Genomic DNA, 55,245 nt, shown 5'->3' on the forward strand with positions numbered 1-55,245 from the left:
GCGCCCGCGTCGAGGGCAAGGTGCTGCTCGACGGCGAGGACATCTACACGTCCACTGTGGACCCGGTCGAGGTGCGCCGCACCATCGGCATGGTCTTCCAGCGCCCCAACCCGTTCCCCACGATGTCCATTCGCGACAACGTGGTGGCGGGCCTGCGGCTCGCGGGTCTCAAGGACAAGAAGAAGCTCGACGAGGTGGCGGAGCGCTCGCTGCGCGGCGCCAACCTCTGGAACGAGGTCAAGGACCGCCTCGACAAGCCGGGTGGCGGCCTCTCCGGTGGTCAGCAGCAGCGCCTGTGCATCGCGCGCGCCATCGCGGTGCAGCCCGACGTGCTGCTCATGGACGAGCCCTGCTCGGCCCTGGACCCGATCTCCACGCTGGCGATCGAGGACCTGATCACGGAGCTGAAGAAGGAGTACACGATCGTCATCGTGACTCACAACATGCAGCAGGCGGCGCGCGTGTCCGACCAGACCGCGTTCTTCAACCTGCTGGGTGTCGGTCAGCCCGGACAGCTGATCGAGGTCGACGACACGGAGAAGATCTTCTCCAACCCCGGCCAGAAGGCGACCGAGGACTACATCTCCGGCCGGTTCGGCTAAATCCGCGGGGTGGACTAAATTGCTGCGGGTGAGCCCGCAAAGCAAGTCCCGCAAGAAGAAGCAAGGCAAGGCACCCGGCCGCAGGCCCGAGCAGCAGTCCCCCTACGGGGCGCTGCTCGAGTCGGCGGCCGCGGTGCGTTCGGAGTCGTGGCTGCTCGCGGACGCCTGGGCGAGCGAGCTCTACGCCACGCTCTGGCTCGCCGGCTCGGGCCACACGCCGATGGTCGACGCCCTGAAGGCGATGAACGACCCTGCCGCGCTCACCGCGTTGCGCGCGCTGGCCGGCGTGGGCTCCGCCGAGCACAGGGCCGAGGCCTTCGCGGCCGCGGAAACCGTTGCGGCGCGCGGTGTCGCCGAGCCCTCGTGGTACGTCCCCGGCACCGTGCCTGACTTCCGGGACGCGTTCCTCGTCACGAACCTCCTGGGGGACGTGGAGGTCATCGCGATCACCCAGGAACGCGCCGGCGTCGGCGAGACCGTGCTGTTCATGCGCCAGCCGGTGCTCGGGGCCACCGCGATCGAGCTGTTCTCGACGCCGGACGAGGGCACCGTGGCGCTGCTGGAGGACATGATCGCCTCCACGCCCGAGGCGTTCCGCGACGAGATCACGTCGTTGAGCGCCAGCGACGTCTACGACCGCGTGTGGCCGGACATCCAGCAGTTCTGGGAGGACGGGCCGGACGAGGAGGCCGAGGAAGGCCTCATGGGCGACGAGGACGTGCGCCACCCCGTGCAGCTGATCGCGCTCGCCGACGCCCGCGTGGACGTGCTGGTGCCGTCGGAGTACGAGATCCCCCGCATCAGTCCTGAAAGGACGGACGAGGTGGTGGAGGCGTTCCTGGCTTCGGAGCACGGGATCGCCGACGTCGAGGCCGCACGGGCGTTCGCCCGGATCCTCGCTTCCGCCGCGGTGGAGCAGAACCGCGAACCCGTCGTGTACGGGCCGGCGTCGCTGACCGCCGTGCTGATCCTCAACATCGCCGCGAAGCTCCACGTGTCCGACGCGGATCTGGCCCTGATTCCCGAGATGGTGCGGGCGTGGGCGTACTTCACCGTCGACGCACGGGATCTGCCGCGCGACGAGGCGCGCGCGGCGTGGGACGAGGAACTGCCCACCGTGCTCGCCGAGTTCTCCGAGGCCTACGCCGATCCGGAGCTGGTCGCCGAACGCGACGGGCAGTTCCGCTGAGCGGAGTTCGACACGACATCGGCCCCGCATCCCAGGAGGACGCGGGGCCGATGTCGTGAAACCGAGTTCGGAGGACTAGAGGTTGTCGTCGCCGCCGTAGCCGGGCATCCGGCCGGTGACGACGAAGACCGTGCGCTTGGCGACCGACACGGCGTGGTCGCCGTAGCGCTCGTAGAAGCGGCCGAGCAGCGTCACGTCCACCGCGGCGGGAACGCCGTGCTGCCACTCCTTGTCCATGATCACGGAGAACAGGTGGCGGTGGATGTCGTCCATCGCGTCGTCCTCGTCCTCGAGGTTGCGAGCGCGGTCGACGTCCTTCGCGCGGATGATCTCCGCGGCCTCCGTCGCGAGCTTGACCGCGATGCGGCCCATCTCGGCGAAGTACGGCTGCACGTCCTCGGGCAGCGCCGACGCCGGGTGCCGGCGGCGTGCGGCCTTCGCGACGTGCAGGGCGAGGTCGCCCATCCGCTCGACGCTCTCGGCGGCGTGGATCACCGCCAGCACGGTGCGCAGGTCGGTCGCGACCGGCGCCTGCAGCGCGAGCAGCGCGTACGACTGCTCCTCGATGCTGGAGCGGACGTCGTCGACCTTCTGGTCGCCGCTGATGACCTGCTCCGCCAGACCGAGGTCTGCCTGCAGCAAAGCCGCGGTCGCGTTCTGCATCGCCTCAGCGACCATGCCGGTCATGTCGGCCAGTCGTTCGGCGAGCTCTTCTAGAGAGTCGTGGTAGGCCTCGCGCATGGCGCCCAGCCTACGTCCCGACCATCGCGGCAGCGACATGCCCGGATGAACCGCAGGTGAACCCCAGGCGAATCACTTCGCGGCGCAGGGGTCCTGTGCAGCGTTCACAATGGACAGATCAGGACCTTCCTGACCTTGGGCTTGTCCCTGCGGGGTGCCCTGCTGGTTGCCCGCGCCCGGCGCCTTGACCTGTTCGTCGAAGTTCGCGCCGATCACCAGTTCGACCGCTCCGCCCATCTCCGGCGACTCCACCAGTTCCGCGATGGGCACGGCGGCCTTGAGCGTGGCCGCCTTGTTCTCGTTGCCCTTGGCGAACTTGATGATCGTCTTGGCGGCGCTGGGCGCGTTGCCGCGGGTCGTGATCTGGAAGCCCCGCTGCGCCAACGCGTTCGCCGTCCTGTCGGCCGCACCGCCGTTCGACGGGTCGCCGTTCAGCACCTGGATGCTGACCTGCTTGGGGTCGATCACGGTGCCGGGCTGCTGAGCGGGAGGGGCGGCGTCGCCGGGCTTCTGCTCGGCCACCTTCTCCTGCGGCAACGGCGTTCCGTCGATGATCGTCTGGAACAGCGCCTTGATGTCGTCGTCCTTGAGGCGCTCGATGTTGTCGTCGTTCGACTTCGTCGGGCCCTCGTCGGTCCAGTGCGGCATCGTCACGAACGAGACGCGGCCGGCTTCGAGGCTCTGCAACGAGTTCGCGAGCTCCAGCAGCGAGGCGACGTCGATGTTGTCGCCGACCGTGGACTTCGTGAGCGCGTTGATGAAGTTGTTGAGCTTGCTCGGGCTCAGCAGGACCTCGTTCGACAGCGCCTGGCGCAGCATCGCCGAGAGGAAACCCTGCTGCCGCTTGATGCGGTCGAAGTCCGTGCCGCCGTCGCCCTGGGCCTGGACCTTGCGGGCGCGGACGTACGACAGCGCCTGGTCGCCCTTGAGGACGTGCTTGCCCGCCTTGTCGATCACGACGCCGAGCTCGTCGTCGACGATCTTCGTCGGCGTGCAGATCTCCACGCCGCCGATCGCCGTCGACATCTCGCGGAAGCCGTTGAAGTCGATGCTGACGAAGTGGTTGATCTTGAGGCCGGTCATCTGGGTCATCATGTTGGCCACGCACTCGGGCCCTCCGTCGTTGTAGACGGAGTTCGCCATGACCTCCTTCGCCGGCTCCAGCGGACCGGCGTACTGCGCGTTGTCCGGGTTGTAGGTGCGGCACGCGGGACGGTCGACGCGCACGTCGCGCGGCAGCGACACGATCACCATGCGCTTCCGGTCCTTGGGGATGTGCGCGAGCATGATCACGTCCGACCGCGCGCCACCCTCCTGCGCCTGGGTGCCGACGTTGTCACCCGCCTTCGCACCCGCCCTGGTGTCCGAGCCGACCAGCAGGAAGTTCTCGTCACCGAGCTGCTTGTCGGCCTGCAGCACCGCCTGCGAGTTGCCGCCGAGCGCGTCGATCCTCTGGATCTTGGAGTCGGCCCACTTCATCGCGCCCCAGCCGATGCCGGTGGACGCGAACACCACGGCCGCGGCGGCGATCGCCCCGATCCTGGCGGTGCGCATCAGCTTGCGCTGCTGGGGCGTGCGGCCGACGGGGCGCTTCTCGCCGTCCTCGTCGCTGACGACGACCGGCTCGGCGTACTCGGTGGCTTCGTCGACCAGTTCGCCGTCGTCGCCCTCCTTGACCCACGGCATGAGCTTGGCGCGCCGCTCCTTGCGCTGGCGCTCCTGCTCGAGAAGTTCGTCGTGCACCGCCGAGAACCGCGCGAGGGTGTGGTCGACCTCGCGACGCTTCTTGACGTCGTCGCCGATGGCCTCCATCTCCGTCGTGAGGCTCAACGGGTCCATCTCTTCGCGCTTCTCGACCTTGGCCACACCCGCCGCCGGAGCGATCTGGGTGGCCTCGGGACCGGGCGCGTCGACCTGGGGCTCGTCGGCCGGCTCGGACGCGCCGAGCCGGTTCGCGATGCCGGCGGGGATCGGTCGCGGACCGCTCGACTCCGCCCTCGGGGGCATCGGCCGGGGACCGCTCGACTCCGCACGCGGCGGCATCGGCTGCCGCACCGGCACGTCCCCGTTCGGGGGCGCGGGGCGGCGGCCGGTGATCTCCGGCCCCTCGCCGGGGGCGGGAGGACGCGGAATGCTGGTGGAGGACGGTGCGTCGCCTGGCAGGAGGCGACGAGGCGCACCGGCTGCCGGGCCTTCCGGCGTCCCTCCAGGCGCGGGGGGACGCTGGAGGCCGCCCGGCTCCAGCGGCGGGCGCTTCGGGCCACCGGGCTGCGGGGCCTCACCGGGCACCGGCGGGCGCGGGATGCCGTTGGACGACGGAGCGTCGCCCGGCATGAGCCTGCGCGGTGGTGCTCCGGCGGCGTCGGGCCTGCGGACCGTGCCGCTCGGCAGACCTGCCTCCGGCACCCCACCCGGCGCGGGACGCCGCGGGATGCCGTTCGACGAAGGCGCGTCACCCGGAGGCATCCGCCGCGGGTCGCCGGGAGCCAGCGGCCTGGGCATGCCGTTCGAGGTGACGTCAGGTGCGGGCGGGCGCGGGATGCCGCCCGACGACGGGACGTCGCCCGGCGGGAGCCTGCGCGGCGGCGCACCGTTCGGTGCCGGCCGCCGGACCGCGCCGTTCGGCTGGCCGGGCTGCTCGCCCGGTGCCGGCCTGCGCTGCACGCCCGGAGCGTCCGGCCTGGGCCGTGGCCCGGTCTGCTCGCCGGGAACCCGGTAGGAACCGCTCTGCTCCGGGTTCGGGACAGGGCTCTGCCCCGGGTTCTGGGCGGGCCTCGGCCGGGATCCGGTCTGCTGGGGCTCCGCGGGACCGTCCGTCCTGCGCCGCCTGCCGGTCGGATCACCGGTGAAGTTCTGCGGGGCGGCCTGCTCAGGCCGCGGGCGCGCACCCGTCTGCTCACCAGGACGGTGAGCCGCGGGTGGCTGCTGCCGCGGTGCCTGCGGAGGCTGCTGGTGGACCGGGGGATCAGGCAGTGCACGCCTGCCGGTGGCCGCCGGTGGGTCGGGCAGGGCGCGCCTGCCTGTCGTGGGTGCTTCGGGCAGGGGAGGCGGGACGGGCCGGGGGATGTTCGTCCTGCTGTGCTGCTCGATGAGCTCCGAGACGCTCAGGCCCCCAGAGCCTTCCATCGAGCGACGTCTGCGGCCGGTCGGCTGGTCGTGCTGGGGATCCTGATCACCACGGGAAGAGGGGCCGCCACGTCGGGGGTCGTCGGGCACCCAATCTCCCTTCTGGGTCAGAAGCAATGCGGTTCGTCATTACGAAGTGACGACGACCGGGACACAAGGGTTGCATCACCGGCGTGTCAGTTGCGCCCGCGATACTACGGATGTAGGCGTCTTCTGACGACCACTCCGGGTGATACAGCTGCGATCTGTACGCGATTACGAGTACGAGGCTTGCCCTGAACGGGTGAGCCAGCTCACTCAGTAGTAACCGAGAACACGTGTTTCGGTGACCGCACGCCTGCCCGCGGCAGCGCCTGCGAGGCGAACCCGTCCGTCGGCACGGTACGCCACCGCGTTGCGTCCGGACTGCTTGGCCGTGTACAGGAGGCTGTCGGCGCGCAGCAGCTGCTGCTCGGCGCCGACCGGGGGACGCTCCGGCGCCTCGTCCGCCGGCGGCTCGTACGCGAGGCCCGCGCTGACGGTCACGCGCAGACCCGGCGCGATCTCCTGCCACGGGTGACGCTCGACACGTTCCCGAGCCGCCTCGACGATCTCCACGGCGCGCGAGGCGTCCACGCGGGGCAGCACGAGCACGAACTCCTCGCCGCCGTAGCGCGCGCAGAAGCCGTCCTCCGGCAGGCCGTGCTGCAGCAGCTCGACCACGCGCTGCAGCACCCGGTCGCCCAGGATGTGGCCGAAGGTGTCGTTGACCTGCTTGAACCAGTCGAGGTCCATCAGCGCGATGGCGAGCCCGTGCCGGCACGCTCCGTGCTCGGTCACCAGGTCCATCAGCCGTTGGTCGAGGTAACGGCGGTTGTAGGAGTCGGTGAGGCTGTCGCGCAGGCTCTGCTCGCGCGCCTCGGCGTGCTCCCGGCGCAGCAGCTCGACCTCGCGGCGCAGCTGCTCCGGGACGTGCGGCTCCTCGCCCTGGTCCGCGTGGACGAGGGCGAGCGCGGAACGCAGGTGCTGGTACGCCTGGCGCCACTGGCCGCGGGAGGCGAGCAACGTCGCGATGGACTCGTGCAGCCCCACAAGGCCAGGACCCTGCTTGTCGACGCTGACGTCGGCCTGCTGGATCTCTGCGGTTTCGGGTCGCAGCGCGGTCATCGCGGTCACCTCCTTACCTGCCAGGTGTCGTCCCCTGAGAGGCGGCGCTTGAGCTAGGAGGACTCCTGTGGACGGGATTTCCCCCGTCCGGTTGACCGTCAACTGCTCCGATCCAGTGAGCTTGGAAGATCAACAACCCGTTCAGCCACCGAGGCAGGGCGCGAACCCGTACACCTCGTCGTCCAGGAGCACGACGTGCACCGATCCGATCTGGCTGCCGATGACCTGGTCCTGCTGGCGGATGGTGATCGTGACGGCGACGACGTAGACGTCACCCCGCGGATGGGCCTTCTCACCCGGTGGTGTCCAGTCGGCGTCCGCGCGCAGCGTCGTCCACGTCGGCTCGACCTTGATCGTCGCGCCGCGCAGGTCGCACGCCTTCTGCCGGAAGTCCGGGTGCTGCGTGTCCTTGAGCAGCTTGGCCTGCTGAGACGCGCTCTCGTCCCCGGCGGAGTTCACGCGCTCGTAGTACGCCTTGAACTTGCCGCGGTCGCCGTCCCCCAGCCGGACGGGGTGCGCCGTGCCCGCGACCGGACCGGCGCAGCCCGTGAGCAGCGCGAGAGAGGCCAGGAGGACCGCGACCCGTTCAGCCACCGGAGTGCATCACGTCCGCGCCGGACGGCACCGTGGCGTCCTCGGGGTCGTCCAGCCAGCCCTCGGGCAGCACGACCTTCGCCGACGAGCCCTGCCTGCCGCGCGGCCCCTCGGCGTTCGCGGGGAACGGCACGGTCCTGTCGAGCGTGCCGATGAGGTCGTCCAGCTCCTGCAGGCTCGACACCATCGCGAACGCCCGCCGCGTGTCCCCGCCGACGGGGAAGCCGTGCCAGTACCAGGCCATGTGCTTGCGCAGGTCCCGCAGGCCCTTGTTCTCACCGTCGTGGGCCGCGAGCAGCTCGGCGTGCCTGCGCAGGACGTCGGCGACCTCACCGAGGCTCGGCCCCTCCGGGACCTCCTCGCCCCGGAACGCCGCCTGCAGGTCCCGGAACAGCCACGGCCTGCCGAGGCACCCGCGGCCGACGACCACGCCGTCGCACCCGGTCTCCGCGACCATGTCGAGGGCGTCCTGAGCGCTGAAGATGTCGCCGTTGCCCAGCACCGGAATGCTGGTCACAGCCTCTTTGAGCCGCGCGATGGCCGTCCAGTCGGCCTTGCCCGAGTACCGCTGCGACGCCGTGCGCGCGTGCAGCGCCACGGCCTGTGCGCCCTCGTCTTGGGCGATGCGGCCCGCGTCGAGGTACGTCAGGTGGTCGTCGTCGATGCCGATGCGGAACTTGACCGTGACCGGCATGTCCCCGGCGTTGCGCACCGCGGCCCGCACGATCTGCCGGAACAGCTCCCGCTTGTACGGCAGCGCCGCCCCACCGCCCTTGCGCGTCACCTTGGGCACGGGACAGCCGAAGTTCATGTCCATGTGGTCGGCGAGGTTCTCGTCCACGATCATCTTCGTGGCCTCGCCGACGTTGCGCGGGTCCACGCCGTAGAGCTGCATCGACCGGGGGCTCTCCCCCTCGTCGAACGTGATCATGTGCATGGTCATCGGGTCCCGCTCGACCAGCGCACGCGCCGTGATCATCTCGCAGACGTAGAGCCCGGCCCCGTACTGACGGCACAGCTGCCGGAACGCCACGTTGGTGATGCCGGCCATGGGGGCCAGCACAACGGGCGGGTCGACGGCGAACGGGCCGATCTTCAGCGTGGGGGGAACGGACACGCCCTCCAGGTTACGGCACTGACCTGCCGTGATCTTCACCGAGAGTGACCGCGATCGCGTCCGCGTCGCGACCTTCGTCACAGGCTCCGGGTGAGCGCCTCGAAGGTCTCCTGGTCGAACGCCACGAGGAGGATCCGGTCGACCACCGGCAGCGAGCGGACCGCTGCCACCGCGATCCGCGCTGCTCGTCCGGTGGGGAAGCCGTAGATCCCCGTCGCGATCGCCGGGAACGCGATGCTCTTCGCCCCGAGCTCCTCGGCCAGCCGGAGGGACTCGACGTAACAGCTCGTCAGGACCTCGTCCTCACCGTGCTCGCCGCCCTCCCACACCGGCCCCACCGCGTGGATCACGTGCCTGACCGGCGCGAGGTCGAACGCCGGCGTGGCGACCGCCTGACCGGGCTCGCACGGCGCCAGCCGCGCCCCCGCCTCCGCGAGCCCCGGCCCGGCCGCGCGGTGGATCGCCCCGTCGACCCCGCCGCCACCGAGCAACGACTCGTTCGCCGCCGTGACGACGATGTCGACTTCCTGTCGAGTGATGTCGCCGATCACGACCTCGATCGTCCCCATGCTGACCAGCGTGGCAGCAGATCCGTTGTGGCGTCTGGGGTCTTCACCGAAGGCGAACACCCCCGGTGCCCCGATCGGGTGTCGGGGGCTTCTGCCAACATGCAGGAGGAGGTGGCCTAGCTCATGGGGGCGGTTGCACTGATCAGGTCCGGGTTCGAGCGGTTCTTCGTCGACGGGCCCGTCGGCAAGCCGACCGGTGGTGGCGAACAGCAGCTCATCACCGTGCAACAGGTGGGTGAGCTCGCCCTGCCGACGGGCAGACTCGTGGCGGCGGACCCGTTCGTCGTGTGGCCGGAGGACGCCGAGGCGTTCACCGACACCGTCGAGCCGGGCAGCTACCCGGTGTCGGTCTCGCTGGTGTCCTACATCGACGGCGACGGCCTGCCCGACGAGCGGCAGGGCTACCGCATCGCGGCCGCCAAGGTGACGATCAAGGACGAGCCCGCGTACTCGTGGCGGCCGGCGGTCGTGCCGGGCGAGCACGTGCCGATGCTGCCGGTGATGCCGGAATTCGGGTACGACGTGAAGTCGAGCACCGGCGCGTTCTTCGACCTCGCCGCCGCCTCGGCGCTCGACCGCCTGGCGAGCGACGACGAGCGGGGCAACTGCGAGCTGATCGACGCGCTCGGCGCCGTGGGCGGTGGCCGCGGTCCCGCCACCGTGACCGACGCCCGGTCCGGCCTGAACGTCGTGGCGTTCTCGACCGGCTGGGGCGACGGTGTCTACCCGACCTGGGTCGGCCGCAACACCGCGGGCGACCCGGTCGCGTTCGTGACTGACTTCTTCGTGATCAAAAGAGGCTAGTTCGTGATCAACAAGGTCTAGAAGGCGACGTTCACGCACGCCAGTCGTGGCCCGGCGGTGCCTGCCTCGCCGGGCTTGGTGTGCGTGTGTTCGTTGTGGAGCACCACGGACTGCGCGTGCCTGTCGGTGAACTGCCAGTCCACAGTGGAGTCGGCGTACGCGAACCCGTTGGCGTCGGTGCGCACGTCGAGCCAGATCTCGTTGCGGGGGTTGGCGAAGGCCGGGTCGACGGACGGCTGCACCGGATCGCCGACGTTCTGGAAGTGCGGGCCCGAGTCTGCCGGAGCCGCACCGCACCTCTTCACGTGGACGTGCGCGCCGTACGCCCGGTTCGGCAGCAACCCCTTCAGCACCAACAAGACCGTCGTCCGCCCGCCGACCGACGGCACCCCGACCACGGTGACCTTCGCGCCGCCCGGGACCTTGGCGTCGTACGTGACGGCCTTCGCCTTGTCGCTGTAGCTCTCGAACGTCGCGAACGTGTAGGCCACGGCCGCGGGATCGGCGTGCGCGGTTCCGGTGAACAGGAGCGCGGCGGCGACCGCGACTGCAAGCGTCTTCATGGATCACCTGCTTAGTGCCAACGGCGTAGTTCCGCCAATTGGTGTTTGGACCCGCCCAGGCCGGGTAAGCGGAGTCGGTGAGTGAAGCGGAGGAGTCCGACCAGCGCAGGCTCGCACGCAACGTGAACGAGTTGATGCAGGAACTGCGCGTCGCCCAGGCAGGCGTGCAGATCCTGTTCGGCTTCCTGCTCTCCATCGCCTTCACCGACAAGTACAACTCCGTGGACACGCCCACCCGCGTCACCCACCTCGTCACCGTGCTCTGCGCCGCGATCTCCGTCGCGTTCCTGACCGCTCCCGCCGCGTGGCACCGCGTCCTGTTCCGCCAGGGCCGCCGCGAGGACGTGGTCCGGCACGGCAACACGTTCGCCCTGGTGGGACTGGCCTTCCTGGCACTGGCGATGACCGGCACCGTCCTGCTGCTCGCCGAGATCGTCCTGGGTGGCTGGACCGCAATCGCAGTGGGCGCACTCGCGTTCGTCGTCTTCTCCGGCCTCTGGTTCGTGCTGCCGTTCGTCTCATCCGAGCGAGCTCACGACGGCGAGGGCCCCTAGCCCGAGCACCACCGGCACCGCCGTCAGCACGTTCCTCCTGGTCAACCGCGGCTGCTCCCGCAGCACCAGAACCCCCAACGGCACCAACGCGACGCACAACCCGACCGTGCCGACGATCGACAACAGCTCAGTGCCCTTCAACACCCCGAGCGGCAGCAACCCCGTCGTCGCCGCCGCCACCGACCTGGTCTTCCCCAGCGCCTTCGCGCGGTACACCCCGAAGGCCAGCACGAACCAGCCGAACATGATCGTGAACGACAGGAAGCTGAACAGGTGCAGCTCGCCGTACCCGTTCGCCACCAACTCCGCAGCCCCTTCGACGCCCAACTGCTTCGTGGCGTTGAACGCGGCCTGGTCGATGCCGGCGTGGAACGTCCGCGCGAACAACCCGACCGTCACCAGCACCCCACCCCAGGCCACCCACCTCGTTCCGACCCGATGCACCAGGTGGGCCACCGCCGCCCACAGGACGACGTTGCCCGCCAGGAACGCGGTGTAGGCCGCCCGCACCAACGTCGGATGCTCGGCGACCGCCCGCAGCTGGTCGGGGAAGAAGAAGTGGAACGGCGACCGCAACAGCGTGCCCACCAGCAACAGCACCGGCCCGGCGATCAGCGCCGAACCACCAACCCACCCGTTCGGAAACCTCATGGTCGTTGACGCTGCCACTCTGGTTCCCGCCTGTGATCGGCCTGCGGTCCGACCCGGTCCTCAGCCCGTGGTCCGATCCAGCAGGTCGCTGAAGACCTCGCGCGCCAACGGTTCGCTGTTCACGCTGTTGGTCAGCACGACCACCGCGAGTCCGGCATCCGGCACCACGCGGAGGAACGCCTTCTGTCCCTTCGAGACTCCGGTGTGCCCGACCACCCCGTCGCGGTGGAGCATCCATCCGAGCCCCCACCCCACGACCCCGATCCCCAGGTCCGGAACGGACTCGACCTGCTTCTCCCGCAGCACCGCGAGCTTCGGGTCGTCGAGGTGCAGGCGCACGAACGCCATCAGTTCACGCGCACCCATCGCGAAGTGCGACCCGCTGGGCGCCGTGCCGTAGGCGCCCGCCCACTTCCTCACCGGCAGACCGCTCTCGTCGTGCCCGATCGCGGCCCGGTGCAGGATCGCCTCGTCCGCGTCGGTGGCCACAGTCCGCAACCCCAGCGGCTCCACCAGCCGTTCGCGCAACACGTCGTGGAACGGCTTGCCGCGCAGCACCTCCACCAGCCGTCCCAGCACCACGAACCCGCTGTTCGAGTACAGGAAGGCGGTGCCTGGCGCCGCACCGGGCTCCTCCTCGCCCAGCGCGTCGACGAACCTCTCGATCGCGTCGCCGTTGCGTCCGGTTTCGAAGAAGTGGTTGCTGTCGATCCCACTCGTGTGCGTGAGGAGATGACGGGCGGTGACCAAGGCCGTGAATCCGGGCAGGTGGTGGCGAACCGGGCGGTCGAGGTCCAGCAGCCCGTCGTCCACCAGTTGCTGCACCAGCGTGGCCGTCCAGATCTTGGTGATGGAACCGATCTTGAACACCGAGTCGTCCGTGACCTCGACCCGCGTGTGCACGCTCAGCACACCCGCGGTTTCGTTCCGCACCTCCCCGCTCTCCAGCACGGCCACCTGAGCACCCGGCACCTCGTACTTCGCGATCAGCTCGGCAAGCCTCGTCCCCATCTTCGAGAACTTAGGGACCGCCGTGTCGATTCGCGGTCTGGCCGTTCGACGAACAGGTGTACGGACGAAAACCCGGATGAGACCGCGCCGGTGATGAGGAAGACTCGGGTGCACCGATGAGTTCCTTCAACGCCGCAGGTCTTCTCCGGTGTCGCGAAGAACCTGATGCCAGCAACCGAGTGAGGGCCTGACATGCCTGCAGCGATCCAAGACCGGCCGACCGCACAAGCGGGCAAGACACCACTGGTCGTGCGCCTGCTGGTGCTGGCCACGTTCGTCGTCATCCTCAACGAGACGCTCATGATCAACGCGATCCCGCGCCTCATGGAGTCGATGCACGTCACCGAACAGGCCGCCCAATGGGTGTCCACCGCGTTCATGCTCACCATGGCCGCCGTCATCCCCGTCACCGGCTGGTTCCTGCAGCGCGTCACCACCCGCCAGGGCTACGCGATCGCCATGGGCGTCTTCATCGCCGGCACCGCCCTCTCCGCGGCCGCACCGACGTTCACGATCCTGCTGCTGGGCCGCATCGTGCAGGCAGCAGGCACCGCCGTGATGATGCCGCTGCTGATGACCACCCTCATGACCGTCGTCCCCGAACAGGACCGAGGCCGCGTCATGGGCAACGTGACGCTGGCGATCTCAGTAGCCCCCGCGATGGGCCCCGCCATCTCCGGCCTGATCCTCCAACTCGGCTCGTGGCGCCTCCTCTTCGTCGCCGTCCTCCCCGTTGCCGGCGCCGTCACCTACTTCGGCCTGCGCCAGCTCGACAACATCGGCGAACCCCAGGTCAGCACCCTCGACTGGGCTTCGGCGGCCATGGCCACCCTCGGCTTCGGCGGCCTGGTCTACGGCCTGAGCCTCTTCGGCGAGGGCGCCGCCCACCTCGGCCCGAGCATCGGCATCGTCGTCGCAGGCGCCGCCACCATCGCGTTCTTCGTGATCCGCCAGCTCAAACTGCAGCGCACCGGCGCCCCGCTGATGGACCTCCGCACCCTCAAGCACCGCACGTTCGCCCTGTCACTGGCCCTCATGTGCATCGCGTTCCTGGCGATGATGGGCTCGATGATCCTGCTGCCGCTCTACCTGCAGAACCTCCGAGGCCTCACCCCGTTGCAGACGGGCCTGCTCCTCATGCCGGGCGGCCTGGCCATGGGCGTCCTCGGTCCCACGGTCGGCAGGATCTACGACCGCCTCGGCAGCCGCCCGCTGGTCCTCCCGGGCTCCATCGGCATCGTGCTCTCCCTGGCGGGCTTCACCCAGATCTCGACCACCATGCCGTACTGGCAGGTGCTGGCCCTCCACGCACTGCTGATGGTCAGCCTGGCAGCAACGTTCACCCCGATCTTCACCCTCGGCATGGGCGCCCTCCCGCCGAACATGTACCCGCACGGCAGCTCGATCCTCGGCACCCTCCAGCAGGTCGCGGCAGCCGTCGGAACCGCCCTGGTCGTCACCGTCATGTCCGCCCGCACCACCTCCCTGGTGGCCGACGGCACCGCAACCGCCGCAGCCCAGCTGAGCGGCATGAAGCTGGCCTTCGTGATCGCCACCGTCCTGGCCGCGGGCACCATCGTCGTGGCGGCCCTGCTGCCGAACCGCACCACCACGTCCGGCGAGGTCATGGCCCACTGAACTACTCGCTTCGGGCTGCGTTCCACCGATGAGTTCTCAGGGCCGCGCCGGTCTGCACGCCGAAGACCAACTCACGGAAGGCTGCCGCCATGCGCAAACTCTTCTTCGGCATGAACGTGTCCCTGGACGGCTACATCGCCGCACCCGGCGACAACATCGACTGGGGCGTGCAAAGCGACGAGCTGTTCCAGCAGTGGACCGAGCTGGAACAGGAAACCACCCTGTCGCTCTACGGCCGCAAGCTGTGGGAATCGATGAGCTCCTACTGGCCGACCGGCGACCAGCAACCGAACGCCACCCCGGCACACGTCGAGTTCGCCAGGAACTGGCGCGACACCCCCAAAGTGGTGTTCTCCTCCACCATCGACAAGGTCGACTGGAACACCCGCCTGGTCACCGGCGACGCGATCGCCGAGATCACCCGGCTCCGAGCCGAGGACGGCGGCCTGGTGAAGATCGGCGGCGCGACCCTCGCCGGGGCGGCCATGCGGGCCGGGTTGATCGACGAGTACGTCCTGGTGACCCACCCGGTCCTGGTGGGCAGTGGCAAGCCCTTCTTCACGGCGTTGGACAGCTGGGTGAACCTGAATCTGGTGGAGACGCGGACCTTTCCCGGCGGGGTGTTGCTGACCAGGTACGAGACGAGGCGCTGAGCGGTCGGGCCACGCGGGTCGAGAGGTCACGGAGTAAAGCGCGTCAAAGGAGTGTCAGCGATCTTCCAAAGCGAAACCCCCAGGCCTGTGACCTGGGGGTTTGGTGGGCCGCCAGGGACTCGAACCCTGAACCCGAAGAGTAAGAGCCTTCGCTTGGCGTTGTTCGTCGATCTTCCTCGACAGTGCTCACTACCTGCGTGGATGCGGTCATGATCTGAGCACTGTGGACAGTCGCATCTCGACGTTTGTCGTCGTTTTGTGAGAGTTAAGTGTGGGTTGATCTTGGTCTTCTGGACCCGCCCACACCCCTGCCGTCATCCCGACACTGAGCCTCGAACGCGGCCGGTGATGTTGGGTCAAGGTACTCGTTCCAGCCTTGACGCGCCGTCGCCGGCCGTTGTCATGCTTGCGGCGTCGGGGTGGCTCGGCCTGGTGCTCGTTGAGTGTTCCCGCGGCTTCGTCTGGTGCCTGATCGGTGGCAAGGCGGCGCAGCCGTCGCGGCAGTCGAGCGCCGTGCACAGCCGACCTGGGTGACTGTGCTGGCGCTCGTAGGGAGCTGAGGACGAATCAAGCTCGGATCGGGTGGGCCGTCAGGTGGCGCCTGATGTCCGGCGCGCAGCGCCGCCCGGCCGACCGGCGCAGCGGAGCGGATGCCGGGAGTGCCGGGATGGATGCTGGTGCAGCGCCAGACCGCACGCGCCGCCAGCGGCGGCGCCTTGATTCCGTAGAGTGCAATTCGGCAAAGTAGAAAATTGCACTTCGCGCTAGCTCATTCGCCCTCAGCTATCCAGGCTTGAGGCACCAACGCTTCGCCGTCACGCCACTTCTCGACAATGGCGTCTTGAAACCAGTCGGCACTTCGAAGATCGGCGTGGTCAGTGACAATCGCTTGGAACTTGCCGTCTGATGCCGTCGCCAGGCGGTGAAAGAGGACCAAGATACGCGAGAGTGCGGCTCTGTCCTCATCCTCAAGCTCGACATCTCCAGGGGTCTGGTCGGGCGGAAAGTAGACCTGAGATGGCTGATCCACAACTACCAGGCCCGGAACAGGGGAGGAATGCTCAATGAAATAGTAGTGAAGCGACAGCAAGGTCACTACATGATAGCCAAGCCAGTTTTCGCCGCTGCCGATCTCCTTCAGTTCGCGAGGGCCTGACTCTGTATCGACGATAACCGTCAGGTTTCGGTGATCCAAACGAACTGGAGAGTTGGCGTGTTCAAGACCGAGTTCGTTTGCGAGCTGTGTCATCGTGTTAGATATTCGTGACACCGCACTTTCAAGACGTTGAGCTGCGGCTTCCGGATCGAGTTCGGTCCGGAGTGTAAGCGCCCGATCTTCAAGTGTGCCGAGTAGATCCGACACGGCCATGTCTCCGACCGAGGTGGTTGCGCTTTCAAGATAAAGGCTGATTCGCCCACGAACGAGTGCCTTCTGTACAGCTCGGTCACGAGCCAAAAGCAAGCGCTCTTGGGTGCTGATGGCTTCGTCAATCTGCACTTGATTCAACCTCAGCTGTTCGCTTACTGATCGACGCGTTTCTCGATTAGAAGCAAGTGCATTCTGAATGGCTGGAATATTCTCGCGTACGTCGCTGATCTGACTATCTATTTCAGCCAGGTGTTCTTCCAGCTCCGCGACCGTCGTGACAGGCTGCGTTAGCTCTGATTCGCAGACCGGACAGGATTCTGCTGACTGGCGTTCGCCTCTGGTTATGCGGAGGAGGCCAATCGACTGCAGTCTAGCTCCTTGTTCCGCCGCCTCGCCATCAAAATCAGAATGAGCGCCTAGCAATCGCTGGAGGTTGTCTGCCTCTGCCCTGAGCTGCTGGCTCTGGTTCCGAAGTTCGGACCTGCGTGCAAATAGGGAATCCAACTCTTCGGATGCTATCTCATCGTCGATCAGGCGACCTTCGCCGGACTCGACGGCCTGGCTCAAATAACGTATTGCCTGACCCTGGTCCAGAGTGGTCAGATCGACCTGATCAATCAGGTTCGCTTCCTGGGCCTCACGTATGAGCGCTATCGTGCGGCCGGACACCAGACTGATTGACCTGGCTTCATTGATAGTACGTGAGAGGCTTCTGATCTCCCGCTCGATATCGCGCAACGCGACGCGCTTTGGCAGGTAGTCCGGACTGACGGTGCGGAGGAAATATGGTAGAGAGTCTTTGATTGCTTGGTCGACGAACTTCTGGCCCTGAGAGTGAAATAGAATCGAGGGGTTTGCGATCTCCTCCTGTGCCTGAAACACAAAATGCAGGCTGTGTCGGATGTTTACGGCGAACCGCTCGCGTGTGCCGCTACCGACTTCCGTGATGTTCGCCTCGATGCCGACAAGTCGCGAGAGGAACGCGCGAGCTCCGCCCAAGTCCATATTGTCAGTCAAGTCCTCCAAAGACGGTGCGACCTGATCCTGAGAACGGAAGCTTGCATGCATCGTCGTGGTCGATTTTCTGCCGTCGCGTGGCAAACCGCGCGACGTGACCGCGACTCCTTGGTCAGTATGGAGCTCCAGGGCAACCCTGCTGACGTGCTTGCGAATAACGCCTGTTGGAATGTGGCAGCTTGTACTCGCAAGACAGTAGTCAATTATGTGAAGTACGGAACTCTTTCCGGTCTTGGACGCTCCCGTGATGACGTTAAGTGAGCCGAGCTTGAATGGAAGTTTTCGTACTTCACCCTTGTTGGAGTAGAGGTAGATCGCGCCAATCTGAAAGGTCATGGCCGGACTCCCAAAAGCGCTGATACTGTCGACTCACTCCCGCTCAACGCGAACCACCGTCCGAGGTATAGCGCCGCTTTCTGGCAATCCTGAACTTCCGAGGTTACGCCAGAAATCGTCTTCTTTGGTCCCTGGTCGGTTGGGTGCAGGCGCCCGTGGTGCAACGTGAAAATCCTATGGTTCAGGCCAAACATTAAGGCATTATTGAGGTACGGGAGAAGTGCTGTGCACGTAGGGGCGATAAGCGTGACTACCTTGGCATTATCGTTTGTCCAAGTGCCAAGCTTGCTGGCAACAGTCATCGTAAGTGCGGATCGCATGTCTATGCGCAACGACATAGATACGGCCACGTAAGCCAAAAGCGTCGACATGCCGACAGTGGTCCGCTCCCTCTCAAACCCCTCTGATGATCGGCGAAGCAAGAGAGAAAGGAACGCGGGATTATACAGCAGGTATTCTTCTCGGGGTGCGTCTCTGGAATGTCTAGGCATCCTGGGCCGCCGGTTCCAGTAGCGTCATCAACTTAGCTACGAACTCAGGATGCCAGCCGACTCGACGGTCATCGGACAAAATCTGGTATGAGCCCCGAGTGACGAATGGCTCTGTGCAGTACTGCCTGATCGGAGCTGGATGCGCCTGTTCCACCCACGCATACACGCGCTTTGCGGCGGCAGTCTTCTCTTCTTCGGCAGCGTCGGGCGATATGTCGTCGGCGATCTGGTCAAAGACTATTTCCCATTCGTCGACCAATCGGCGCTCGAATTGCTCAATCTCGCCAGGAAATATCAGACCGTGGCGAAGCCACTGCGACCTTTGTGCATAAGCGCGGAGATAGTCGCGCACCGCTGTTTGTATCCTCTTCGCGCTCACGTGTGCGATCGAGAGCTGGTGATAGAAGATTCGATCAGCAAACTTGTCTACATCAGGGCTGGTCTCAGATGCAATTCCAGAGTCTATGGGAAGATTGTCGGGGCGTAGCTGATCGCGAAGTTCGGTGGTGTAGGCATCGAGATCTGCTGCATGTATCCGAGTTTGCTTGTTTGACATGCATGCCAGGCACTGTTGAAACCACCAACCTTCGAGCCGCTGGATGAGGAACTCCAGGTGATGCTCTCGGGTTCCGATTCTGAAGAATTGTTTGATTCCCTCTAGTATGAGGTCGTTGTCTTGGCTATCAGGTACTACGTGAACAGATTGCAGAAGTTCTAGTTTCTGTTCGTCGCTCAACTCGTTGTAGGCCTGGATTCCCTTGCTGTTGTCCTTGCTTTTTGATTCGCTTGCTGCCAAGTCGAGCTTGGTTCGAGCTAGGACCGGATCCCTTTGCTCGTTGTCCTGAAGTAGGTAGCCTGCTGAATCTGCTTTGACCTCGGCCGTTGTGACAAGATAGAGGTCTGTTTCCGCTGGTACGATGCTGCCAGCGCGCAGCCCTTCGCACCAAATTCGGAGTGTCTTCCAAAGGTCTGTGGCGTGATCGCTAAGTATCACGCCTTCTTTGCGTAGCTTGAGTTGCCGTAGCTCCCGCTTTTCATCGGCGACAATTTCAACGTCATCGCCGGCCTCGATAGCTACGGTCCAGTCAAGCCCGCTAGCGAAGATCCGTTCGAGGGACCTAAACAGTGAGTATCGAAATTGGTATGCGTACCCTAATGCTGAGGCACTTGCTTCGAATTTCGACTCACCGTTCATTTTGGCCTCTTTTCGGCTTCTCCTCGTCATGCATGTTACGTTCGGTCTTCGGTGTTGTCATTAACCCATCGGAGTACGGCTAGCGGATGTTACTGTCCCTAATCGGGCGTGTGGAGCGGATCTGTTGGTGCGTGCGCTGGGAGTGGGAGACATGGACGGTCTGGTGCCCTGGGCGACTGACCTGGCCAGAAGTTTGCTGTCCGAGCCATGTCCGTCTCGCTGGGAGCACGTGCGCGGCGCAGCCTCCCAGGCGACGTTGGCAGGCAAGTTGTTCACGCCTGTAGACGCTGATCTGCTTGTTGCATCGGCAGTCCTTCACGACATTGGTTACGCGCCAAGCCTTGCTTGCACTGGGTTCCACCCGCTGGACGGTGCCGTTTACCTGGAAGCCGCTGGTGCGCCTCCGCGTCTCTGCGCCCTGGTGGCGCACCACTCGTACGCATATCTGGAGGCAGAGCTTCGTGGAATGACTGCCTCACTTGCGCGGTGGACCGACGAGATGACACCGGTTCGCGACGCTCTCTGGTGGGCTGACATGACAACCACGCCCAAAGGGCAAGCAACGAACGTTCTCGACCGCATCGAAGAGATTCAGAAGCGCTACGGCCCAGATAATCTAGTTGCGTTCTTCGTTCGGCAGGCGGCACCTGAGCTGATTGCTGCCGTGGAGCGAACCGAGGCGCGGTTTCGTACCGCAAGCATAGATGTTAGGTGAAGTAGGGCTGCGCGCGGTCGGCCAATCCATGTTCGATGCGAAGCCTGATGGAGGGGTGAATCTCCAGTTCTTGCAAACGTGCAGGTGCGATCCATTTAACTTCCCTGGATTCACTGCTGGTTCGCAGTTCGCCGCCAATGTACTTTGCATAGAAGCAGATGGAGAACTCCTGTCGTACTTCACCGTCATCGTATTCGATCACGTGTGAAGGGTTTGAGTAGAGTCCAACTAGGCCTGTAACCTCAACTTGGACACCAGTTTCTTCCTCGACCTCGCGAATGACGGCTTGCGACAGAGTTTCACCGATATCTTGGCCTCCGCCGGGAAGCGCATATTTATTGTTGTCGGTACGGCGGATCATGAGTAGGTGGCCCGCTTCGTCGCGGACGATGGCACTTACGGCTGGGTGGATGCTGTTCGCCGTCGGCGCATTGGGGTCGTTGTAGTGATCTATGCGGGCCACGGCAGGCTCCTCAGAAATTCGTGCGCTTGGCGGATGCCCAGACGGTCTCCAGGCTCTCGGAGTAGGTCTCGAACAAATCCCCGGCTGACAGCCGTCGCAGGTGCAGCGCGGGCGCATGGGCACCGGGGAACCCGTAGACGTGGGTGTTGACGATCATCTCGTCGTCGAAGCGGAAGACCGAGTTGTAGAGCGTGGTCTTGTGCAGGCGGATCTCGACGTTGGGCGCGTCGACCAGCGGCCGGACGAACGCCAGCGCGTTGCGGATGCGTGCGGCGACGGTGCCCTTGCCAAGCTGCTCTTCCTCAGAACGTCGGGACGCCTCGCGGCCGGCCGGGTCGCCGAACAGGAGCCGGACCTTCGCGCCGTTCTCGGCCTTCGCGCGCAGCTCCTTCGCGAACATCGGGCGCTCCACGAGGAACAGCGCCGCGAGGGACAGGACTTCGATGTGTTCGGTGGCGTCGCTGAGCAGCCGGTCCCACAAGTCCGCGGGGATGTTGTTGCGGTGCGGGTAGACCTTCACGACCTCGGACTCGGCGATCTCGGCCTTGCGCTCCGCGGCTACCGCGTCGGGCCAGAGGTAGTGCTCGGTCTCGCGGACCATCGATGCGATGGCGTTGCGGTGGCGCGGGTACGGGATGCGTCCCCTCGTGATCCAGCGTTCGACGGTCTTGGGATCGACGCCGGTCGCGCGGGCCACGTGGTCGAGGCTCAAGCCGTTGCGTAGCAACGTTTCGCGTAGGCGGTCGTTGGCCATCTGCCCTCCCGAGGGATGACTAGGGACGACTTCAACGTAACAGAGACGTCCTCAGAAATCCCGCTGTGCGGTGCTTGCGTCCTCGTGTTTCGCCGAAAGTCGTAGGTGTCGAGAACGGCTGACAGCAGGTCAGGCGGCACAGACGACAGGAGCAAGACGATGGCGATCACAGGTGGGAGCAGGCTCCCGGCGGGTCATGACTTCGTGTTCCCGAGGGGCGCGCTCGTCATGGGCGTCGAGCCGGTGCTGAAGTTCCAGTCCGCCGATGAGCGGGCTAAGGGCCTGCCGGTGGAGCAGGAGAAGGACAAGGAGACGGGGCTCCTGGTGTGGTCGGTACTGGTGATCGACCAGGCGGCGGAGCGCAAGACGGACGCGGTGGTCACGGTGAAGATCTCCGCGCCTCACCAGCCGGTGCCGCCGGAGGCGATCCCCGGTACGGACGTGCGGCCGGTGGTCTTCGAGGGGCTGACGGTCACGCCGTGGATCGATGACAAGGGGTGCCGTGCCACGCACGCCGGTGAGCGTCACCGGTGCCGGGCGAAGTTGGGCTACAGCTTGCGGGCGTCTGGCATGAAGCCGGCTGTCAGCAAGCCTGCCGCTAAGGCCGCGTAATGCCGGACATGGTGCGGGTCCACGTGACCGCCGATCTCCCGATGCGTCCCCTCGCGATGCCGTTCGCGGACCGGGTCGAGCTGCGGTTCGGCAAGGCGTTCCCCGTGGTGCTCGTGGTCGACCGCGATGCGGTGCCTCGGCTGCGGGAGATTCTGGACGAGGGGTGGAAGGCGCTTCAGGCGTCGGCTGCCCGGCAGGAAGGTGGGCAGTGATGGGCTTCAACGCCACCTGCACGCCTGGGCGGGACGCTGCTGCGGCGATGGTTCGAGTGACGCCGCAGGTTCTGGCGCTGGTCATCTACCTGGACCCGGTCAACATCGCGATCCAGCTCCCGCCGTTCCCTGGCGGGTCGGACGTGCTGATGCGGTTCTGTCGGGAGCTGTCGCGTGAGGCGTCCAAGCTGGCGGATCACCTCGGCAGTCAGGAGGGGCGTCACGCCCTGGCGGAGGGAGATCCTGATGTCCGCGGTTGAAGCGATGCATTGGGGCCTGGCGGAGCAGGTCAGGACGTTGAGCGAAGCGCATGACGTGTTGAGCAAGCTGCTTCCCCACCCGAAGTCCAAGCCCGACGTGCTGAAGGACTACTACCTGCGCTCGGCCGCTATCTACGCGCGCGTCGCGGAGACGGACCGCAGTCACCACCACGAGGCCATGTATTGGGCGACTCGTGAGCGCGAGAAGGGCGAGGCGATTCAGCTCCGCAAGAGCTAAATAAGTCCTGTTTGGACAGAGCGCGTGACTCTGCTGGGTCACGTGGCGATGCCGCACGTCTTGTTGCGGTGCAAAGAGAACGTGAGACGCAGGAGCGGAACCCGGCTACCAACCTCGCCGCTCCTGCGTTGTCCACCCAACTCAGGAGTGAACAACGATGAGCGTAGAGCCTGAGCGCATCCGTGCGCTAGACGGGGCCACAAAGCAACTGCTGTGGGATCGGATGATCTCCAGCAAGCAGACCGTTTCCACCTATGCCGTGATGCTCGACGGCGGCACCCTGGAGACGATGGAACTCTCGGCCGCACAGGCTGAGGGCTTCGAGTGCCTGACCTGTAAGGCGCAGTGCTCCACGGGTGCGGAAGCCTTCGTGCCGGTTGGACGCATTCCAAGCGTTGGCAGTGTCTTTCAGTGCGTCGCGTGCTCGGGCGGTGCGCGATGAGGGGCAACCGCTGGGTCGATCCCGCACCGTTTGAGGGCGCACGCCCGCAGGTTCCTTGGTGGATATGGCTTCCCGGCTGGGTCAAGCTCGTACTCGCGCCGCTCGCACTGGTGTGGCTGACGGTTCGTCTGGCCGTGAAACTCACCGTACTGGCCATCCACTATCCGGTTATGGTGACGCTTGGCCTCGGCGGCTACGTCGCCTATCGGCAGTTCGGGTTGTCGCCGCTGGTCCTGGCGCTGTTGTCGCTGGTGTGTGCCCTGACCGTTTGGTACGGCCTCGATCGGGCGTCATTTCTCCGGCACGGCTGGTATCGGCTGCTGACTGAGTGGCGGCGGCTCACGGTCTACGTGCCGCAATGGCGCACCGTGATGCGGCTCGCCGAGCTTGCGAAGGAAGTCCGCGGGAAGGAGTACCTCCCGAAGCTGCGCCGCGTCCGGTCCGAGGGTTGGCGTGACAAGGTCCGCGTGCGAATGATCCCGGCACAGTCTCCAGAGCAGTGGGAAGCACGTCGGGACAACCTGGCTCACTCGTTCAACGCCCGATCTTGCCGGGTCAGGGTGCTCAAGCCACGCGTGCTTGAGCTCGACTTCATCCACGCTGACCCGCTGGCGCGTCCGGTCGCGGTGCCGCAGCTTGCCGACGCGGGAGAGGTCGACCTCAAGCGTGTGGTCGTCGGCCGTACTGAGACCGGGAAGCCCTGGCGGCTGAAGCTACTCGGCTCGCAGGTGCTCGTGGTCGGCGTACCTGGCGCAGGCAAGGGCTCGGTGCTCTGGTCGATCGTCTGGCAGCTCGCTCCGGCTATCAGGGCCGGCATGGTCCGACTCGTCGGCATCGATCCCAAGGGCGGGATGGAGCTGGGTCAGTGTCCGGACGCGTTCGAGAAGGTCATCTACGACAATGGGCCGGAAGCTGTTGCCCTGCTTGAAGAAATCGCCGCAGAAGTCAAGGAGCGTGCCTCTCGATACCGGGGCATCCGGCGGCTCTGGACTCGCAACACTGGTGAACCGTTCACGGTCCTGATCGTGGATGAGCTGGCCGACCTGATCGCCTACCAGCCGGACAGGAACCTCCGCGAACGCGCCACCCGCGCTGTCCAGACGATCACTTCGCAGGGGCGTGCTCCTGGCTATGCCGTCGTCGGCCTGGTCCAAGACCCGCGCAAGGAAGTGGTCGCCTTCCGGCACCTCTTCACGACCCGTGTGGCGCTGCGCCTGGACGAACCGGTGCAGGTCGACATGGTCCTGGGCGATGGCGTCCGGCAACGCGGTGCGGCGGCTCATGAGATCAGCGAGAACACGCCTGGTGTCGCCTGGCTCAAGGAGGACGGGCAGCGCGAACCCGAACGCGCGCGGGCTTTCCACGTCACGGACGCGGACCTGGTCGAGCTGGGCGTCTACCTCGCTCCCGCCACCGTCCACGAGTTCCCCGAGTTGACTGACGGGAGGGCCGCCGCATGACCGAGTACCTGAACCGCTCGGAGCGGATGAAGCAGCCGGCCGCGCTCGATATCGCTCGTGCTGTCGCCGAGGAACACGGCGTGTGCGTTCGGCCGCTGGCCAAGGAACGGATCGACCTCGACACCGGACGCGTGGACATCGTGCCCGTGCCGTGTGGTTCGACGGTCGCGAGTGTGTGCCCGACGTGCGCAGAGAAGAACCGGCGTCTGCGGATGGCGCAGTGTCGCGAGGGATGGCATCTGACCAGCGAACCGGACTTCACGCCGAACGCCCCGAGCAACGATCAGCGAGAGCTGACCGAGTACCGGGCTGACCTGGTCAAGGCCTTCCGCCTGGCTCTCGATGAGGGTGACGAGGTCGGCGCGGAGGAAGTGCGGGAGGAGGTCGCGGAGCTCGACGAAGAACTTCGGCAACTCGGAGTCCGCGGCTCACTCCCCTCTCTGGAAGTCCCGCTCAAGGCTGCGCGAAAGCGGTCGACCAGGCGGCGCCAGGACGCTCCGAACCTGCCTCGTCGGCCGGTCAGCAAGCGCACCGTTGGCAAGGTCTTCGGCGGCAAGTACCAGCCTTCGACGTTCCTCACGCTGACGCTCGACAGCTATGGCAAGGTGCGTAGCGACGGCACGCCTGTCGATCCCTCGATGTACGACTACCGCCGTGCGGCTCGGGACGCCGTGCACTTCGCGGCGCTGCTGGACCGGTTTGTACAGAACCTTCGGCGCTGTGTCGGCTGGGAGGTTCAGTACTTCTCGGCCGTCGAACCACAGCGGCGACTAGCTCCGCACTGGCACGCGGCGGTCCGCGGAAGCATCTCCCGTGCAGAGCTGCGGGCGGTCGCTGAGGCCACGTATCACCAGGTCTGGTGGCCAGCGCATGACGAGATCAAGTACAGCGGCGACAACCTGCCGGTATGGGACGTCCGGGCCAAGGGCTTCGTTGATCCGCAGACCCGAAGGGCCTTGCCGACCTGGGAAGAAGCGTTGGACGAGGTCGAGCGACCGGCGCACGTCGCGCGGTTCGGGGTGCAGGTGCACTCCAAGGGCATCCTCGGCGGGACCGAAGAGGCCGGCCGCCACATCGGCTACCTGACGAAGTACCTGACCAAGAGCATCAACGAGTGCTTTGAGGCGCAGACCGCCCGGCAGGAAAACCACGCGGAACGCCTCTGCGCAGAGCTCGCGGTCACGCCCTGCTCACCGCAATGCGTGCTGTGGTTGCTCTACGGCGTCCAGCCTCGTGGGGCTCGGCTATCGACTGTGCCGGGCAAGTGCAAGGGGAAGGCGCACAAGCGGACCACGCTCGGGGTGGCTGGTCGGCGGGTGCTGGTGTCGCGGAAGTGGTCGGGGAAGTCGCTCGCGGACCACAAGCACGACCGCAAGGCGTTCGTTCGGCAACTGTTGGCCGATGTCGGGATCAAGCCCGATGACCAGCCACAACGCCTCGTCTGGAACAACGTCCAGCCTGGCGACCCGAACGTGCCTCCACGGGCGCACCTGCTGTTGAGCGCCGTCGCAGAGCGCCGCAGGTGGAAGGCCGAATACACCGCCGCGCTGCTCGCATCCGCCGGACCTCCGGGGAGTTCGGCAACTCCGCAAGCTGCTTGATCTAGGGGGAGAAATCATGGACGCACAACAGTTTGAGCCACTGTGGACAGTCAGCGACGTCGCGCTCTTCTTGAACGTCCCGGTTCACACGCTCTACGGCTGGCGAACGAAGAACTACGGCCCTCCTGCTCGGCGCGTCGGCAAGCACCTGAGGTACCTGCCGTCCGAGGTGCGGAGCTGGTTCGAGCACTTGCTTGAGGAGGCGGCCTGATGGCGCGTCCGCCACTCGACATCGGCACGTACGGCGCGATTCGTTGCTATGAAACGGATTCAGGCTGGCGCGCGACCACGAAGTATCGCGACTACGACGGGAAGACTCGTCCGGTGGAGCGTTGGGCCAAGACCAAGACGGCAGCAGAACGGAGCCTCAAGAAAGCCCTCACCGAACGCAAGGGACCGTCCGGCAACTCGTTGACCCGAGACAGCCGGTTCAAGGAGGCCTTGGCTCAGTGGTTCACGAAGTTTCAGGCGCTCGCGGATGCCGGGAAGAGGTCTCCGAGCAGCGTCGACACGTACCGAAGCATCATGGATCGGCACGTGTTGCCTGGCCTTGGTGAGCTGCGCATTCACGAGATGTCGGTGGCGCGGATCGACGCCTTCCTGAGCGCGTTGTGGCGGTCGGTCAGCGTGGACACGGCCAAGACTGCTCGTTCGGTGATCTCGGGGGCCTTACGGATCGCTGTCAGGGACAAGGCGCTGGACACGAACCCGGTCAGGGAGGTGGAGCCGCTGGAGGCTGGGCGTAAGAAGAGTCCGCGGGCGCTCACGCTGGAGGAACGGATTCTCTGGCTGGAGATGCTGGAGTCCGATCCCAAGGCCGTGAAACGGGACCTGCCTGATCTGTCGCGCTTCATGATGGCCACGGGCGTCCGCATCGGTGAAGCGCTGGCCGTCTACTGGGATGCCGTCGACTTCGAGGCCGGCACGGTCGACGTGAACTACACGGTCATCCGGGTCAAGGGCGTCGGACTGATCCGGAAGTCGACCAAGACGGAGGCCGGTGAGCGAACCCTCCTGCTGCCGCAATGGGCGCTCGACATGCTGCGGCGGAGGCACAAGGCCACCAGCTTCCCGAACGGGCCGGTCTTCCCAGATGCCCTCGGCGGGCTTCGCGACCCGTCGAACACCCGGAAGGATCTCCGGAACGCTCGTGGCGGGGACGAGTTCGCTTGGGTGACCTCGCACGTCTTCCGGAAGACGGCGGCGACCATCCTCGATGAGTCGGGGCTCTCTGCGAGGCAGGTCGCAGACCAGCTCGGCCACGCTCGGCCGTCGATGACGCAGGACACCTACATGGGTCGCAAGACGGTCGACCGGCGGGCTGCTGACGCTCTGGAAGGGGCGCTCGGAGAGCCCAAAGATGATCAGGCAGAAGACGACGAAGTTGAGTGACCAGCAGTTTTGTGTGGGTTAAGTGTGGGGAGGGTCCGCCAAAGCGAAACCCCCAGGCCTGTGACCTGGGGGTTTGGTGGGCCGCCAGGGACTCGAACCCTGAACCCGAAGATTAAAAGTCTCCTGCTCTGCCAATTGAGCTAGCAGCCCTCGCCGGGACAGCCTACCGATCTCCACCTCCGCATGTCCTCCGGGTTGCCAACCTCACGGCCACCAGACCGCCAAAGAGACCAGACGCGGGCGAGGAAGAGGATCAGGCAAGAAGGCAGCTGGATCGTCGTACCCCCGCCAGGCCGGAAGAGCTGGAATTGGAGGCAGAAGGAACGACCACCAAGAGGAGCCAGGAACATGCCGCTCGACCACTACGTCACCCTCGGCCGCTCCGGCCTCCGCGTCAGCCCGTTCGCCCTCGGCGCGATGACCTTCGGTGAGGACCCCGGTGCCGCCGGCGCCAGTGTCGAGGAGTCGGAGAGGATCCTGAAGCACTACCTCGACCGGGGCGGGAACTTCATCGACACCGCCAACTTCTACACCAACGGGCACTCGGAGAAGATCCTCGGTGACTTCTTCCGGAGCAACGGGGGCAGGGACCGGGTGGTGCTGGCCTCCAAGTTCTTCTTCAACATGCACCCCGGTGACCCGAACGGTGGTGGGGCGGGGCGGGTGGCGATTCGCAAGCAGCTCCACGAGACGTTGCGGAGGCTCGGCACCGACCACCTGGACCTGTACTGGATGCACAACTGGGATCGGAACACGCCGATCGAGGAGACCATGCGGGTCCTCGACGACCTGGTGGGATCGGGCAAGGTGGGGTACGTCGGGTTCTCCAACGTGCCTGCTTGGGTGACGGCGCAGGCTCAGACGATGGCGGTGCTCAACGGCTGGACGCCGTTGGTCGCTTTGCAGGTCGAGTACTCGTTGCTGGCGCGGACGGTCGAGGGGGAGGTCGCGCCGCTGGCGCGGGACGCGGGTATGGCGCTGGTGCCGTGGAGTCCGCTCAAGAACGGGTTCCTGAGCGGTAAGTATCGGAGGAACGTGCAGGTCAGTGACTCTGCGCGGGCTGCTTTTGTCGCGCCGCCCACGGAGGAGGAGTTCGGGGTGATCGACGTGGTCAACGAGGTTGCGGCTGAGTTGGACGCCAGTGCCGCGGCGGTGTCGTTGGCGTGGCTTCGGCAGCGGCCCGGGACGGTGGTGCCGATCATCGGGGCGCGGAAGCTGGAGCACCTCGAGAGCAATCTTGACGAGGTCACACTGACCCACGAGCAGCTCGCGGTCCTCGACGAGGTGTCGAAGCCAGAGCTCAATTATCCCGCGCCGTTGCACGGTGAGCTGAGGGCGATGTTGCAGTTCGCCGGTGCGACGGTGGACGGGGAGGCGTCCGGCATCTATCCGCCGTTGTTGCAGAGCAGCTTTCGGTACTAGGTAGAGCCTGCTCCACCTCGAGAACGGAAGTGTGCGCGACTGCGCCGGGGTGCCTCCACACGGAAATCTGTCCTCACCACGGCAAGGGGAGGCACAGGATGAAGAAGACGCTGGTAGGAGTGCTGGCAGCGGCCATGTTGTTCAGCGGGACGGCGATGGCCGCGCCGCCCACCACTGTTCAGAAGCAGCTCGACGGGCTGACGAAGCAGCACGAGTTCCCGGCGGCGCTGGCCACCACCACCGATGCCGGCGGCAGGGCTACGCAGTACACGTCGGGTACGGCGGAGCTGGGGAAGAAGGCGCCTGTGCCGAGGAACGGGCAGGTGCGCGCGGGGTCCAACACCAAGGCGTTCGTGGCCGCGGTCGTGATGCAGCTCGTCGCGGAGAAGAAGGTCGAGCTGGACAAGCCGATCAACCACTACCTGCCCGGCGCGGTGAAGGACGACCGGATCACCGTCCGGCAGCTGCTCAACCACACCAGCGGCCTCGCGAACTACACGAACTACCTGGGGCTCGAGAAGTTCGAGGACCTGCGGCACCGGTACTTCGAGCCGCGCGAGCTGCTCGACGTCGGCAACGCGAACCCCGTCACGAACCAGCCGGGTGAGAAGTTCAAGTACAGCAACACGAACTACGTGCTGCTGGGTCTGCTGATCCAGAAGACCACCGGGCGGCCGGTCGCGGAGAACGTCGACAAGCGCATCGTCCAGAAGATCGGGCTCCGGGACACCTACTGGCCCGGTGTCGGTGACGAGACCATCCGCGGCAAGCACGCGAAGGGGTACTCGAAGACCGGCAACGGCATCGAGGACGTGACCGAGATGGACCCGAGCTGGGGCTGGGCGGCCGGGCAGATCATCTCGACGACCAAGGACCTCAACAGCTTCTACCGCGCGCTCCTCAACGGTGAGGTGGTGCCGCCGGCGCAGGTGAAGGAGATGCAGAAGACCGTGGACACCGCGGGTGAGATGTGGCCGGGCGCCGAGTACGGGCTGGGCATCGCCAGCTCACCGCTCACGTGCGGTGGCCGCTACTGGGGTCACGGCGGTGACGTCCACGGTTACGAGACGCGGGGTGGTGTCGCGCCGGACGGCAAGGCGTTCTCCGTTGCTGTCACGGCGTTGCCGGGCACGTTCCAGGACACGCCCGAGGAAGCCGGCAAGGCGCACGACGCGGTTCTGGCCACTGTGGACGCTGCTCTGTGCGGTGCCAAGTGATCGCCGTGGCGGCGCTGACCGCGCTCACCCTGCTCGTTCCCCAGCAGCTCGACGAGATCGTCAAGGACAGGACGCCGGGCCTCGAGGCCCACCTGAACGGGCACGACCACGCGCGGGGCAACGCGCCGGTCAACGGGCAGGTGCGGATCGGCAGCATCACCAAGTCGTTCGTGGCCGTCGCCACGCTGGAACTGGTGGCGGAGAACAAGGTCGAGCTGGATGGGCCCGCGAACAAGTACGTGCCGCACATCAAGGACGGCCGCATCACCGTGCGCCAGGTCCTGCAGCACACCAGCGGGTTGCCGGACTACGTGATCGACGTCGGCGTCCCCAAGATCGCCGACATCCGGGACAGGTACTTCGCACCGCACGACCTCCTGGACGTCGCCCTGGCGAAGACGCCGAGCTTCCAGCCCGGCGAGAGGTACGAGTACAGCAACACGAACTACGTCGTCGCCGGGCTGCTGATCCAGAAGGTGACCGGACGGCCGGTCGGCGAGGCGATCGGGAAGGTCATCGAGGAGGCCGGTCTCAAGGACACGTACTGGCCGAGCCAGGGCGAGCAGCGCATCCGCGGCCGTCACGCCCAGGCCTTCGCGCTGAGCGACCTGCTCGACCCGAAGTCGAAGGTGGTCGACGCGACCGACATCGAGACGTCCGCCGCCTGGGCGTCCGGCGCGATGGTCTCCACGCCGAGTGACGTCGCGAAGTTCTTCGAGGCGCTGCTGAAGGGCCGGCTCCTGCCGAAGGCGCAGCTCGACGAGATGCGCAGGACCGTCGCGGTCGACGAGAAGAGCGCCTACGGGCTCGGCCTCGAGAGCACGAAGCTCAGCTGTGGCGGGGTCTGGTGGGGCCACGGCGGGTCGATCCACGGCTGGGCGTCGCTGGGCGGTGCGACCGACGGCGGCAAGAGCGCGGCGATCACGCTCACCGCGTTGCCCGGGACGTTCGGTGACGACCCGATGAAGAAGTTCCAGCGGATGTTCGACGTGATGGACACCGCGCTCTGCAAGAAGTAGCGGACGTCAGCGGGCGTACCGGAGCACCCAGAGCATGTCCTGCTCGGTGACCGGTCCGTCCGCTGCGCACGCCATCAGCCAGTCCGTCAGCGCCTCCGGATCGATGCCCGCCCCGATCAGCACCAGCTGAGTCGGGGCGTCGTCGACCGCGGTGAACGACACGTAGGCGCCGACGGTGTGCAGCATGAACGTGCCGAGTGGGAACCGCACGAAACCTTTGGCGCGGAACAACCCCTCGGGCCGCGCGCTCAGGAAGTCCATGAACAGCTTGGGGTGCAACGGTTCCGCGTACTCGAACGACACGCTGTCGTACCGGGCGTGCGCGTGCGTGGAGTGGTCCTCCAGGTCGTCGAACGACAGCTGCCGCGGTCCGAGGTCCGGCGGCCGCACCTCGAACAGCAACGCCGGGTCGATCTGCCCGTACGTCACCGGCACGACCGGGGCGGTGCAGGGCAGCGACGGCGGCGACGGAACCCGGTCGACCTTGTTCAGCACCACCAGGTCGGCCAGTGCGAGGTCGCGCTCCAGGTGGGGCACGGCGTCGATCTCCACCGCGTCGACGACGTAGATCAGCCCGCCGTACGACACCCCCGGCGCCTGCACCACCATCCGCACCATGGCCGCCGGCTCGGCGAGTCCGGACGCCTCGATCACGATGACGTCCAGGTCCGCCGACGCGAGCTTGGTCAGCATCCCGTCCAGCTCGGTGCCGTCGACCGCGCAGCACAGGCAGCCGTTCGACAGCGACACCATCGAGTCGACCTGGGCGGAGACGGCGAACGCGTCGATGTTGATCCGCCCGAAGTCGTTCACCACGACGCCGATCCGCGTGCCGCCGGACGTGCGCAGCAGGTGGTTGAGCAGGGTGGTCTTGCCGGAGCCGAGGAAACCGGCGAGCACGACGACGGGGATCACGACGTCCGAGGCTAGCCGGTGAACTCCGCGTTCCTGCGCAACACCTCGTCGACGGTGCCGTCGAACGCCGCCGGGTGGACGACCAGCTCGTCGACGCCCAGGTCCTCGTACTCCCTGATCACCGCGGCCGACAGCGGCACCAGCGCGGACACGCTGATCCGGAAGCCGGAGGGGCGTTCGGGGAAACGGGCCAGGTGGCCGCGTATGTCCTCGGGAGTGCCGATGCCGAACCACCCCTGCGCACGGGTCACGGCCCGCCGGAACGCCGCGAGGCTGTGGCCGCCGACCACCACGCGCACGTTGGACGGCCGGGGGCGGGCGTCGATCCCCGAGAACGACACGAACCTGCCGGAGAACGACGGCGCCTCCGCGTGCCACAGCTGGTCCATCGCGTCCAGGTACTCGTCGGTCACGGCGCCGCGGTCGGCGAACGGCGCCCCGACCGCGGTCATCTCCGGTTCGAGGTAGCCCGCGCCGACACCGAGCGTGAACCGGCCGCCGCTGAGCAGGTCCAGCGACGCCACCTGCTTCGCGAGCACGAGCGGGTTGCGCTGGGGCAGGATCACGATCCCGGTCGCGAGTTCGAGAGAAGAAGTGACGGCCGCCACATAGCTCAGGTGGGTCAGCGGATCCACGAACACGGTGTCCGGTTCGGACGGTGACGGGTCGACGCGCGGTGACGGCAGCACCACGTGGTCGGACGCCCACCACGACCGGTAGCCGAGCGACTCCGCCAGCTGGGCGAGCCTCCTCGTCTCGTCGGGTCCTGCCGTGCCACCGATGTTGAGCCCCTGCACCCCGAAGTCCATGGTCGCGGCAACCATCGATTTCCATCGATCATTCCCGAAAGTGCAACGAAACAGCCCTTCGGCGCATCAGAATGGCGAGAAGGGGGGCGATGATGACCGAGTTCCTGGCTGCCGCGCTGGCGTTTCCGACCGTGGTGTTCAGCTTCCTGTTGCTCTTGGTGCTGGCGTACTGGCTCACGGTGGCGTTGGTGGGCCTGGACTTCGACGCCCCGGTGATGCCGATCTCGATCTCGATGTTCGTCGTGGTCACGTGGTTCGCGGCACTGGTCGGCACCGTGCTCACGCCCGAGGGCAAGCTCCGGTACGCCATCCTCGCCGGTGCGCTGCTGGTGGGCGCGCTCATCACGAAGATCCTTCTCATCCCGGTCAAGAGCTGGACGAGGCCGGAGAAACCGGCTTCCCGCAACGACTTCGTGGGCCGTACCGCGATCGTCAGGACCTCCAGGGTCACCGAGCACTACGGGCAGGCCGAGGTGACCGCCGACGACGGCGGCACGGCGGTCGTGCAGGTGCGAGCAGCGCAGAGCACCGAGCTGAAAGCGGGACAGACCGCGTTGATCTTCGACTACGACGCCGAGGGCGAGTTCTTCTGGGTCGTGGACATCACCACAGGGGGCTAGTACATGGGTGCGATCTCTACAGGGCTGATCGTTCTGATCGCCGTGAGCGCGTTCGTGCTGATCTTGGCGTTGATCACGCTGAGCAGACTCTTCAAGAAGTGCGAGCAGGGCAAGGCGCTGATCGTCTCGAAGATGCGCAAGGTCGACGTGACCTTCACGGGCACCGTCGTGCTCCCGGTGCTGCACCGGTGCGAGACGATGGACATCTCGGTGAAGACCATCGAGATCCGCAGGGCGGGCAACGAGGGCCTGATCTGCAAGGACAACATCCGCGCGGACATCCGCATCACGTTCTTCGTGCGGGTCAACAAGACCGTCGAGGACGTCATCAAGGTGGCGCAGGCGATCGGCACCGAGCGCGCGAGCCACGAGCAGACGCTGCAGGAGCTGTTCAACGCCAAGTTCTCCGAGGCGCTCAAGACCGTCGGCAAGCAGCTCGACTTCGTCGACCTCTACACCCACCGCGACGAGTTCCGCGACCGGATCGTCCAGGTCATCGGCACCGACCTCAACGGCTACAGCCTCGAGGACGCTGCCATCGACTACCTGGAGCAGACGCCGCTCAAGCAGCTCGACCCGGCGAACATCCTGGACGCGCAGGGCATCCGCAAGATCACCGAGCTGACCGCGATCGAGCACGTCAAGACCAACGAGTTCACCCGCAACGAGGAGAAGGAGATCACGCGCCAGAACGTCAGCGCGCGTGAGGCGATCCTCGAGCTCGAACGGCGCCAGGCCGACGCGGAGATCAAGCAGAAGCGCGAGATCGAGACCGCCCGCGCGCAGCAGGAGGCGGAGACGCAGAAGGTGCAGGCCGAGGAGCGCCTCAAGGCCAACACCGCGTTCATCCGCACCGAGGAGCAGCTCGGCATCCAGACCGAGAACAAGGCCCGCGAGATCGCCGTCGCCGAGAAGAACCGCGAGCGCGTGATCGCCGTCGAGACCGAGCGCATCGAGAAGGACCGCCTGCTCGAGGTCATCGCCCGCGAACGCGAGACGTCGCTGCGCATGATCGAGAAGGACAAGGAGCTCGAGCACGAGCGCCGCGCGATCGCCGACCTGGTGCGCGAGCGCGTCGCCGTCGAGAAGACGGTGGCCGAGCAGGAGGAGAACATCAAGAAGCTGCGCGCGGTGGAGGAAGCCGAGCGCGAGCGCCAGCAGATCATCATCCGCGCCGAGGCCGAGGCGCAGGAGTCGCTGGTCAAGGACATCAAGGCCGCCGAGGCCGCCGAGCAGTCGGCGCAGCACAAGGCACGGGAAGAGGTCGTGCTCGCCGAGGCGCGCAACAAGGCTGCCGAACTGGACACCCGCGCCAAGATCCGTCTCGCCGAGGGCGCACAGGCCGAGGCCGCCGCGAAGGGCCTGGCGGACGCGCTGGTCAAGGAACGCGACGCCGCGGCGTCCGAGGCACTCGGCCGCGCCGAGGCGATCGTCGACCGCGAGAAGGCGCTGGCCGACGCCGTGGGCATCAAGGAACGGCTCAAGGGCGAGGCGGAAGGGCTGTCGCACAAGGCGGAGGCGATGGCCGCTCTCGACACCGCGACCCGCGAGCACGAGGAGTACCGCCTGCGTCTCGAGGCGGAGAAGGAGATCCGGCTGCGGGGCATCGACGTGCAGCGCGAGATCGCCGAGGCCCAGGCCATGGTCCTCGCGGCCGGCCTGGAGAAGGCCGACATCGACATCATCGGTGGCGACACGATGTTCTTCGACCGGATCGCGAGCTCGATCACCGCGGGCAAGCAGGTCGACGGCTTCGTCGGCGGCTCGGACGTCGTGCAGGCGCTGGGCTCGAAGTGGATGGACGGCTCGGCGAGCTTCCCCGAGGACCTGACCAAGATCCTCAGCTCCTTCACCACGGGTGACGCGCAGAACATCGCCGCGGCGATCGCACTGACCCAGATGGCCAAGAACAACGGCCAGAACGCATGACAGCTCTCGACGCGGGCACCTACGAGGTGCTGCGAGCCCGGCTGGCCGACCAAGCGGCCGGGCTCGCGAGGAGCACGGAGGCGCTGAACGACCAGCGCGTCGAGACGTTCGGCAGCACGGCCCTCGAACTCGTCGCCACCGAACGCATCCGCACCGAGAACAACTGCGTGCCGCGCGACATCGTGGCGCTCGGTGACGTGATGCTGTTCGGCTACAACGTCTTCATGGGCCTCAAGCCCGAGACCGCGGTCAGCGACGTCTTCGCGGCGCACGGCAGGGACTTCGCCACGGTCGAGGCGGAGTTCCTGCGGGACCCGAGGTTCCGCAACGACTTCGCCGAGCTGTACCGGTACTACCGCGAGACGCGACTGCTCCAGCTGCGCATCGTCGAGTCACGGCTCCTCGCGGTGTTCCAGACGGGCGCACGGATCGAGGACATCCGCGTCCTGCGCTGGGACGTCAAGGTCGACGGCACCGTCACGTACGTCGACAACCGGGGCGACCGCGACCACGTCTTCCCGCCCGCGCACGACTTCACGTGGGTCGAGACGACCCGCGAGCAGCACGTGCTCGGCCGGCACCCGCACATCGCGATCGACAACGAGGTCTTCGTCGAGACGGTCGGCGGCACGCTCACCGTCAAGGTCGAGGACAACACCGAGACGGGCGAGGGCGTCTACTCCGAGCCCGTCGACGAGCCGTTGCAGAGCCTCGCGGACGCCGAGGTCCACTACGCCCGCGTCGGCCCGCTGATCCTCCTCAAGATCCTGCCGTACAAGGAGACGGCGTGGCGGCACCTGGTGTTCAACACCCGCACCAAGGTCGTCACCAGGCTCGACGGCATCGGCCAGGCCTGCCAGCGGCTCCCCGAGGACCAGGGGATCATCTTCCCCGGCGGCTACTACCTGGTCACCGGCGCGGACAAGACGTTCGACGTCGACACCGACGAGCTGGAGTTCGAGCGGGTCATCCGCTCCGCGAACGGCGAGGACGTGTTGTACGTCTTCCACGCCCGCCGCGAGGGCCGCAGCCTCCTGCTGCCCTACAACGTGATCCGCAAGGAAGTCGCGACGCCGATCACCTGCCACGGCTACTCGCTGTTCGCCGACGGCACGCTGGTCGTCTTCCGCGAGACCAGCTCCGAACCGGTGCGCGTGCACCCGATGCAGGTCTGGCGCACGCCGTTCATGGCCGACGAGGAGCTGGCGGACCAGGAGGGCCCGCTCGCCCGCATCGGCAACGCCGAACTCGTCCGCGGCATCTCGGACTGCCTGTCCATCACCAGGATGAGCGCCGAGATGACGCCGAGCGCGCCGGTGTTCGAGGGCCTGATCGCCCTGTGCACCAGGGTGATCGACGGCGTGTTCTGGCTCGACGAGCTCGGGCTGAAGCAGGACGTCCAGGCCGTCAGGGCCACGGCCGAGCAGGTGCTCGACGAGTTCGAGGCCGTCCGCACGCTCACCGACCACGCCGCCGGGCAGCTCCACGAGGCCGCGGAGAAGCTGGCGTCGCTGGTCAGGCTCGCCCGCTCGGCCGCACCGAGGAGCGCCGACGAGTGGGTGCGGCTGCTGGCCGACCTGAGGTCCGCCCAGGGCCGCCTGATCACCCTCAAGGACCTGAAGTACGTCGACCTCGAGGAGATCGACCGCCGCGAGGCCGAACTGGTCGAGGAACTCGGTGCGTCGGCGCGCCGCGCTGTCGCCTTCCTCAGCGGTGAGAACGCGTTCGCGCAGTACCACGAGGAAATCGACGGGATCGCCGCCGCGGAACTGAAGACCGCCGCCGAGGCGAAGCCGCTGCGCGAACGCCTCGCGCAGCAGCAGGCCGGCCTGGAGGTGCTGACCGAGGTCGTCAGCACGCTCGACGCCGCCGACACGACGACCCGCACGCAGATCCTCGCGAGCATCGGCGAGGTTCTCGCCGCCGTCAACCGCGCCCGGGCCACTGTGGACGGTCGCCGCGCCCAGCTCGCGAACGCCGAGGGCCGCGCCGAGTTCGCGGCGGAGTTCGCGCTGCTCGGCCAGGCCATCACCGGCGCTCTGTCGGTCGCGGACACCCCGCAGCGGTGCGACGACCAGCTCGGCAGGTTGTTGCTGCAGCTGGAGAACCTGGAGTCGCGCTTCGGCGAGTTCGACGACTTCCTCGCCCAGGTCGGCGCCAAGCGCACGGACGTCTACGAGGCCTTCTCCGCCCGCAAGCAGACGTTGCTCGACGAACGCGCCCGCAGGGCCGACCGGCTCGTGACGTCGGCGGAACGCGTGCTCGGCACGATCCGCCGCCGCGTCGGCAAGCTGACCTCGACCGACGAGATCAACACGTACTTCGCCGGCGACCCGATGGTCGCCAAGGTCCGCACGGTCGCCGAGCAGCTCAGGGAACTCGGTGACGTCAGGGCCGACGAGCTCGGCGCGAGTCTGCGCGACGCCCGGCAGGAGGGCGGCCGGGCACTGCGCGACCGCGCCGATCTGTACGACGGCGCGTCGATCGTGCTCGGTCGCCACCGCTTCCCGGTGACGAGCGAGCCGATGAACCTCACCCTGGTCCCGCGCGAAGGCCGGCTGTTCTACGCCGTGACCGGCACCGACTACCGCAGCGAGGTCACCGACGCGGAGTTCGCGAGCACCAAGGGGTTCTGGGACCAGCTCCTAGTCTCGGAGACGCAGGACGTCTACCGGTCCGAACACCTGGCGGGATGCCTGCTGGCCGAGGGCCGCACCGACGTCGTGAACGCCGCCGCGGAACGCTACGACGAGGGCTACGAGAAGGGCGTCCACGACCACGACGCCGAGAAGATCCTCGCTGTCCTGCAACGACTCCACGCCGGCGCCGGACTGCTCAGGTACCCGCCGGCGGCCCGTGCGCGGGCGCAGGTCTTCTGGTCTGGGCAACGCGAGGACGACCGGGCGGTGTGGACGCGCAAGGCCGAGTCGCTGGCCAGGGCCCGCGCGATCTTCGGCGGCACGCACGGGATTCCCGAGCTCTGCGCGCAGTTCGGCCTCGGAGACGACCTGGCTGCCGAGTACCTGTTCGAGGAACTCGCCTGCGAGCCACGGGGGTTCGTCACCAGCAAGGCCGCCCGCGCGGTGATCGACAGGTTCCGCGCGGTCGTGACCGAGGAACTGCACGACCGCGACCTGATCGAGGCGTGGCTGCGGGCGTTCCTGAAGGATGAGGACTGCCCGGAGTTCCCCGAGGTCGTCGCCGTCCTGCTCACCGACCTGCCGCGCTACGACTCCAGCGCGTCGCTGACCGAGACCGTCACCGGCCTGCTCGGCACGCACCCCCGCGTGCACGACCAGTCGATGGACCTGCGCCTGGACGAGACCCTGACGAGGCTCAGGACCTTCACCACCGAACAGGTGCCCGCCTTCCGCGCCTACCAGCGCCGGCGGGACGAGCTGCTGGCAGGGGAACGCCGCAGGCTCCGGCTCGACGACTACCAGCCCGCGGTGCTGAACACGTTCGTGCGCAACAGGTTGCTCAACGAAGTCTACCTGCCGCTGATCGGTGACAACCTCTCCAAACAGCTCAACGACGGCACCGGCCTGCTGATGCTGATCTCCCCGCCCGGTTACGGCAAGACGACGCTCATCGAGTACGTCGCGAACCGGCTGGGCATGGTGTTCGTCAAGGTCAACGGGCCGGCGCTGGGCACCGGCGTCACCTCGCTCGACCCGGAGGAGGCGCCGAACGCCACCGCACGGCAGGAGGTCGAGCGCATCAACTTCGCGTTCGCCTTGGGCAGCAACGTCCTGCTGCACCTCGACGACATCCAGCACACCTCACCGGAGCTGCTGCAGAAGTTCATCTCGCTGTGCGACGCCCAACGGCGGATCGACGGCGTCTGGGACGGCGAGCCGCAGACGTTCGACCTGCGGGGCAAGCGCTTCGCCGTGTCGATGGCCGGAAACCCGTACACCGAGACCGGTCGCGCGTTCCGCGTCCCGGACATGCTCGCGAACCGCGCGGACGTGTGGAACCTCGGCGACGTGCTGTCCGGCCGCGACGCCCTGTTCGCGTTGAGCTACCTGGAGAACGCGTCCGGTTCGAACCCGACCCTGGGCGGCGCCGACGTGGAACCGTTGGTGCGCCTGGCGAAGGGCGAGAGCGTCCGGCACGACCACGAGGCCGTCGAGCTCGAACGCATGCTGTCGGTGGTCCGCAAGCTGCAACGGATCCAGCAGGTCGTGCTCAAGGTCAACCAGGCCTACATCGCCTCCGCGGCGGATCCGTCCGAGCAGCCGTTCCTGTTGCAGGGCAGCTATCGCAACATGAACAGGATGGCGGCGCGGATCGTGCCGGCGATGAACGACGCCGAGGTCGAGGCGTTGATCGACGACCACTACCTCGGCGAGGCCCAGCTCCTCGGCTCGCTGGCGGAGGCGAACCTCGCGAAGCTGCGGGAGCTCAAGGCCTAGCCGCCTTCTCGCAGTTCACCTGGACCGGCCTGCCGTCCGGACCGCGCAGGTCGGCGGGCTTGAGCTCGTACCGCTTGAGGAGGTCGCAGAACGCGTCGTCGAGCGGCAGCCGCAGGCAGCGCTCGAGTTCCTCACCGAGGAGGCTCGAGTCGCAGCGCAGCATGTCCAGCAGGTTGGGCTTGGACTGCCCGGGAGGCAGATGCCCCGGTGGGGGCGGCGGCCGGTGGTCGGGCCGGTGCCGGGGAGGCGGGTCGGCACCGGGAGGCGGTGGCGGCGGAGGGGGTGGAGGCGGCGGCCTCATGTCACCGATGGCGGAGATCGTGGTCGTCGCGGTCGCGGTGATGACCTCGGGAGGTAGAGGCGGCGGAGCGACCAGGCGGATGTCGACGGGCTTGTCGGGTGCCGACAACAAACCCGCGATCAGGGCAGCGCCCATCACCGCGGCCGCGGCTGAGAAGTAGCCGCGGCGTCTGACACCCGTCATCGCTTCCGCTCCCCAGGTTCCGCCTGCCCGGTAGCCGCCGTCCCCGTGGAATCGTTGTGCCCGCTAACGGTGTTACCGAGCGGCGGATCAGCCTGTCTTGTCGGGGCCTGCGCTGATCAACGAGATGCGCAGGATCACGCGCTGTTCACGTTGCATGGCGGCCCGGTAGTCGTTCCAGTCGGAGTGCTCGCCGGAGATCGTGCGGTAGTACTTCACCAGCAGGTCCATCGCGTCGGGCAACGGCACGACCGTCGCCGTTCCGTTGATCTGTATCCAGCGCCCGAAGAAGCTGTCCGGCAGCACGCACAGCGACACGTGCGGATCGCGCTGCACCTGCTTCGTCTTGTACGCCGTCGCCCGTGTGGAAACGAGCACGTCACCGTTGTCGTCCAACGCGGCGAGCACCGGCGACATCGACGGCGTGCCGTCGGACTTCAATGCGCAGAACACCGCGCGGTGCTGGCTGCGGAGCACTTCCCGTGCCTGGTCCAGGTCCATGGTCTTCATCCTGGCGAGGCGGGACGATGTCCGCATGCCCGATCCGAACTCCGTCAGCTGGCAGATGCACGCGGACCCGACGATGTGGATCGCCGGGATCGCGAGCCTCTACCTGCAGGCACTGCACCCCAAGGCGGTCGCGGGTGTCGTGCAGAACTCCAACTTCCAGGCCGATCCGCTCGGCAGGCTCAAGCGCACGGCGGACTTCGTCGGCCTCGGCGTCTACGGCACCGACGAGGAGATCGCCACCGCCTCGGCAAGGGTGCGCGCCACCCACCGCAGCCTGCGTGGCGTGGTGGACGGCAGATCGTTCCGCGTCGACGAGCCCGAGCTGCTGCTGTGGGTGCATTGCTCGGAGGTTTACAGCTTCGAAACAGTTCTCAACCGAGCGGGGTACGGCCTGACGGACCGCCAGAAGGACCGTTACTACGAAGAGCAGCGCTTCGCGGCGGGTTTGGTCGGATTGCACCCGGATGAAGTACCGGGATCACGGCGCCAGATGGCCGATTATCTGGACCGGATGCGTCCCGTTTTGCGTCGAACGACCGATTCGGATGTGATCTACACCTTCTTGCACGGCCCACCGGTGCGAGGTTTCGTCCGCCACGGCCTCCCGGTGTACCGGGTTCTCGTGGGCCACCTGGCGTACTCGGTGTTGCCCGATTGGGCCCTGGAGCTGCACGGCCGCCCGGCTTACGCCCGTGCTGACCTCTGGCTGCGAATGATGCGCCGAACTGCGCTTTTGGTGCCGGGCAAGATCAGGAGACTCGCTCCTCCCGGCCACCTGAAGCGCGCGATCGAACGGCACGGCAAGCATGTGACGCCCAGCAAAGCGAGACTGCCCTAGTTGTCATACGTCACAGTCGATCATCGCCGCAGGTCCGTAGCATTGCTCACGACTCCAGACCACCCCCGGAAGGCTTGTCGTGATCCGTCGTGCCGCGCTCCTGACTGCCGTTGCGGTGTTCGCCACCGCCTGTGGGAGCGGTGACACCAACACAGTCATCGGACGTGCCGACTCGGGGAAGCTGACCATCGGCATCCGCTACGACCAGCCGGGCCTGAGCGAGCGCCGCCTCGACGGCCGCTTCGTCGGCTTCGACGTGGACGTCGCCAAGTACGTGGCGAACGAGCTCGGTGTGAAGGAAAGCGGCATCACCTTCAAGGAGGCGCGCGGCGCCGCCCGCGAGTCGATGCTGGAGAACCGCGAGGCCGACCTGATCATCGCCTCGTACTCGATCACCGACGCCCGCAAGGAGAAGGTGGCCTTCGCCGGCCCGTACTTCGAGACGGGCCAGGGCGTCCTGGTGCGCTTCACCGAGACGGCCATCCAGGGGCCGGAGTCCCTGAACGGCCGCACGTTGTGCTCCGTCAAGGGTTCCACGTCCGCGCAGAAGGTGAAGACGGACTACTCCAAGAACGTGACGCTCGAGGAGTACGGCCAGTACTCCGACTGCGTGATCGCTCTCATGGCGGGCAACGTCGACGCCGTCACGACCGACGAGGTCATCCTCGCCGGGTTCGCCGCGGAGAACCCCGAGCTGCTCAAGCTCGTCGGCAAGACGTTCTCCAAGGAGCGCTACGGCATCGGCGTGCCGAAGGGCGACGCCGAGTCCCGTGACGCCGTCAACGAGGCCATCGAGAAGATGATTTCGAGCGGTGAGTGGAAGCGGGCCCTCGAACGCAACGTCGGTCCGTCGGGTTACGAGATCCCGCAGCCACCCCAGATCACCGAGAAGAGCTAGTGGCGCGTCGCAGAACGTTGGCGAGGTAATTCACGCTCAGCAGGGCGCCTCACGGCACCGCCCCCACGCCCCCGTACAACCAGTACGAGGACGTGGGGGCGGCACCGTGATGCACCCGTCTGACCGCGAATTTCCCCGGCAACGTTCTGCGCCACACCACTAGTTCGTCGCGGCGGACTTGGCGGTCCAGGCCGCCCAGTCGAGCGTCCACTGCCAGTAGTCACCGGGAGCCGGCCCGTTCGGGTCGGCCTGGCCGAGCTGCACCGTGGAGCCCACGACCTCGACCGGGTCGCCGACCATCGTCAGGTCGAAGAAGATCTTGGCGTTCGGGCCGGACAGGTTCGCGCACCCGTGCGACACGTTCTCCTTGCCCTGCTGGGGGATCGTGCCGTTGTTCTCGTGCACGAACTCGCCGTTCTGGGAGATCAGCACCGCCCAGGTGACCGGGACGTCGTAGTCGAACACGGAGCTCTTCATCCTCCGCGAGGCTTCCTTCTGCTGCACCACGTGGATGCCGGACCGGGTCACCCTGCGCGGGTCCGACTCCATCCCGTACGACGCCGGGAGGTCGTGCAGCAGCACGCCGTCGCGGTAGATCTCGAACCGCTTGGTCTGCGTGTTCGCCTTCGTCACCAACGCCCTGTCGGCGATCTTGAACTGCACGTGCACGTCGTCCGCGCCGAACGCGCCGCCCCCCAGCGGCACGCCGTAGACACCCGCGTCGACGGTGACGTCGGTGCCGGGCTTCCAGTACTCGCGCGGACGCCAGTGCGCCTCGTTGTCGGACAGCCACGCCCACGCGCCCTCGGTCGGCACGGACGTCGTGACGGTCATGGCCTTCTGCGCCGATGCCTTGTCCTGCACGGGTGCGGAGAACTTGACCCTGATCGGCATCGCGATGCCGTAGGTCTCGTGGTCGCCGACGTTCAGCGACGCGTTGACGAGCCGCTGCGGCTTGACCGTGCGGAACGAGCCGGCGACCGGGACCTCCGCGCCGTCCTCGCCCTTGGCCGAGCCCGACCAGTTGTAGACCTTGTCGTAGCCCAGGTCCTCGGTGGCGACCCACTTCCCGGCCGTCAGCTCCCCCTTGACGACCTTGCCGTCCGCACCGGTCAGCGCGACGGCCGTGAGCGACCCCCCGGTCACACCCACCTCGAACGGACCCGCCGGGCTGACGCCCTCACCCGATGCGGGCGTCACCGTCAGTGCCGCCTTCGCCTTCTGCTCCGCAGCCGGAGCAGAAGGCGACGACGGTGCGTCGGGCGCGGCGCTGCAGGCGGTCAAACCCAGCAGCAAAGCCAAAACCAGTGGCCTGAACACGTGCTCCCCCAAGATCCCCTCGTCTGATGTTGATGAAGACGCGTGGGGCCTGAGCACGTTGCTCGGCAATTTGCGATCACCCACCCGGACCAGCGGCTTTCCCCCTATTGAGGCACCGAACTGGCCGGTAATGACCTGTAGTGCTATGACCAATCACACGTTAGGCTGACCCGCGCAGGCCGTGGTTTCTGTGTTCGTGCTTCACACGCTCGCGGAACGACACGCGGGCGTGCGGTGCGCTCTAAGCGAGTTTGCCTAACGCCCCCGGGACGGCCGGGGTTGCACGGTGCAGCCCCAAGCTTTCCTGCGATGGAGGCAGGTACATGGCACAGGGCACTGTCAAGTGGTTCAACTCCGAAAAGGGCTTCGGCTTCATCGCCCAGGACAACGGCGGCGCTGACGTCTTCGTCCACTACTCGGAGATCCAGGGTCAGGGTTTCCGCACTCTGGAGGAGAACCAGCGAGTGGAGTTCGAGGTCGGCCAGGGCACCAAGGGTCCGCAGGCCCAGAACGTCCGCGCGGTCTGAAAGTCTGCAACAAGCCGCAATTCGAGTCGTACGTGAGAAGGACCCTCGACCGGGCTCGGTCGAGGGTCCTCCTTCGTTTCGCTGGGTCTAGTGGCCGCGCTGACGCGCTTCCCACTCCAGGCGCTGCATGACCCACTCCGTGGCAAGAGCCTGCGGGGAGGTCTGGCGCTCGGCGGCGAGCTCCTTGAGCTGCTCGTTGGCCATGAGCTGCAGCCTCAGCTGGTACACCTGCGCGCTGCCGAAGCCCGACGCGGTGGTCTCGTTGTCCGAGTCCGGGGCCAGGGCAGCCAGGTATGAGGTCAGCTCCTCGTCGGGCGACGTCACGACCTGCGGTTCGTCCGCGGGACGGTGACGGCCGGACTTGGAGCGTCCGAGGGATCCGATAGGCACCGCAACACGATAACGGCCAGATCACAGAACCCAAACCCCTGTGAGCCGGGTCACCCCAAGGTGTAAATGGCTGCTACCCACAGTGGATCTCCCGCCACCGCCGGCTGTGCAGCCGAGAAGGAGGCGGGGTGCGCGGGTGTGCAGCCGAGAGGGAGGCGAGGGGTAGGTGGGTGGTGGGCAGCCGAGAAGGCAGTGAGGTTGGGTACGCGAGGGAGGAGTGCGGCTGTCTGAGGTAGTGAGACGCCGCAGGGAGTAGCGCGGCTGAGAGCGAGGCGCGGTGTGGGTGAGGCGGGAGGCGTAGGCGGGTCCACGCGGAGGCGCGGCACACGTGGGCGATGCCGCCGCAATGGCGAAGGCGAAGCCGAGCAACCCCCAAGGCCCAACCGCACCCGACGGCCCCGCGCACCGGCACCACACCGAATCGGGAAACCTACGACGGGGGTCCGGGGGCTTGCCCCCGGCCGGGGGTCTGGGGGCTCGGCCCCCAGAAGAACACTCCGACTCCCGACGGCGGCGAAGGGCGAAGCCCGAGCAGCCGTCGCGAGAGCGGAGGAGGCCCCCGCGCCAGGGGGAGGAACGCGGGGGCCGGAGGGGATCTCCACAGGCGCTGACCGGGGGTGTGTCAGCTTTTGGATTGTTGCACGCGCACGCGCTCGTTGGGGAGTGTTCGCCGCGAGATTCTTATGCGGCCGATGGACGGAAACCCCGTAGTCGCAAGCTGTTGGTAACAACGAACACGCTGCTGAAGGCCATGGCGGCCCCGGCGATCATGGGGTTGAGCAACCCGAGGGCCGCGAGCGGGAGTCCAGCGACGTTGTAGGCGAAGGCCCAGAAGAGGTTGCCCTTGATGGTGCCCAACGTCTTGCGGGACAACCGAATGGCGTCTGCCGTGACGCGGAGGTCGCCGCGCACGAGGGTGAGGTCGCTCGCCTCGATCGCCACGTCGGTGCCGGTTCCCATGGCCAGCCCCAGATCCGCGGCGGCGAGGGCGGGGGCGTCGTTGACGCCGTCGCCGACCATGGCCACAACTCGGCCCTGTGCCTGGAGATTCCGGATGGCGGCGACTTTGCCGGCGGGCAGGACGTCGGCGATGACCTCGTCGATTCCCACTTCCGCGGCCACGGAGGCGGCGACGGTGGCGTTGTCGCCGGTCAGCAGGACCGGGCGCAAACCGAGTTCCTTCAGTTCCCGAATCGCTTGTGCGGACGTGGGTTTGACGACGTCCGACACGGCAATGAGGCCGACAACCTTGTCATCAAAGGAAACCGCGACAACAGTCCGAGTTGTGTGGGAGGCCAGGGCCTCGGTCAGGTCCTCGGGGAGCGGGACGTCGCGCACGCGGCCGACGGCCACCCGGCGGCCCTCGACCACACCGCTGACGCCCACGCCGTCCGTCGACACGAAGCCGGACACGGGCATCACGTCGTCGGCGGCGCGCACGATCGCCGCGCCGATGGGGTGTTCGGACGCGTTCTCGACGGCCGCCGCGAACCGCAGCACCTCGTCGCGGGGGACGTCGGCGGACGGGACCACGTCGACCACGGTCAGCCGTCCGGTGGTGACGGTGCCGGTCTTGTCGAGCACGACGGTGTCCACGCGCCGCGTCGACTCGAGCACCTCGGGGCCCTTCACCAGGATCCCGATCTGCGCGCCGCGGCCGGTGCCCACGAGCAGCGCCGTCGGCGTCGCGAGGCCGAGGGCGCAGGGGCAGGCGATCACGAGAACGGCCACGGCCGTCGTCACCGCGAACTCCAGGGGCCGGCCGGCGAGCAGCCAGGCGCCGAACGACGCCAGCGCGATCAGCACGACGACCGGGACGAAGACGGCGGACACGCGGTCCGCGAGGCGCTGCACCTCGGCCTTGCCCGCCTGGGCCTGCTCGACCAGCTTGGCCATCCGCGCGAGCTGCGTGTCCGCGCCGACCGAGGAGGCCTCGACGACGAGCCGCCCGCCCGCGTTGACCGTGCCACCGACGACCGCGGAGCCCTCGCCGACCTCGACCGGCACGGATTCTCCGGTGACCATCGAGCGGTCCACGGCCGAACTGCCCTCGACCACTACGCCATCGGTGGCGATGCGCTCACCCGGACGGACCACGAACCGCGAACCGACCTCCAGCCGCCCGACCGGCACTCGGGTCTCCACGCCGTCGCGCAGCACCGCCACGTCCTTGGCGCCGAGCGCGAGCAAAGACCGCAGGGCCGCGCCCGCGCTGCGCTTCGAACGGGCCTCCAGCCAGCGCCCGAGCAGCACGAACACGGTCACGCCGACCGCGACCTCGAGGTAGATGTCGCCGGAGGTGGTGGGGCGCGGCATCAGGCTGAACTCGTGCCGCATGCCGATCACGCCGGCCTCGCCGAAGAACAACGCGTAGAGCGACCACAGGTACGAGACCGTGACGCCCATCGAGACGAGGGTGTCCATGGTGGTGGCGCCGTGCCGCGCGTTCACGAGGGCGGCGCGGTGGAACGGCCATCCGCACACCAGCACGACCATGCTCGCCAGCACCATCGCGATCCACTGCCAGGTGGGGAACTGCCACGCCGGGACCATCGAGAACACGATCACCGGCACGCCGAACACCGCGGCGAGCGACACCCTCAGTCCCAGCTCACCGGCCTCGTCGAACTCGGGAGCCTCCGGCTGGGGCTCCTCCGCGTCGTAGCCCGCCGCCCGCACGGTCGACACGAGGTCGCCCACCTGCAGGTCGTCCGGGAACTGAACGCTGGCCTTCTCGGTCGCGTAGTTCACGGTGGCGGACACGCCGTCGAGCTTGTTCAGCTTGCGTTCGATGCGGTTCGCACAGGAAGCGCACGTCATGCCGCTGATGCTGAGCTCGACGTGACGAGGCTCGGTGGTGGTCATCAGGCGACCACGTACCCGGCCTCGGTCACGGCGGCGACGACCTCGTCACGGCCGAGTTCGCGGTCGCTGGTGACGGTCACGGCGCCGGTCTCGAGGACGACGTCGACGCCCGTGACGCCGGAGACCTCGGTCAGCTCCTCGGTGACGGAGCTGACGCAGTGGCCGCAGGTCATGCCGGTGACGGTGTAGGTGGCAGTGACGGACATGAGAGCCCTTTCTCTGTACGGGGCTCCGAGTCTATACCCCCCTGGGGTAACTGATCTACTCAGGACTCCCGGGTTTGGGCTGGTCCAGGTTCTGGATGTCCCCCTCGATCTTGTTGACCAGGTCGTCGAGGCCCTCGAGCATCTTGTCGAGTTCGGCCAGCCTCGCGCCGAACGCGGACTCGATGTCGGCGTCGATGGTGTTCACGTCGATGCCGCTCATGGCCTTGAAGATCGCCTCCTGATCGACCTGAGGTGGTATCTGGGACGCGTTTTGGCCCTCTGCTTCGGGGGAAGGCTCCGGCGTGGGGTCGGTCATGCGTCCATCATCCCCTGGTCGGTTCTCCACGAGGCACACGCCGCACCTGTACGGAAAGTAACGCTGGGTGGCGGTGGAATCACTCTGCGGGGGGCTGCGGCCGTTGTCCCAGGTCGCTTAGCCTCGCGCCAACCTCAAGTCGGGGAGGGTGCTCATGAGCGGGTCACTGGAAGTGCGGAAGTTCCTGTTCACACAGGACGACGGCATGTCGCGGCAGGGCGGGCCGAGCGTGCCGGCCCAGCGCAGCGGAGAACCCTCGCGGATCTCCGACGATCAGGTCCACCGGGCGAGGCTCGCCGTCGCGCGGGGTGCCCTGGGCGCCGAGGACTGCAGGACGTTGCTGGACATGCTCGGGCTCTCGCCGGGCGACGACGGCGGGGCGCCACCGGTGCAACGGTGATGCGTTCGCGAAAGCGGCCCTGACTCCAGGCGCGCACCCCCCGGAGCGCGTCTGCAGAACAGGGCCGCACGCCAAAACATACCCACGGGTCTCTTTAGCGGCAACGGCTAACCTTGGCCCATGCCCCAGCAGGACCGGGCGTACGCGACACGAGAGGCGATACTCCACGCCGCGGCGGAGGAGTTCGACCGGCTCGGTTACGAGCGCACGTCGCTGACCGCAGTGCTCGCCCGCGCCGGACTGACCAAGGGCGCGTTCTACTTCCACTTCCCCTCCAAGGAAGCGGTCGCGGACGCCCTGGTCGAGCGGCAGAGCGACCTGTGGGCGCGGATGAAGGAGTCGTGGCGGCTGCGCGGCCTCGACCCGCTGAGCGCCCTGCACGGCATGTTCGCCGAGTCGGCCGACCGGATCGCCACCGACGTCGTGCTGCGCGCCGGCGTGCGGCTCAACGCCGACCGCGAGGTCGGCTATCCGGGAGTCCCGAGCGCGCACGTCATGTGGGAGAAGCTCGTCGCGGTCCACCTGGCCGAGGCGGCCGAGCGCGGGGACCTCCGTCCCGGCGTCGATCCGGAAGCCGTCGCGCGGACGTTGTGCGGCGCGGCCCTCGGTTCGCGGTTGATCTCCTCCGCGACGACGGCGTGCGCCGACTTCCCCGACCGGATCCGCGAGGTCCTGGGGCACGTGCTGCCCTGCGTCGCCTCTCCCGGCTGGGAGTTGTCTGGATCACAAACTGCGTCTGAAGTGCCGTGAAGGGCCCGGGAGGCCCTGAACAGGCATTTGTTGATCTGGTCGATCGGTCTCAGAAGCGGGTTTGAGCAGGTCAACGCATAAGTCGGCCCCCCGTTTTGGAGGTGCGCGGACCTATGGCATATGCTTACGATGCTTCCAGAGACCAGCTAGTCCCCATCATCTAGCGGCCTAGGATCCCGCCCTTTCAAGGCGGTCGCGCGGGTTCGAATCCCGTTGGGGGCACGCAGTAACATGCAGTACAGTTCGTGCGATACGGTAAGACCAGCAACAAGCAAGGCCCAGTGGCGCAGTTGGTTAGCGCGTCGCCCTGTCACGGCGAAGGTCGCGGGTTCGAGTCCCGTCTGGGTCGCTTTTCTCTCTCATGGCCAGGTAGCTCAGTTGGTACGAGCGACCGCCTGAAAAGCGGTAGGTCGGCGGTTCGACCCCGCCCCTGGCCATACTTCTTCGAAAGAAGCCCCACAGCGCGTGCTGCGGGGCTTCTTTCGTTATGCGGTGAAGTTGATTCGCGCGATTGCCTGATCGTCGTGCGTTTTGTACCGGGGCCAGCGCCGGTGTTCCGAATCACCGCGTTCTGCTTCGCGGATCCGGTCGAGCACTTCGCCCAACGGCAATTGCCTCAGGTCTTCCCAAGCGAAGAGTCCGTACTCGAGCACGCCGCACGAGACACCGTCTGTGAGAGCGATCACATCCGTGACCTCGTCGCGCGGCCAGGTCGCGGTCAGGGCCTGGTGTGCCGCGGCCGGATCGGCCTCCGCGACCCAGTACCCGCCGGGCCTGTTGGTCCACCTGAGGACGTCCGGGTCGGGCCGGAGGTCTTCGAGCCTGGTGTCCTCGAGCACCCGAGTGGACTGTCCGAACGCGACGACCGGGGTGTCGCACAGGACGAGCGCCTCGATCGCGGTCTCGTTCCAGCGCACGATCGACGCGGTGGCCGAGGGCGAGTCGCGGGGCACGAGTCCGTGCTCCGCCACGAGATTCGTGATGGCCAGGGCGAGCAGGTCCGCCAGGGGGTCGGTGTCGTTGATCAGCCGCGCCAGTTCGTCGGCGAGTTTCGTCGCGTACCAACCGCCGTTGCGGTCGGGCGGTCTGGTCCGGGAGGTCACGCCGTCGAGCACGACGACGGCGTTCGGCAGCACCCTGATCCGATCCTCGGTGACTCGGCCCGGAGCCCCCTGCTCGGCGGTCTCGATCTTCACGGCCTCACCGTACGTGTCAACTTCGGTTGACGAACGGGCGTTGTCAACGTACGTTGACGTCATGACGGAAGCGACGGATCTCGCCACAGCGGCTGGGGACCACAACCCGAAGGTCGGGTTGCGGGCCGTCAGCGCGTTGCGGCGACTGCTGGAACATCTGGAGGCCGCCCAGGTCCGCAGTGCGCGGGCGCAGGGCTGGTCGTGGCAGGACATCGCGGCGGAACTCGGGGTGTCCCGCCAAGCGGTCCACAAGAAGCACGGGGGGCGATGATGATCGCGGAGCGGTTCACCAAGGAGGCCCGCGAGGCCGTCAAGGCCGCGGTGAAGGAGGCGGAACGCGTCCACGCGGCCGAGGTCGGGGTGGAGCACCTGCTGCTGGCGGTGCTCGACGCGCCGGCGCTGGCCGGGTTCGACCTGTCGCGCGACGAGCTCGATTCGGCGTTCCGGGACTACCGGCGCAAGGGCGGGCTGACCAAGGCCGACGCGGAAGCGTTGCGGGGCTTGGGAATCGACGTCGACGCCGTGATCGAGTCGGCTGAGCAGTCGCTCGGCAGCGGGGTGTTGCGGCCGGGTCCGCGCAGGCGGTGGTTCGGGATGCCACTCGAAACGGACTTCAAGAAGGCGCTCGAGAACTCGTTGCGCGAGTCGCGCGACCTCGGCCACAACTACCTCGGTGTGGAGCACGTCCTGCTGGCTTTGTTGCAGGGCAAGGGAATCGTGGCCGAGGTGCTGAACGAGCGGGGCGTCACGTACGCGGAGATCCGCAAGTGGGCCGCGAGCGCTCGCGCCAGGTGAGCGCGGGCAGGAACAGCTGCGCGAGCGGTCCGATGCCGAGGGCGTAGAGGACCGTGCCGATGCCGACCGTGCCGCCGAGCAGCCAGCCGGTGCCGAGCACGATCAGTTCGAGCACGGTCCGCACGACGCGCAGCGAGATGCCCGTGCGGCGGCAGAACCCGGTGACGAGGCCGTCGCGCGGGCCCGGTCCGAGGCGGGAGCCGACGTACGCGGCGAACGCCACGGCGTTGAGCACGATGCCGAGGGTCAGGAACACGATCCTGGGCAGGAGGCCTTCCGGCGCGGGCAGGATCGCGAGCGTCACGTCGACGCTGACGGCGATGACCACGACGTTCGCGATCGTGCCGATGCCCGGCTTCTGCCGCAGCGGGATCCAGGCCAGCAGCACCAGGACGCCGGTGATGGCGGTGATCAGACCGAAGCTCAGACCGGTGAGCTTCGTCAGGCCCTCGTGCAGCACGTCCCACGGGTTCAGGCCGAGCGTCGCGCGGATCTGCATCGCCATGCTCGTGCCGTAGAGCCACAGACCTGCGAAGAGCTGCGGGAGGCGACGGGCGGGTGAGATCCGGACGGAGACCTGGTGGAGTGCGGTCATGGAGGCCATGTGGCCATGTTGCGCCTCGATTGGCCTGGTAATCCATAGCCAATTCGGGATAATTGGCTTCATGCTCCCACCAGGTGGACGTATATCCGGTGCCCGGCTCGCGCGGCTGCTCGGCGAATGGCGTCGCGGCGGACCCCGGCAGTGCGTCGTCGATCTCGTCTCGGCGCTGAAACTGCTGGTCGCGGACGGACGGCTGCCCGTCGGGACCCGGTTGCCGTCCGAACGGGAACTGACCGACGCGCTGCCTGTGAGCCGCACCACCATCACCGCCGCGCTCGACCAGCTGCGGGCCGAGGGCGTGGTGGAGTCGCGGCGCGGGGCCGGGTCGTGGATCAACGGACCGGTCGGGGCCGGCGGTGGCATCACGGGCGTGGACGACACGCTGATCGACCTGTCCCGTGCCGCGCCGCCCGCGTTGCCGTCGGTGCGCCTCGCCATGGACGTCGCCCTGGGCCAGATGCCGGAGCACCTCGCGTCGCACGGGTACGACGAACGGGGACTTCCGGTGCTGCGGCAGCGGATCGCGGACCGGTACGCGGCCCGCGGCCTGCCGACCTCGCCCGACCAGATCGTGGTGACGTCCGGGGCGCAGCACGCGTGGGCTTTGGTGCTGCGGCTCTTCGTCGGACCCGGTGACCGGGTGCTGGTGGAGCAGCCGAGCTACCCCAACGCGCTGGAGGCGGTGCGGGCGTCGTTCGGCGTTCCGGTCCCCGTCCCGATGCTGGCCGACGGGTGGGACCTCGACGGTTTCGAGGCCACGCTGCGCCAGGCGGGCCCCCGGCTGGCCTACCTGATCCCGGAGTTCCAGAACCCGACCGGACTGCGGATGTCGTCCGAGTCGAGGGAGGCGCTCACCGCTGTGCTGCGCAAGGCGCGCACTCCACTGGTCGTCGACGAGACCTTGGTGGAGCTCGCGCTGGACGGCTCGCCGGAGCCCCTGCCGATGGCCGTGTTCGGCGGTGATTCGGTGGTGACGCTGGGATCCGCGAGCAAGTCGCACTGGGGCGGCCTGCGGATCGGCTGGATCAGGGCGTCCGCGGAGATCGTGCACCGGCTGCTGTCGACGCGGGCGGCGATCGACCTGGGCACCCCGGTGTTCGAGCAGCTCGTGCTGGCCGCCTTGCTGGAGTCGCCGGAAAGCGTTCTGAGGCAACGGCGGGCGGAGGCGCTCGCGCAGCGGGACGTGGCGGTCGCGGCGTTGCGCGAACATTGTCCACAGTGGAGCTTTTCGGTGCCGGCCGGAGGGCTCGGAGTGTGGTGTGCGCTCGACGGCCCGGTGAGCACGCGCATCGCGGTGGTGGCGCAGAACCACGGCCTGCGGCTCGTCCCCGGTCCCCGGTTCGCGGTGCACGGGGGCTGCGAGCAGATGCTCCGAGTGCCGTACACGCAGTCGCCCGAAGTGTTGCGCGAGGCGATCGGCCGTTTGGGTGTGGTTGCTGCAACCGTTGCAGGAACAGGCTTTCCGGCGGACGCCGACCTGTCGCTGCCTGTCGCGTGAGACACGTCGGCCCGGTCTCCCGCAGCGGGGGAGACCGGGCCGACGTAATCACACAACCGGGTGGCCTGCGGAGGGGGACGACCCAGGGATTGGCGTCCCCCGCCCGCAGGTTTCCCGTGTGGTCCGAGACTGCGGGGGCAGCGCGGCACTCGGACCAGACCCGACCTGCCAGGGCGCGGTTGGCAGGTCAGGAAGACTGGGTTCCTTGCGTACAACGGGAAATGTGATGCGGAGTTACTGGCGCGACGGAACGGAACGGTCACAAATCGCGCAGAGGGCAGACTTGTCCTGTCGGACTCAGTCGGGTGACGTGGCGGGCAGACCCGGAATGCTGCCGGGCGCAGTGCCGTCGCGACGCTCCTCGACCGACCACGTGGTGGCCGGGAAGAGCGAGTCGTGCGACGTCAGAACGGCGAGCACGCCTCGCGTGCCGCCGGAGTTGTCGGTGTGGCCGGACGACGCGGAGGCCGTCGCGACCACGGGCGCCTGCTGCGGGGTGGGCAGCGGCGCCTCCGGGCCGGGAGCGGACCACGTGAGGTCGCTCACCGGCGCGGGTTCGGTCTTCACGGGAGCCGGCACCGGAAGATCGGGCAAAAGGGGCACGGCCTGCTTCGGCACCACGACGGGCGGTGCGGGCGGCGGCGGTGGCGGCGGTGCGGGCAGTGCGGCCGCGAGCTTCGCGGCGATCTTGGCGGCGCGGACCTGAGCCTTGGCCGCGACGACCTCGGGCGGTGCCTCGTTCGAGACGGAGCCGGAGCGGGTGTTGCCCTGCGAGCCGCCGGTGAAGTCGAGGACCGGGCCCTCGTCCTGCGGCTGCTCCTCGGGCTCCTGCACGGGCGGCGTCACGACGGGGGGCATCACGACGGGCGGCGGCACGATCCGGACCGGCGGCTGCTTCTCGAGCACCGACGCGGTGAAGGCCTCCGCCCAGCCCGCCGGGTCCTCCCGCAGTTGCGGGGTCTCGGTGGTGACGTCGGCGGTGATCTCGACGGCCGGGGGTTCCTCGGGGCTGGCGGACGCGGACGTCCCGCTCAGCAACCAGGCGGCGGCGGTCAGCCCGCCGAGCGCAGCGGTCCGCAGCAGCAGTGCACGAACTCCACCACCTGCCACAGGATCACCACCCGTCCACCGTTTCGGGTCACCCTCAACGCACGAAGCGCCGTCGGAGGTCGACGTAGAGCTATGTCTAGCACCGGTGAATGACTTTGCGAACGAACTCGGCGTTAAACACCCGGAAGGGCGGTCTCGTGCGGCTGTCCGTGTCCAGCCGACCAGGCACCGACACCCTCAGTGTCGTCATCGGATCGAGTGACTTTGCGCGTCGGTCCCCTGTGGACCGTGTCGCGGCGCGGGATGGTGTCCGATGTGGACGCGCCAAAGCAGGTCAACAGCCTCTCTGAGCTGGTCGATCACGCCTCCCAGGCACTCGGCCCCGTGGTCGTGCACGATCGCGCGGGTCCGAACGAGTGCTTGCTCCGTTCGGGGGAACTGATCGTCCTGCCGCCGGACGCACCCACTGTGCGCAAGCGCTTGCGCGGCATCTACTCGCACGAGGAGATCGCTTCCGGCGCCATCCGCATGTACTTGAAAGCGTCCGAACGAACGCGCGTGGCGGAGGTGGCCGCCGACGTGGGGGCCACTCCGAACCACGTCCACCTCGCCTGCCCGATCATGATCGGCACCTCCAGACCGGTGGTCGGCGAACGCCTTCCGGAGTTGCTCGGCGAGGGCACGGTCGCGTTGCTCGACACCCCTCTCGACGCTCCGCACGGCACATTGGTCGCCGG

Annotated in this window: 56 protein-coding genes and 4 tRNA genes (1 of these 60 only partly in view); 33 read left to right on the forward strand and 27 right to left on the reverse strand. The window is 67.3% G+C overall.

Going from position 1 to position 55,245, the window contains the following annotated elements; all coding sequences use genetic code 11:
- Together pstB and IE307_RS11935 are read left to right on the forward strand one after the other, a co-directional pair.
- Positions 1-602, forward strand: partial view of a phosphate ABC transporter ATP-binding protein PstB gene (gene pstB, locus IE307_RS11930; RefSeq protein ID WP_191297974.1) — the 3' portion only. The gene continues 175 nt to the left of window position 1, outside the view; 602 of the gene's 777 nt are visible here — the last part of the coding sequence; its start codon lies off the left edge, out of view; the stop codon is at positions 600-602.
- A 28-nt stretch (positions 603-630) separates the two neighbouring features.
- Positions 631-1,791 carry a hypothetical protein gene (locus IE307_RS11935; protein WP_191297975.1) on the forward strand — a complete coding sequence of 387 codons (1,161 nt, stop codon included), beginning with the start codon at positions 631-633 and terminating at the stop codon, positions 1,789-1,791.
- Between the two features lie 75 nt (positions 1,792-1,866).
- On the opposite strand, the gene phoU is transcribed toward IE307_RS11935, so the two are convergent.
- The 6 genes from phoU to IE307_RS11965 all read right to left on the reverse strand — a co-directional run bounded on the left by phoU (position 1,867) and on the right by IE307_RS11965 (position 9,084).
- Complete coding sequence (gene phoU / locus IE307_RS11940) at positions 1,867-2,532, reverse strand: phosphate signaling complex protein PhoU (protein ID WP_191297976.1); 666 nt, start codon at positions 2,530-2,532, stop codon at positions 1,867-1,869.
- A 72-nt stretch (positions 2,533-2,604) separates the two neighbouring features.
- A complete protein-coding gene (locus IE307_RS11945; RefSeq protein ID WP_191297977.1) occupies positions 2,605-5,658 on the reverse strand; it encodes an LCP family protein in 3,054 nt (1,017 codons plus the stop codon).
- Between the two features lie 297 nt (positions 5,659-5,955).
- The gene (locus tag IE307_RS11950) at positions 5,956-6,804 is read right to left on the reverse strand and encodes a GGDEF domain-containing protein (RefSeq protein ID WP_191297978.1); all 849 of its coding nucleotides are present in this window, start codon (positions 6,802-6,804) and stop codon (positions 5,956-5,958) included.
- Positions 6,805-6,945: 141 nt separating this feature from the next.
- Entirely contained in the window at positions 6,946-7,398 is a 453-nt protein-coding gene (locus tag IE307_RS11955; RefSeq protein ID WP_191297979.1) for a hypothetical protein, read from the reverse strand.
- Complete coding sequence (gene dusB / locus IE307_RS11960; RefSeq protein ID WP_373305989.1) at positions 7,391-8,515, reverse strand: tRNA dihydrouridine synthase DusB; 1,125 nt, start codon at positions 8,513-8,515, stop codon at positions 7,391-7,393. The genes IE307_RS11955 and dusB overlap by 8 nt, the downstream gene beginning before the upstream one ends.
- A gap of 77 nt (positions 8,516-8,592) precedes the next feature.
- The gene (locus IE307_RS11965) at positions 8,593-9,084 is read right to left on the reverse strand and encodes a macro domain-containing protein (RefSeq protein WP_191297980.1); all 492 of its coding nucleotides are present in this window, start codon (positions 9,082-9,084) and stop codon (positions 8,593-8,595) included.
- Positions 9,085-9,207: 123 nt separating this feature from the next.
- Between IE307_RS11965 and IE307_RS11970 the strand changes: the two genes are divergently transcribed.
- Complete coding sequence (locus IE307_RS11970) at positions 9,208-9,888, forward strand: DUF4241 domain-containing protein (RefSeq protein WP_191297981.1); 681 nt, start codon at positions 9,208-9,210, stop codon at positions 9,886-9,888.
- Positions 9,889-9,905: 17 nt separating this feature from the next.
- Here IE307_RS11970 and IE307_RS11975 read toward each other — a convergent pair whose 3' ends face one another.
- Positions 9,906-10,451, reverse strand: a complete 546-nt coding sequence (locus tag IE307_RS11975; protein ID WP_191297982.1) for a superoxide dismutase family protein — start codon at positions 10,449-10,451, stop codon at positions 9,906-9,908.
- Between the two features lie 77 nt (positions 10,452-10,528).
- Here IE307_RS11975 and IE307_RS11980 point away from each other — a divergent pair, with 77 nt between their 5' ends.
- A complete protein-coding gene (locus IE307_RS11980; RefSeq protein ID WP_229904633.1) occupies positions 10,529-11,005 on the forward strand; it encodes a DUF6328 family protein in 477 nt (158 codons plus the stop codon).
- Here the strand turns inward: IE307_RS11980 and IE307_RS11985 are convergent.
- Together IE307_RS11985 and IE307_RS11990 are read right to left on the reverse strand one after the other, a co-directional pair.
- Positions 10,970-11,656: a hypothetical protein gene (locus IE307_RS11985; protein WP_191297983.1), complete on the reverse strand. Its 687-nt coding sequence runs from the start codon at positions 11,654-11,656 to the stop codon at positions 10,970-10,972. The genes IE307_RS11980 and IE307_RS11985 overlap by 36 nt on opposite strands.
- A gap of 60 nt (positions 11,657-11,716) precedes the next feature.
- A complete protein-coding gene (locus tag IE307_RS11990) occupies positions 11,717-12,667 on the reverse strand; it encodes a serine hydrolase domain-containing protein (protein ID WP_191297984.1) in 951 nt (316 codons plus the stop codon).
- A 192-nt stretch (positions 12,668-12,859) separates the two neighbouring features.
- On the opposite strand from IE307_RS11990, the gene IE307_RS11995 reads away from it, so the two are divergent.
- Positions 12,860-14,305 (forward strand): MDR family MFS transporter, encoded by a 1,446-nt coding sequence (locus tag IE307_RS11995; RefSeq protein ID WP_191297985.1) that lies wholly within the window; start codon positions 12,860-12,862, stop codon positions 14,303-14,305.
- An 89-nt stretch (positions 14,306-14,394) separates the two neighbouring features.
- The gene (locus IE307_RS12000) at positions 14,395-14,958 is read left to right on the forward strand and encodes a dihydrofolate reductase family protein (RefSeq protein ID WP_191297986.1); all 564 of its coding nucleotides are present in this window, start codon (positions 14,395-14,397) and stop codon (positions 14,956-14,958) included.
- A gap of 769 nt (positions 14,959-15,727) precedes the next feature.
- Here the strand turns inward: IE307_RS12000 and IE307_RS12005 are convergent.
- The 3 genes from IE307_RS12005 to IE307_RS12010 are packed head-to-tail and all read right to left on the reverse strand — an operon-like array spanning position 15,728 to position 19,366.
- On the reverse strand, positions 15,728-17,680 hold the full coding sequence (locus IE307_RS12005) for a DUF3732 domain-containing protein (protein WP_191297987.1): 1,953 nt from the start codon (positions 17,678-17,680) through the stop codon (positions 15,728-15,730).
- Positions 17,677-18,171 (reverse strand): three component ABC system middle component, encoded by a 495-nt coding sequence (locus IE307_RS47620; protein ID WP_373305990.1) that lies wholly within the window; start codon positions 18,169-18,171, stop codon positions 17,677-17,679. The genes IE307_RS12005 and IE307_RS47620 overlap by 4 nt, the downstream gene beginning before the upstream one ends.
- A complete protein-coding gene (locus IE307_RS12010) occupies positions 18,164-19,366 on the reverse strand; it encodes an ABC-three component system protein (protein ID WP_191297988.1) in 1,203 nt (400 codons plus the stop codon). Before IE307_RS12010 ends, IE307_RS47620 begins: the two co-directional genes overlap by 8 nt.
- 151 nt (positions 19,367-19,517) lie before the next feature.
- Between IE307_RS12010 and IE307_RS12015 the strand changes: the two genes are divergently transcribed.
- On the forward strand, positions 19,518-20,081 hold the full coding sequence (locus IE307_RS12015) for an HD domain-containing protein (protein ID WP_191297989.1): 564 nt from the start codon (positions 19,518-19,520) through the stop codon (positions 20,079-20,081).
- On the opposite strand, the gene IE307_RS12020 is transcribed toward IE307_RS12015, so the two are convergent.
- Positions 20,074-20,544, reverse strand: a complete 471-nt coding sequence (locus IE307_RS12020; protein ID WP_191297990.1) for an NUDIX hydrolase — start codon at positions 20,542-20,544, stop codon at positions 20,074-20,076. The genes IE307_RS12015 and IE307_RS12020 overlap by 8 nt on opposite strands.
- Positions 20,545-20,554: 10 nt before the next feature.
- A complete protein-coding gene (locus IE307_RS12025; RefSeq protein ID WP_191297991.1) occupies positions 20,555-21,298 on the reverse strand; it encodes a DUF5919 domain-containing protein in 744 nt (247 codons plus the stop codon).
- Positions 21,299-21,457: 159 nt separating this feature from the next.
- Between IE307_RS12025 and IE307_RS12030 the strand changes: the two genes are divergently transcribed.
- The 9 genes from IE307_RS12030 to IE307_RS12070 all read left to right on the forward strand — a co-directional run bounded on the left by IE307_RS12030 (position 21,458) and on the right by IE307_RS12070 (position 27,515).
- The gene (locus IE307_RS12030) at positions 21,458-21,910 is read left to right on the forward strand and encodes a hypothetical protein (protein ID WP_030471736.1); all 453 of its coding nucleotides are present in this window, start codon (positions 21,458-21,460) and stop codon (positions 21,908-21,910) included.
- A gap of 23 nt (positions 21,911-21,933) precedes the next feature.
- A complete protein-coding gene (locus IE307_RS12035) occupies positions 21,934-22,122 on the forward strand; it encodes a hypothetical protein (protein WP_229904634.1) in 189 nt (62 codons plus the stop codon).
- Entirely contained in the window at positions 22,122-22,382 is a 261-nt protein-coding gene (locus tag IE307_RS12040; protein ID WP_191297993.1) for a hypothetical protein, read from the forward strand. Before IE307_RS12035 ends, IE307_RS12040 begins: the two co-directional genes overlap by 1 nt.
- Complete coding sequence (locus tag IE307_RS12045) at positions 22,369-22,620, forward strand: AMED_5909 family protein (RefSeq protein WP_229904635.1); 252 nt, start codon at positions 22,369-22,371, stop codon at positions 22,618-22,620. Before IE307_RS12040 ends, IE307_RS12045 begins: the two co-directional genes overlap by 14 nt.
- Positions 22,621-22,777: 157 nt before the next feature.
- On the forward strand, positions 22,778-23,062 hold the full coding sequence (locus tag IE307_RS12050) for a hypothetical protein (RefSeq protein WP_191297994.1): 285 nt from the start codon (positions 22,778-22,780) through the stop codon (positions 23,060-23,062).
- Positions 23,032-24,522: an FtsK/SpoIIIE domain-containing protein gene (locus IE307_RS12055; protein WP_308436354.1), complete on the forward strand. Its 1,491-nt coding sequence runs from the start codon at positions 23,032-23,034 to the stop codon at positions 24,520-24,522. The genes IE307_RS12050 and IE307_RS12055 overlap by 31 nt, the downstream gene beginning before the upstream one ends.
- On the forward strand, positions 24,519-26,123 hold the full coding sequence (locus IE307_RS12060) for a replication initiator (RefSeq protein ID WP_191297995.1): 1,605 nt from the start codon (positions 24,519-24,521) through the stop codon (positions 26,121-26,123). The genes IE307_RS12055 and IE307_RS12060 overlap by 4 nt, the downstream gene beginning before the upstream one ends.
- A gap of 16 nt (positions 26,124-26,139) precedes the next feature.
- The gene (locus tag IE307_RS12065; protein WP_191297996.1) at positions 26,140-26,334 is read left to right on the forward strand and encodes a helix-turn-helix domain-containing protein; all 195 of its coding nucleotides are present in this window, start codon (positions 26,140-26,142) and stop codon (positions 26,332-26,334) included.
- A complete protein-coding gene (locus IE307_RS12070; protein WP_191297997.1) occupies positions 26,334-27,515 on the forward strand; it encodes a tyrosine-type recombinase/integrase in 1,182 nt (393 codons plus the stop codon). Before IE307_RS12065 ends, IE307_RS12070 begins: the two co-directional genes overlap by 1 nt.
- A gap of 74 nt (positions 27,516-27,589) precedes the next feature.
- Here IE307_RS12070 and IE307_RS12075 read toward each other — a convergent pair.
- Positions 27,590-27,665, reverse strand: a tRNA-Lys gene (locus tag IE307_RS12075).
- Positions 27,666-27,863: 198 nt separating this feature from the next.
- On the opposite strand from IE307_RS12075, the gene IE307_RS12080 reads away from it, so the two are divergent.
- The 3 genes from IE307_RS12080 (at position 27,864) to IE307_RS12090 (ending at position 31,173) form a co-directional block, all read left to right on the forward strand.
- Positions 27,864-28,937 (forward strand): aldo/keto reductase, encoded by a 1,074-nt coding sequence (locus tag IE307_RS12080; RefSeq protein ID WP_191297998.1) that lies wholly within the window; start codon positions 27,864-27,866, stop codon positions 28,935-28,937.
- A 98-nt stretch (positions 28,938-29,035) separates the two neighbouring features.
- Positions 29,036-30,154 carry a serine hydrolase domain-containing protein gene (locus tag IE307_RS12085; RefSeq protein ID WP_191297999.1) on the forward strand — a complete coding sequence of 373 codons (1,119 nt, stop codon included), beginning with the start codon at positions 29,036-29,038 and terminating at the stop codon, positions 30,152-30,154.
- On the forward strand, positions 30,151-31,173 hold the full coding sequence (locus IE307_RS12090; protein WP_191298000.1) for a serine hydrolase domain-containing protein: 1,023 nt from the start codon (positions 30,151-30,153) through the stop codon (positions 31,171-31,173). Before IE307_RS12085 ends, IE307_RS12090 begins: the two co-directional genes overlap by 4 nt.
- A 6-nt stretch (positions 31,174-31,179) precedes the next feature.
- Here IE307_RS12090 and IE307_RS12095 read toward each other — a convergent pair whose 3' ends face one another.
- Positions 31,180-32,088: a CobW family GTP-binding protein gene (locus IE307_RS12095; protein WP_191298001.1), complete on the reverse strand. Its 909-nt coding sequence runs from the start codon at positions 32,086-32,088 to the stop codon at positions 31,180-31,182.
- An 11-nt stretch (positions 32,089-32,099) separates the two neighbouring features.
- Positions 32,100-32,912, reverse strand: a complete 813-nt coding sequence (locus IE307_RS12100; protein WP_229904636.1) for a TIGR03619 family F420-dependent LLM class oxidoreductase — start codon at positions 32,910-32,912, stop codon at positions 32,100-32,102.
- A gap of 77 nt (positions 32,913-32,989) precedes the next feature.
- Between IE307_RS12100 and IE307_RS12105 the strand changes: the two genes are divergently transcribed.
- The 3 genes from IE307_RS12105 to IE307_RS12115 are packed head-to-tail and all read left to right on the forward strand — an operon-like array spanning position 32,990 to position 39,864.
- Complete coding sequence (locus IE307_RS12105; protein ID WP_191298002.1) at positions 32,990-33,517, forward strand: hypothetical protein; 528 nt, start codon at positions 32,990-32,992, stop codon at positions 33,515-33,517.
- A 3-nt stretch (positions 33,518-33,520) separates the two neighbouring features.
- On the forward strand, positions 33,521-35,446 hold the full coding sequence (locus IE307_RS12110) for an SPFH domain-containing protein (RefSeq protein ID WP_229904637.1): 1,926 nt from the start codon (positions 33,521-33,523) through the stop codon (positions 35,444-35,446).
- On the forward strand, positions 35,443-39,864 hold the full coding sequence (locus tag IE307_RS12115) for a DNA repair ATPase (protein ID WP_191298003.1): 4,422 nt from the start codon (positions 35,443-35,445) through the stop codon (positions 39,862-39,864). The genes IE307_RS12110 and IE307_RS12115 overlap by 4 nt, the downstream gene beginning before the upstream one ends.
- Here the strand turns inward: IE307_RS12115 and IE307_RS12120 are convergent.
- Entirely contained in the window at positions 39,854-40,348 is a 495-nt protein-coding gene (locus IE307_RS12120) for a hypothetical protein (RefSeq protein ID WP_191298004.1), read from the reverse strand. The genes IE307_RS12115 and IE307_RS12120 overlap by 11 nt on opposite strands.
- Before the next feature lie 87 nt (positions 40,349-40,435).
- The gene (locus IE307_RS12125) at positions 40,436-40,846 is read right to left on the reverse strand and encodes a PPOX class F420-dependent oxidoreductase (protein ID WP_191298005.1); all 411 of its coding nucleotides are present in this window, start codon (positions 40,844-40,846) and stop codon (positions 40,436-40,438) included.
- Here IE307_RS12125 and IE307_RS12130 point away from each other — a divergent pair.
- Together IE307_RS12130 and IE307_RS12135 are read left to right on the forward strand one after the other, a co-directional pair.
- The gene (locus IE307_RS12130) at positions 40,845-41,693 is read left to right on the forward strand and encodes an oxygenase MpaB family protein (protein WP_229904638.1); all 849 of its coding nucleotides are present in this window, start codon (positions 40,845-40,847) and stop codon (positions 41,691-41,693) included. The two genes, IE307_RS12125 and IE307_RS12130, sit on opposite strands and share 2 nt — an antisense overlap.
- Positions 41,694-41,775: 82 nt before the next feature.
- Positions 41,776-42,591 (forward strand): glutamate ABC transporter substrate-binding protein, encoded by an 816-nt coding sequence (locus IE307_RS12135; RefSeq protein WP_191298363.1) that lies wholly within the window; start codon positions 41,776-41,778, stop codon positions 42,589-42,591.
- A gap of 159 nt (positions 42,592-42,750) precedes the next feature.
- Here the strand turns inward: IE307_RS12135 and IE307_RS12140 are convergent, their stop codons facing one another.
- The gene (locus IE307_RS12140) at positions 42,751-43,875 is read right to left on the reverse strand and encodes a L,D-transpeptidase (protein ID WP_229904639.1); all 1,125 of its coding nucleotides are present in this window, start codon (positions 43,873-43,875) and stop codon (positions 42,751-42,753) included.
- Positions 43,876-44,234: 359 nt separating this feature from the next.
- On the opposite strand from IE307_RS12140, the gene IE307_RS12145 reads away from it, so the two are divergent.
- Positions 44,235-44,438, forward strand: coding sequence for a cold-shock protein (locus tag IE307_RS12145; protein ID WP_030477903.1), 204 nt, complete (start codon positions 44,235-44,237; stop codon positions 44,436-44,438).
- An 87-nt stretch (positions 44,439-44,525) separates the two neighbouring features.
- Here IE307_RS12145 and IE307_RS12150 read toward each other — a convergent pair whose 3' ends face one another.
- The 4 genes from IE307_RS12150 to IE307_RS12165 all read right to left on the reverse strand — a co-directional run bounded on the left by IE307_RS12150 (position 44,526) and on the right by IE307_RS12165 (position 48,215).
- Positions 44,526-44,828, reverse strand: a complete 303-nt coding sequence (locus tag IE307_RS12150) for a hypothetical protein (protein WP_191298006.1) — start codon at positions 44,826-44,828, stop codon at positions 44,526-44,528.
- Positions 44,829-45,509: 681 nt separating this feature from the next.
- On the reverse strand, positions 45,510-47,693 hold the full coding sequence (locus IE307_RS12155) for a heavy metal translocating P-type ATPase (protein ID WP_191298007.1): 2,184 nt from the start codon (positions 47,691-47,693) through the stop codon (positions 45,510-45,512).
- On the reverse strand, positions 47,693-47,899 hold the full coding sequence (locus IE307_RS12160) for a heavy-metal-associated domain-containing protein (RefSeq protein WP_191298008.1): 207 nt from the start codon (positions 47,897-47,899) through the stop codon (positions 47,693-47,695). Before IE307_RS12160 ends, IE307_RS12155 begins: the two co-directional genes overlap by 1 nt.
- A gap of 55 nt (positions 47,900-47,954) precedes the next feature.
- Complete coding sequence (locus IE307_RS12165) at positions 47,955-48,215, reverse strand: hypothetical protein (RefSeq protein ID WP_191298009.1); 261 nt, start codon at positions 48,213-48,215, stop codon at positions 47,955-47,957.
- Between the two features lie 154 nt (positions 48,216-48,369).
- Between IE307_RS12165 and IE307_RS12170 the strand changes: the two genes are divergently transcribed.
- The 5 genes from IE307_RS12170 to IE307_RS12190 all read left to right on the forward strand — a co-directional run bounded on the left by IE307_RS12170 (position 48,370) and on the right by IE307_RS12190 (position 49,802).
- Positions 48,370-48,615 (forward strand): hypothetical protein, encoded by a 246-nt coding sequence (locus IE307_RS12170; protein ID WP_191298010.1) that lies wholly within the window; start codon positions 48,370-48,372, stop codon positions 48,613-48,615.
- 120 nt (positions 48,616-48,735) lie between these two features.
- On the forward strand, positions 48,736-49,365 hold the full coding sequence (locus IE307_RS12175) for a ScbR family autoregulator-binding transcription factor (RefSeq protein ID WP_191298011.1): 630 nt from the start codon (positions 48,736-48,738) through the stop codon (positions 49,363-49,365).
- Between the two features lie 149 nt (positions 49,366-49,514).
- Positions 49,515-49,587 (forward strand) — tRNA-Glu (locus IE307_RS12180).
- A gap of 53 nt (positions 49,588-49,640) precedes the next feature.
- Positions 49,641-49,714: transfer RNA gene (locus tag IE307_RS12185), tRNA-Asp, on the forward strand.
- Positions 49,715-49,728: 14 nt separating this feature from the next.
- Positions 49,729-49,802, forward strand: a tRNA-Phe gene (locus IE307_RS12190).
- Positions 49,803-49,850: 48 nt separating this feature from the next.
- Here IE307_RS12190 and IE307_RS12195 read toward each other — a convergent pair.
- Positions 49,851-50,561 carry a hypothetical protein gene (locus IE307_RS12195; protein WP_191298012.1) on the reverse strand — a complete coding sequence of 237 codons (711 nt, stop codon included), beginning with the start codon at positions 50,559-50,561 and terminating at the stop codon, positions 49,851-49,853.
- A 61-nt stretch (positions 50,562-50,622) separates the two neighbouring features.
- Between IE307_RS12195 and IE307_RS12200 the strand changes: the two genes are divergently transcribed.
- Positions 50,623-50,832, forward strand: coding sequence for a helix-turn-helix domain-containing protein (locus IE307_RS12200; RefSeq protein ID WP_191298013.1), 210 nt, complete (start codon positions 50,623-50,625; stop codon positions 50,830-50,832).
- Complete coding sequence (locus IE307_RS12205; RefSeq protein ID WP_229904640.1) at positions 50,829-51,356, forward strand: Clp protease N-terminal domain-containing protein; 528 nt, start codon at positions 50,829-50,831, stop codon at positions 51,354-51,356. Before IE307_RS12200 ends, IE307_RS12205 begins: the two co-directional genes overlap by 4 nt.
- Here the strand turns inward: IE307_RS12205 and yczE are convergent.
- A complete protein-coding gene (gene yczE / locus IE307_RS12210; protein ID WP_191298014.1) occupies positions 51,307-51,960 on the reverse strand; it encodes a membrane protein YczE in 654 nt (217 codons plus the stop codon). The genes IE307_RS12205 and yczE overlap by 50 nt on opposite strands.
- A gap of 61 nt (positions 51,961-52,021) precedes the next feature.
- On the opposite strand from yczE, the gene yczR reads away from it, so the two are divergent.
- Positions 52,022-53,458 (forward strand): MocR-like transcription factor YczR, encoded by a 1,437-nt coding sequence (yczR, locus tag IE307_RS12215; RefSeq protein ID WP_191298015.1) that lies wholly within the window; start codon positions 52,022-52,024, stop codon positions 53,456-53,458.
- 297 nt (positions 53,459-53,755) lie between these two features.
- Here yczR and IE307_RS12220 read toward each other — a convergent pair whose 3' ends face one another.
- Positions 53,756-54,568, reverse strand: coding sequence for a hypothetical protein (locus IE307_RS12220; RefSeq protein ID WP_191298016.1), 813 nt, complete (start codon positions 54,566-54,568; stop codon positions 53,756-53,758).
- Positions 54,569-55,245 lie beyond the last annotated feature (677 nt).

Source organism: Lentzea cavernae (assembly GCF_014653695.1).
Classification (GTDB): Bacteria; Actinomycetota; Actinomycetes; order Mycobacteriales; family Pseudonocardiaceae; genus Lentzea; species Lentzea cavernae.

Excerpts from the sequence above, each read along its gene's own strand:
- yczR (WP_191298015.1), top strand. The coding sequence starts at position 52,022 with ATGCTCCCACCAGGTGGACGTATATCCGGTGCCCGGCTCGCGCGGCTG.
- IE307_RS12080 (WP_191297998.1), top strand. The coding sequence starts at position 27,864 with ATGCCGCTCGACCACTACGTCACCCTCGGCCGCTCCGGCCTCCGCGTC.
- IE307_RS12060 (WP_191297995.1), top strand. The coding sequence starts at position 24,519 with ATGACCGAGTACCTGAACCGCTCGGAGCGGATGAAGCAGCCGGCCGCG.
- IE307_RS12005 (WP_191297987.1), bottom strand. The coding sequence starts at position 17,680 with ATGACCTTTCAGATTGGCGCGATCTACCTCTACTCCAACAAGGGTGAA.
- IE307_RS12155 (WP_191298007.1), bottom strand. The coding sequence starts at position 47,693 with ATGACCACCACCGAGCCTCGTCACGTCGAGCTCAGCATCAGCGGCATG.
- IE307_RS12110 (WP_229904637.1), top strand. The coding sequence starts at position 33,521 with ATGGGTGCGATCTCTACAGGGCTGATCGTTCTGATCGCCGTGAGCGCG.
- IE307_RS12065 (WP_191297996.1), top strand. The coding sequence starts at position 26,140 with ATGGACGCACAACAGTTTGAGCCACTGTGGACAGTCAGCGACGTCGCG.
- IE307_RS12200 (WP_191298013.1), top strand. The coding sequence starts at position 50,623 with ATGACGGAAGCGACGGATCTCGCCACAGCGGCTGGGGACCACAACCCG.
- IE307_RS12160 (WP_191298008.1), bottom strand. The coding sequence starts at position 47,899 with ATGTCCGTCACTGCCACCTACACCGTCACCGGCATGACCTGCGGCCAC.
- IE307_RS12115 (WP_191298003.1), top strand. The coding sequence starts at position 35,443 with ATGACAGCTCTCGACGCGGGCACCTACGAGGTGCTGCGAGCCCGGCTG.
- IE307_RS11990 (WP_191297984.1), bottom strand. The coding sequence starts at position 12,667 with ATGGGGACGAGGCTTGCCGAGCTGATCGCGAAGTACGAGGTGCCGGGT.
- IE307_RS12175 (WP_191298011.1), top strand. The coding sequence starts at position 48,736 with ATGCCCCAGCAGGACCGGGCGTACGCGACACGAGAGGCGATACTCCAC.
- IE307_RS12130 (WP_229904638.1), top strand. The coding sequence starts at position 40,845 with ATGGTCTTCATCCTGGCGAGGCGGGACGATGTCCGCATGCCCGATCCG.
- IE307_RS12010 (WP_191297988.1), bottom strand. The coding sequence starts at position 19,366 with ATGAACGGTGAGTCGAAATTCGAAGCAAGTGCCTCAGCATTAGGGTAC.
- IE307_RS12030 (WP_030471736.1), top strand. The coding sequence starts at position 21,458 with ATGGCGATCACAGGTGGGAGCAGGCTCCCGGCGGGTCATGACTTCGTG.
- IE307_RS12085 (WP_191297999.1), top strand. The coding sequence starts at position 29,036 with ATGAAGAAGACGCTGGTAGGAGTGCTGGCAGCGGCCATGTTGTTCAGC.
- IE307_RS12105 (WP_191298002.1), top strand. The coding sequence starts at position 32,990 with ATGACCGAGTTCCTGGCTGCCGCGCTGGCGTTTCCGACCGTGGTGTTC.
- IE307_RS12120 (WP_191298004.1), bottom strand. The coding sequence starts at position 40,348 with ATGACGGGTGTCAGACGCCGCGGCTACTTCTCAGCCGCGGCCGCGGTG.
- IE307_RS12015 (WP_191297989.1), top strand. The coding sequence starts at position 19,518 with ATGGACGGTCTGGTGCCCTGGGCGACTGACCTGGCCAGAAGTTTGCTG.
- IE307_RS12165 (WP_191298009.1), bottom strand. The coding sequence starts at position 48,215 with ATGACCGACCCCACGCCGGAGCCTTCCCCCGAAGCAGAGGGCCAAAAC.
- IE307_RS12025 (WP_191297991.1), bottom strand. The coding sequence starts at position 21,298 with ATGGCCAACGACCGCCTACGCGAAACGTTGCTACGCAACGGCTTGAGC.
- IE307_RS11995 (WP_191297985.1), top strand. The coding sequence starts at position 12,860 with ATGCCTGCAGCGATCCAAGACCGGCCGACCGCACAAGCGGGCAAGACA.
- IE307_RS12205 (WP_229904640.1), top strand. The coding sequence starts at position 50,829 with ATGATGATCGCGGAGCGGTTCACCAAGGAGGCCCGCGAGGCCGTCAAG.
- IE307_RS11950 (WP_191297978.1), bottom strand. The coding sequence starts at position 6,804 with ATGACCGCGCTGCGACCCGAAACCGCAGAGATCCAGCAGGCCGACGTC.
- phoU (WP_191297976.1), bottom strand. The coding sequence starts at position 2,532 with ATGCGCGAGGCCTACCACGACTCTCTAGAAGAGCTCGCCGAACGACTG.
- IE307_RS11945 (WP_191297977.1), bottom strand. The coding sequence starts at position 5,658 with ATGGAAGGCTCTGGGGGCCTGAGCGTCTCGGAGCTCATCGAGCAGCAC.
- yczE (WP_191298014.1), bottom strand. The coding sequence starts at position 51,960 with ATGGCCTCCATGACCGCACTCCACCAGGTCTCCGTCCGGATCTCACCC.
- IE307_RS12000 (WP_191297986.1), top strand. The coding sequence starts at position 14,395 with ATGCGCAAACTCTTCTTCGGCATGAACGTGTCCCTGGACGGCTACATC.
- IE307_RS12170 (WP_191298010.1), top strand. The coding sequence starts at position 48,370 with ATGAGCGGGTCACTGGAAGTGCGGAAGTTCCTGTTCACACAGGACGAC.
- IE307_RS12040 (WP_191297993.1), top strand. The coding sequence starts at position 22,122 with ATGGGCTTCAACGCCACCTGCACGCCTGGGCGGGACGCTGCTGCGGCG.
- IE307_RS11970 (WP_191297981.1), top strand. The coding sequence starts at position 9,208 with ATGGGGGCGGTTGCACTGATCAGGTCCGGGTTCGAGCGGTTCTTCGTC.
- IE307_RS47620 (WP_373305990.1), bottom strand. The coding sequence starts at position 18,171 with ATGCCTAGACATTCCAGAGACGCACCCCGAGAAGAATACCTGCTGTAT.
- IE307_RS12070 (WP_191297997.1), top strand. The coding sequence starts at position 26,334 with ATGGCGCGTCCGCCACTCGACATCGGCACGTACGGCGCGATTCGTTGC.
- IE307_RS12050 (WP_191297994.1), top strand. The coding sequence starts at position 22,778 with ATGAGCGTAGAGCCTGAGCGCATCCGTGCGCTAGACGGGGCCACAAAG.
- IE307_RS11985 (WP_191297983.1), bottom strand. The coding sequence starts at position 11,656 with ATGAGGTTTCCGAACGGGTGGGTTGGTGGTTCGGCGCTGATCGCCGGG.
- IE307_RS12100 (WP_229904636.1), bottom strand. The coding sequence starts at position 32,912 with ATGGTTGCCGCGACCATGGACTTCGGGGTGCAGGGGCTCAACATCGGT.
- IE307_RS11965 (WP_191297980.1), bottom strand. The coding sequence starts at position 9,084 with ATGGGGACGATCGAGGTCGTGATCGGCGACATCACTCGACAGGAAGTC.
- IE307_RS12045 (WP_229904635.1), top strand. The coding sequence starts at position 22,369 with ATGTCCGCGGTTGAAGCGATGCATTGGGGCCTGGCGGAGCAGGTCAGG.
- IE307_RS11975 (WP_191297982.1), bottom strand. The coding sequence starts at position 10,451 with ATGAAGACGCTTGCAGTCGCGGTCGCCGCCGCGCTCCTGTTCACCGGA.
- IE307_RS12125 (WP_191298005.1), bottom strand. The coding sequence starts at position 40,846 with ATGGACCTGGACCAGGCACGGGAAGTGCTCCGCAGCCAGCACCGCGCG.
- IE307_RS12145 (WP_030477903.1), top strand. The coding sequence starts at position 44,235 with ATGGCACAGGGCACTGTCAAGTGGTTCAACTCCGAAAAGGGCTTCGGC.